Origin of the sequence: Corynebacterium striatum ATCC 6940 (genome assembly GCF_000159135.1) — a bacterium.
GTDB lineage: Bacteria > Actinomycetota > Actinomycetes > Mycobacteriales > Mycobacteriaceae > Corynebacterium > Corynebacterium striatum.
In genome coordinates this window covers 205468-263138 of sequence record NZ_GG667520.1, presented here as the reverse complement: position 1 = coordinate 263138, position 57671 = coordinate 205468, and the positions used below count along the sequence as shown (strand labels likewise).

The following is a 57671-nucleotide window of genomic DNA, read 5'->3' as shown; positions in this document are numbered from 1 at the left end:
GGGGTGCCCGGCTTGAGCTGCTGCACGTTAATCTTGGAATCGGCCATGCGCTGCAGCAAACCCTCGATGTCCGAGGCGCGTCCGAGCTCCAAGCCCACCAGCGCCGCACCCGTCTCGCGGTTGTTGCGCTTTAAGTATTCGAAGAGCGTGATGTCATCATCTGGCCCCAGGATGTCCTGCAGGAAGTGACGCAGCTGGCCCGGTTCCTGCGGGAAGTTGACCAGGAAGTAGTGCTTCAGACCACGGTGGACCAGGGAGCGCTCCATGATTTCCGCGTAGCGCAGGACGTCGTTGTTGCCGCCCGAGATAACGCACACAACCACGCTGCCCGGAGCCAGCTTCAGCTCGCGCAAACCCGCCACGGACAAGGCGCCCGCAGGCTCGGCGATGATTCCTTCGTTCTGGTAGAGCCCCAACTGTTCCGTGCACACCAGGCCCTCGGAAGCGATATCCCAGTGCAGGCGCCCCTGGTTTGCCTCCAGTATTTGGAAAGGCAGCGCTCCGATGCGCTTGACTGCGGCACCATCGACGAAGGGATCGACGGTTGTCAAGGTCACGGGTTCACCTGCATCAAACGCCGCGCTTAGCGACGCCGCGCCCGCCGGCTCAATCCCCACGATCGCCGTCCGCGGTGCCATGTCCGCGAGGTAGGAGGTGATGCCGGAGATGAGCCCGCCGCCACCAACAGGAACGACGATGGTATCGAGGGACTTGCCTTGGGCGGACAGCTGCGAGAGGACCTCTGCGGCCACGGTGCCTTGGCCGGTGATGGTGTCGCGGGCGTCAAAGGGCTCGATGAAGATGGCGCCGCGGGCGGCGGCGTCGGCATGCGCGGCAGCTGCCGCCTCGTCAAAGTTGGCGCCGGTGACCACCAGCTCCACCATGTCCCCACCGTGGACCATGATGCGGTCGCGCTTCTGCTTCGGCGTTGGCTCTGGGACGAAAATCTTGCCCTGGATTCCCATGGAGCGGCAGGCAAAGGCCACGCCCTGCGCGTGGTTGCCGGCAGAGGCGGTCACTATGCCGTGGGAGCGCTGTTCCTCCGACAAGTTGGAGATACCAAAGAGCGCACCGCGGATCTTGTAGGAGCGCACGTCTTGCAGGTCCTCGCGCTTGAGATAGACCTCGTAGCCGGTCTCAAGGGAAAGACGCGGGCAGTACTGCAGCGGGGTGGGCGCAATTTCCGAGCTAATTCGCGCCTGCGCCATTTGAATATCAGAGGCATGGATAGGCTCAAAAGCAACGGAGGTATCAGTCATAGGTGCCAAGTCTAGCGCGCAGCGCTGGCGCGGAGCACATTACCTAGCAATCGACCGATTAACCGGAATTTAACTTAAAACTTCCCTCGCCGTTGCGTTAATTTTCTGCCCCGCTCATCTTGAGTAGCAAAGGTATCCCGAGGCGCTTTGAGCCCACTATAGGCCATTGCGCGGCCTGCTTTTCTCATGCCTTCTCTCCAACTTTCTTCAAAGGAGCGCACAACCGTGATTCACGCTGACCGTTTCCCCCTTCGCCGCCGCGTCCTTGCGCTGTGCGCAGCTGCAGCTACTGGGTTCTCCCTGGTAGTTCCAGCTAACGCTGCAATCGTGGCCAAGCCAGTCGAGCACTCTGCCGAAAATGCCGCCCTCGAACTGACGCCGCGAATCCACAGAAGGGTTCCACTGTCTCCGCAGGCGGAGACGAAGAGATCAACTCCGTCGCCGTACGCCGCGATGGCCTGGCAGTTGCTGCCGTACAGCAAGCCGACAAGACGCAGCCGGGCGAAGCCCTCTTCTTCGATGTCACCACCGGCAAGGAGTTAGGCCGCGTCGGCGTTGGCTCCTTGCCTGGCAACGTGCACATCACTGCAGATGGCTCCTACGCGCTGCTGACGAACGAGGGCGACGCGCGTGAATGGGGCGTTGCCGAGGACGAGGGCGGCACCGGTGTCTACACCGACGAGACCGAACTCAAGGACCTCATCAAAGAAGGCAAGGTGTGCGAGGGCACGCTTGGCGACGTCGCCCTCAATGAAGTTGCCAACAAGAAGGTCGCTGGCAACTTGAAGGTCACTAACGCTTCTGGCTGGAACGAGGAAATCAGCGCCAAGCTGCATGCTGAGGGCGTTCTCAACCACAACGCCGACAACGAGTCCGCGGAGTTCGACGACCGTTCCGATAACAAGGGCCCTGAACCAGAAGCACTAGCCATCGGCAAGGTGGGTGACAAGACCTACGCGTTCGTTGGTGCTGAGCGTCTTGGCGGCATCTTTGTCTACGACGTCACCGACCCCGCAAATGCTAAGCTCACCACCTACGTCAACAACCGTGACTTCAGCACCGATGAATTCTCTCAGGCCGGCGACCTCATTCCGCGAGTCTTGTCTGAAAATCTGCGTTCCGAACTGGAAAAATACTTTTAGACAATTAGATTTCTCCAAGTTATAAAGACCTTGCTATGGTATAGGAGATTTAAATCCCATCGGCTTTGATGCCAACTCTCAAGGAGAACTAACTCTTATGCGACTTTCCACGACTTTGGTCGCCGCTTGCACCGCCGGTCTTGCTCTCATCACCCCTGTCGCCGCTAACGCCGCTCCAGCCGCTCCCGCACCGGAACTGTCCGCTGAATGCCAAGCTCAGGTTGATAAAGCTAAGCAGGCCCACAAGGATGCTGTTGAAAACGGCACCGCTGGTTCTTCTTTTATGGGCCCACAGGAGCTGCTCAAGGGAATCTTCAACGGCTACGGTTCCTCCGGCATGCCGAAGACCCCGGACTGCGTTGCTGCAGAGCAAAACGCTGCCGATAAGGCCAAGGAAGAGGAAAAATGGTCGAAGATGCCGGAGTGGGCACAGTCCGCTCGCCCGTCTGAGGGGACCAAGGAAGTCTTCTCTTGGATCTCCGTCGCCCTGACCGGCGTCGCTGCGGTTGTCCAGGCTCTCGCAATGGTCGCTAAGTCTAACCCGGCCCTCCTCGAGCCGGTCAAGGAGATGCTGCGCAACGCAGGCGTCAATGTCTAATACCCCTTAAAACACAAAAGCAGCACGTGTCCCTCCCGTAAGGAGAAGGGTACGTGCTGCTTCTGCATTCCCGGCAACAGCCAGGGCGCGTACTAGAACAGCTCCTTGGTGGCGATTTCGGCGCCGTCGACAAGCGCTTGTAGCTTTGCCCACGCGATCTGGTAGTGCAGACGCCCACCCAGGCCGCAGTCCGTGGAGGCCACGACGTTCTCCGGGCCTACCAGCTCGGCGAACTTGATGATGCGGTCGGCCACGAGCTGCGGGTGCTCCACTGCGTTGGTGGAGTGCGAGACCACGCCTGGGTAGATGACGGTGCCCTCCGGCAGCTTGTGGTCCTGCCACACACGCCACTCATGAGCGTGACGCGGCGAGGCGCCCTCGAAGGAGAAGCCGCCGACCTTCGCCTGCAGAATCTCCTCGATGATGTCACCGAAAGGAATGTCGGTCACATGCGGGCCATGCCAGGAGCCCCAGCAGATGTGGAGACGGGTCTGCTCGCGCGGGATGTCCTTGATGGACTCGTTGAGGATCTCAATGCGCTCATGCAAGAAGGCCTGAAAGTCCTTCACGGTCGGCTCTGGGACCACGCTGTCCCATGCCTCGGCCAAGTCCGGGGCATCGAACTGCACTGTCAGGCCCGCATCGGTGATGGCCTTGTACTCGGACTTCAGCGCCTCGCCACAAGCGCGAACAAGGTCAGAGTCCTCCTCGTAGTACTTGTTAGGCAGGCGCGCTGCAGATCCCGGGGAAAGGGCCGCAACGAAGCCATCCTTCGCTCCAGCCTTGTCCATTGCGTTCTTGAGCAGCTTCACGTCCGCATCGACCTGATCCTGGCCGATGTAGGTAACCGGGCCGGTGAACTCTGGGTTCGCAACCTTCTTGCGGCCGGTGAAGATGCCGGAATCCGGATCGTTGTAGGCGTCGGCAAAGAGGGCGCGGTCGCGGCGGTCCTTCATGGAGGACAAGCGAATCTTGCCCGGCTCAGAGCGAATCTTGTCGCCGATCTCCCAGCGGTCCTTATCGGTCATGGTCAGGCCACCCAGACGGGTGAAGGAGTAGTTCCACCATGCACCGTAATCCACCGCGCCGGAGGTGATGTGGCCGTACTCACCTTCGTTGAGGATGTCGATGCCCATGTCGACCTGGCGCTTGACCACGTCGTCGACGGAGCGATCCAGAATCTCGTGGAGCTTCTCGTCGGAGATGGTTCCTGCGGAGCGCTCCAGGTTCGCCTCTAGCAGTTCCTTGGTGCGTGGCAGGGAGCCAACGTGGGTAGTGCGAATCTTATTGACCATGAGCGTTTGGACCTCCAGTGTCGATGTTGCTTTGTCGATATCGTCTAGACTATGCGGTCTAGATTGGCCGACACGGCTTGCCCACAAATGACATTCCGGGAATTAAATTCAAAAATTCAAACCCGCAGCTCAAGGCCTGCAAATAAAAGTAAATCGTACCCATTAGGCTATTTTTACCCAATAGGTACGATCTTTCAATAGTCAGAGCGGTCTATCTACAAGGTCCTATCCGAGGATTCCGGCTCCCATCGTCGCCTTCAAGTCACCCATGAGATTGCCAGAGCGTTCCACGCGCAAATGCTCGCCCAAGACCATCATCGTGGACTCCGCGCCGTCGACAAGCGTGAGATAAACATCTGACTCACCCTTGTTGTTGACCAGCACTTGCTTGAGCTTCGCAATGTTTTCCATCGTGCACTGGTCCGTGCGCATGGTAAGGCGCAGCGGCAGGCCCGCTCCCCCGCCCGGGCCCAAATCCGGGACGCGAATGTCGGAACAGAACAGGGACATGCGCTCGTCGCGAATCTTCACCTGCACCTTGGCCAGGATGATGTTGTCCTCGGCAATCTGCGGCGCCACCAGGGAATAAACCTGGTTGAACACCAAGATATCCACCTGGGCGCCGTTGTGGTCTTCCATGTTCACAATGGCCCACGGGGAGCCATCGCGCTTGGAGAAGCGGCGGTCCACGCCCGAGATGATGCCACCGATGACCAGCTCTTGGCCGTTGTAGACCTCGCCCGAGAGAATCTTCGGCAGCGGCGTATCGGTCTGCGCCTCAAGGGCCTCCTCGAAACCATCCAGCGGGTGACCGGAAACGTAAAGGCCAAGCATCTCACGCTCGAGAGCCAGCTCATGCTTGCGGTCCCAATTCTCGTCAGGGATATCGATGGCAAACGCCGAAGCAACCTCCGCCTGCTCCTCACCGCCAAAACCGGCGAAGAGATCGAACTGTCCCTTGTCCGCCGCCTTCTTCGTCGTCTGCACGGCATCGACTGCATCCTCATGGATGAGCATCAAGCCTTTGCGTGGGTGCTCCATGGAATCGAAGGCGCCGGCCTTGATGAGCGACTCCGTGACGCGCTTGGTGCAGGCGGTGAGCTCAATCTTGTCGAGGTAGTCCGAGAACGACGTGTACGCGCCCTTTTCCTTGCGCGTCTTAACGATGGACTCCACCACTTCCGAGCCCACGTTGCGGATAGCGCCCATGCCGAAACGGATGTCCTCGCCAACTGCCTGGAAGTTTTCCACCGACTCGTTGACGTCCGGCGACAAAACGTGGATGCCCAGGTGGCGGCAGTCGGACAGGTAGATAGCCGACTTATCCTTCTTGTCACCCACCGAGGTCAGCAGCGCTGCCATGTACTCCGGCGCGTAGTAGGCCTTGAGGTAGGCCGTCCAGAAGGAGACCAGGCCGTAGCCTGCGGCGTGGGACTTGTTAAACGCGTAGGAAGCGAAGGGCTCAATCGTACCCCACAGCGCATCCATGGCGTCCTTGGAGTAGCCGTTTTCCTGCATGCCGCCCCAGAACTTGTCGTACTGCTGGGCCAGGACTTCCGGCTTCTTCTTACCCATGGCCTTGCGGAAGCCATCTGCCTCACCAGCGGTGTAATTGGCCACCTTCTGGGAGATACGCATGATCTGCTCCTGATACACGATAAGACCGTAGGTCTCATCGAGGATCTCACGCAGTGGCTCCTCCAACTCTGGGTGAATAGGCGTGATCTCCTTGCGCCCGTTCTTGCGGTCTGCGTAATCCCAGTGGGCATTTACGCCCATCGGGCCCGGACGATACAGTGCCAGCGACGCAACAATGTCCTTAAAGCCCGTCGGCTTCATGCGCTTGAGCAGCTCCTGCATACCGCCGGAGTCGAGCTGGAACACGCCCAGGGTCTCGCCGCGGGAAAGCAGCTCGTATACCTTCGACACGTTGGGGTCGTCGGCGTGGATTTCCTCCAGGTGGATTTCCTCGCCGCGGTTCTTCTTAATGTTTTCCAGGCAATCGCCGATGACGGTGAGGTTTCGCAGACCCAGGAAGTCCATCTTCAGCAGGCCGATGGCCTCACATGCCGGGTAATCCCAGCCGGTGATGTACGCGCCGTCGGCTGGGCGCTGCCACATCGGAATGTGGTCCATCAGGCGCACGGACGCCATAATCACCGCACACGCGTGCACGCCCGCCTGCCTGACGACGCCCTCGAGACCACGCGCCGTCTCATAAATCTTCTTGACGTCCGGGTCCGTCTCAATCATCTGGCGAACCTCGGTGGCCTCCGAGTAGCGCTCGTGCTCCGGGTCCATGATGCCCGCCAGCGGGATATCCTTCGCCATGATGGCGGGCGGCAGCGCGCCGTTGATGCGGTCAGCCATTTGGAAACCCGGCTGGCCAAAGTGCACCTTCGCGGAGTCCTTAATGGCCTGCTTGGTCTTCACAGTGCCGAAGGTAATCACCTGCGCCACCTTATCCTCGCCCCAGCGATCAGCGGCGTACTGAATCATCTCGCCACGACGGCGGTCGTCGAAGTCGATATCAATATCCGGTGCGGATGGACGCTCCGGGTTGAGGAATCGCTCGAAGAGGAGGTCGTGTTCGATGGGGTCAATGTTGGTGATGGTAAGCGCGTAAGCCACCAGCGCGCCTGCCGCGGAACCACGCCCCGGCCCCACGCGAATGCCCACGGATCGCGCATGCTTGATGAGCTCGGCCACGATGAGGAAGTAGGAAGGATAGCCCTTCATGTCGATGACGCTGATTTCATACTCAGCGCGCTTCACGTACTCCTCCGGCACTTCCTTGCCTGGGAAGCGATCCTGCAGGCCCTCCATCACCTCGTGGGTCAGCCAAGAAGTTGGCGTGTGGCCTTCCGGCACGTCCGCAATCGGCATGCGGTCGTGGGTATGCTCCTCCCAAATCTCGCCGTAGTCCTGTACGCGTTCGGCAATCCATAGGGTGTTGTCGCAGCCGTCTGGAATCATGTCATCCCAGATTTCGCGCATCTGCGCAGCGGACTTGATGTAGTAGCCGGTGCCGTCGAACTTGAAGCGATCCGGGTCCATGAAGGTCTTGCCGGTCTGCACGCACAACATTGCCTCATGCGAGGGCGCCTGGCTTTCCAGCACGTAGTGGCAGTCATTGGTCACCAGCGGCGGCAGGTCCAGCTTACGACCGATTTCTAGCAGCCCATCGCGCGTGCGCTTTTCGATGTCGAGCCCGTGGTCCATGAGCTCCAAGAAGAAGTTGTCTTTGCCGTAGATGTCCTGCCACATCGCTGCGGCCTCGAGGGCCTCGTCGAACTGACCTAGGCGCAGACGAGTCTGGACGTCGCCCGAGGGGCAACCGGTGGTGGCGATGATGCCTTCTGCATGCTCTGCGATGAGCTCGGCATCCATACGTGGCCACTTGCCCAGCTGGCCCTCGTAGGAGGCCAGCGAGGAGAGCTTGAAGAGGTTCTTGAGACCCGTCGCGTTTTCCGCCAGCATGGTTTGGTGCAGATAAGCACCCGATGCGGAAACGTCGTCTCGCTTTTGATCAGGAGTACCCCACAGCACGCGCTTTTTGTTAAAGCGTGATTCCGGCGCCATGTAGGCCTCGATGCCGATAATCGGCTTCACGCCGGCGCTGGTCATCTTCTTGTAGAACGCGTTGGAACCGTACATGTTGCCGTGGTCCGTCATGCCCACGGCCGGCATCTCCTGGCGCACCACCTCATCTGCCAACATGTCCACCTTGGCCATGCCGTCCAGCATGGAAAACTCGGTGTGATTATGAAGGTGAACAAAGGATGAGTTTTTCGCCATGCGGACAGTCTAGCGGGCGCGTCAAACCCCGCCATCAGCCCTGCGCACCGCACCCGACTGATAGGAATTGTTTCCCACGATATGGCGAAGGAGTACATTGTCTCTCGATGATTTACACCGTTGCCGCCTATCTCATGTGGGGCTTCTTCCCCGCCTTCTTCCCGCTTCTGCTGCCCGCCGGACCTTTTGAGATCCTCGCCCACCGCATCGTATGGACGGCTGTCCTCGTCACCGGCTTCCTCCTCATCTCGGGCGGCTGGCGGGAGCTGCGAGCTTTCAGCGCGCGCACGTGGGCCTGGATGCTGGCCTGCGGCGTGGCCATCACCATCAACTGGGGCACGTACGTTATCGCCATCAACACCGGGCACGTGGCCGACGCGGCACTCGGCTACTTCATCAACCCGCTGGTCTCGGTGGCTTTGGGCATCATCTTCCTGAAGGAATCGCTCAACAAGGCACAGGCGGCGTCGGTTGGCGTGGCATTCATCGCCGTACTGTGGCTGACCTTCATGACCGGCCAAGCCCCGTACATTTCCTTGGCGCTCGCGGGCAGCTTCGGCATCTACGGCCTGATGAAGAAGCAGCTCAGCGTCTCCTCCACCGGTTCCGTGGCCGCAGAAACCATCGTGATGCTGCCAGTGGCCATCGGCTACCTCACGTGGCTGAGCATCCGCGGCGAATCCACGTTTACAACCGAAGGCCCCATGCACATCGTGTTGCTCGTCGCTTCCGGCCTAGTCACCGCGCTACCGCTTTTGTGCTTCGCCAAGGGTGCCAAGCAGCTGCCTCTGGCCACGGTGGGCATGCTGCAATACATGACCCCCATCATGCAGATGCTGTGGGCACTATTCGTCACTCACGAGCACATGTCCACGCAGCGTTGGATTGGCTTCGGCATCATTTGGGTCGCGGTCGTTATCTACCTAGCAGACCTCGCCCGCATGCACCGCGCCTCCCACCGCGCCAAGCGCTTGCACACCATCAGCGAGGATTAACGCAGCTCGCGGCGGGCTTCCTTCGCTTTCCGACGCCGCTCCTGTTCCTCCTCGGCATTCAACGCCCAGCGTGGCATTAGCACCACCATCGCGGCGCTATAGAGCACCACGAACCCGGCAACCCCAATGGACAGCGCCTCCCCGCCCCTGGCGATCTGGAGGAAAAGTGCCACGAGGCCAATGACAAGGCCCGCCCACACCAAGATGTAGCCGAAGCGATAGTTGGGCATCCAAGTGCTGGTATCGGCAAAAATCTTCATGCTTACTCCTTCAGGGACGACAACGGGCGCACGCCAAAGGTGCCCCAGGCGGCGTCGCTAGGCGCGGCTTCTACTGCTTCCACCATGTTGTTTTGCGCAATCGTGCGCAAGCTATCGCCATCCGACCACACGATAACCGCATCAATCTTCGAGGGAACTTCCACCTGACCGACTCCCTGATAGGAATCGCGAAGACGCGTGATTTCCGTGTCGATGACGTCAGCCCGGCTGGCGCCATTGACAGGCTCCGGTACCGCGATGGGCGCGGCCATGCCGATGATGATCGCATTCATTCGCGTGGCGGGCTCCACCACCGCGTTGACTTGCTGCGCGTTCAAGGATTCCCGGAAGCTCACCAGGGCGTAGGTCGGTTCGTCAGCGGTTGCCACACTGCCTGCGACGCGTTCGACGTAGTCCGCACGGGACTCGTTATCGGGCCCTAGTAGGTCGCCTTGCAGGGCCACGGTGGACTTGGTGCCGAACAGGCCAAAACACAGCAGCACGAACACGACAAGTAGCAGCGTCAATACGGCCGCCGCTATACGACGCCGCCGATAGATCTCCGGGGGGTGCTTCATCCGCGCAAAACCTCGAGTGCATGCCGCAGGTCCTCCGGGTAAGGTGCTGTGACTTCAAAGTGTTTGCCGGTGCCGGGGTGAATGAACCCTAATGACACTGCGTGCAGCCACTGCCGGATGAGGCCCACCCGCTTGGCCAGGTTCGGGTCGCAGCCATACATCGGATCGCCCACGCAGGGGTGCCCCGTGGCGGACATGTGGACGCGAATCTGGTGCGTGCGGCCAGTTTCCAGGTGCACCTCGAGCAGGCTCGCCTCGCGGAAGGCCTCAAGCAATTTGTAGTGCGTGACGGCGTGCTTTCCGCCATCGACCACCGCGAACTTCCAGCCCGAGGAAGGATGCCGCCCGATGGGCGCGTCGATGGTTCCCACGATGGGATCCGGCAGGCCTTGCACCACGGCATGGTAGGTCTTGGTGACGGTGCGCTCTTTAAACGCCGCCTTGAGCTGCGAGTAAGCGCGCTCGCTGGCAGCTACGACCATCACGCCGGAGGTTCCCACGTCGAGACGATGAACGATTCCCTTGCGCTCGGTAGGGCCGGCGTCGGCAAGCTGATAACCCGCCGCCCGCAAACCGCCAATGACCGTGGGGCCCTCCCAGCCCAACGTCGGATGCGCGGCGACACCCACGGGCTTATGCACGCAGATGACGTCGTCGTCGGCGTAGAGCACGTCCATGCCCTCAACGAGCTCTTCCTTGGGAACCAGCGGCTCTTCGGGGGCGGGCATCATGACGTCGATCCAGCCGCCTGCCTCCAAGCGGTCCGACTTGCCGACGATGGTGCCGTCGACCTCGACGTCGCCAGCCGCGCACAAATCTGCGGCCTTGCCCCGTGAGATGCCGATGAGCTTGGCCAACGCGGCGTCGGCGCGCATGCCTTCGAGGCCCTCGGGGACCGGCAATCTACGACTCTCGCGCATCCGCTGCCCCCTTTTCGCGTTCTTCGAAGAACATCGCGATGACGAACACCACGACTCCGCAGGTAATAGATGCATCTGCCAGGTTGAACACCGCAAAGCGTCCCACGGAAATGTAATCCACCACGTGCCCAAACCAGAAACCGGGCTCACGGAAGAGGCGATCGATGAGGTTACCGAGCGCGCCGCCTGCGATCATCGCCAGTCCGATGGCCTGCCATTTATCCCGCATCCGTGGCGCGGCGATGGCTACGCCCAAAACAAACGCCAGCTGAATAGTGGTAAACAGCCAGGTGTTGCCCTCGCCACCCATAGAAAAGGCAGCGCCGGGGTTGAATAGAAGGTAGAAGCGGAACCATCCGCCGATGACATTCATCGGCTCCCCCTCAGTGAGGATGGACAGCATGATTTGCTTAAACACTTGGTCGATGACAGCCATCGCGATAACCACCGCGGCCATCATGCCGACGAAACTCCTTCTTTTTTGACTCACCCGAATCATTCTAAACACCCCCTTCCGGTAATTTGGAATACTGTGTTCCGTGTTAAAGCTTTAGCCGCAGTTTCCATCCTCGCCCTTAGCGCCGCTCCGCTCGCCGCGTGCTCCTATGAAAAGCCGGCACCCAGCGTCGAAGAGCCCGTGGGCCTGCCTGTCGACGCCCCGCGCATCACCGTTGAATCCACCGGCATCGGGGAAAAGCGCGTGCTGACTTTCAATGACCTCGATGCAGAGCAAAAAATTAAGTACACCGTCTCGGAAGGTTTTAGCCAAGACCTGCTTAAGTCCTCCGCGGCGCAGGATTTCAATCCTGCCAAGGTCAAATCCGCGACCACCACTCTCCCACTAGAGGTCAGCGTGGACAAGGCTACGGAGAACGTCGAAGGCCAGCTGCCAGCTACCCGCAATGTCTTTGGCTCAACCGGCGTGCCGGAGTACTCCGGTGATGCTGATGCAGCGAGCGGCGAGGGCTTCCAGTTTGGCTGGCGTGCGGTGGACTCAGGCCAGATGTCTTCGCTGCGTTTGGCGGCACCGCAGGGTGGCACCGACGAGGCCCGCGGCATTACCGAGCAGGCGATTATGAAGCTGACTTCTCTGCCGGTGGTGTTCCCTGAGGATGCGATTGGCAGGGGCGCGAAGTGGACCGTGGAGTCCCGCGTTGCGGGTGAGTCGACGTTGCTGCAGACCACTACCTACACGATGAAAGAGCTGGCCGGCGATGTGGTCAAGCTGGATGTTTCAGTGCAGCAGCGCCCTTCGCTGGGCGCCTTGTCTTTCGAAGGCCAGGCGGAGGGAACGGACCTAGCAAACAAGGAGCTTAAGGTCTTAAGCTCCACGACGGATTCCAAGGGCGAGCTCACCGTGGATCTGAAGCAGCCGCTGCCTACCGACGGCGATGTTTCCATCGACACCAAAATCATCTACGGCACCGAGGACTCCGATCTGCGCGTGGTGCAGTCGACCACAACGGATCTGCAGTTCACCCCAGCTGAGTAGCCGCGTGTATTCGGACCATCTTTGTGCTCGCTCCCGCCGCCGCGGGGCCTAAACGATGGTTCGAATGCACACCGGGCCACCGATCCAACAAAAGATCCGGGCCACAGCCCGGATATTTCTTACTGCGCTGGTGCCTCTGCTGGTGGGACCTCGCCCTCAGCAGGAGCGCCTTCAGCAGGAGCGCCTTCAGCCGGTGCGCCCTCGGCAGGAGCGCCCGCACCGCCAGCAGTATCAGCGCACATCGGCGGAACCTGCTCCGGAGGGACGATGTTGGAGACCAAGATACAAGCCCAGTTCTTCGACAGCTTCCAATCGCCGTCCTCAAAGACGAACTCAACCTGGTCCGCAGTCTGTCCCTGGCCGTCAGGGGTGGAGAAGTTCACGGTGGCTAGCGCCGACTCCGGGGTGTAACCAGGCAGAACTGGGTCCACGACCTCAAAGACAGCGCCGGACTCGGCCTGCGATGCAGCCATGACGTCGAAAAGCTCCGGAGCCTGCTCCGAGCCCTGTACGGTCTTGGTCTTCTCCTCCACCGGCACGTTGGGGTCAGTTGCCTTAGCCAGGATGGCATTCAGTGCCGCTGCGTCTGGGATTTCTGCGGAGGCAATCGAGGTTTCTTCGGAGCTCGGCCTCTTCTCAATAGTTGCTGGGCCAGCTTTTTCAACTTCATCGGAAGAAGAGCAGGCTGCCAATGCGGTAGCAGCGCTCACTGCCATAATCGCGGCGCTGAGCTTGGTGAACTTCACTTTTTCTCCTCACGTTGGGTTTCGCGACGCCACACCCGACGTCGCAGTTCTTTACACCACACTACCCACGCCCCATCCATTTCAGGGCGACCCGCGCCCAGCGAGACGGCCTTTTAGGCTCAACGCTAGTGTGTAAGCCATGACTATCGCACTCATCGCCACCGGCGGCACCATCGCGTGCACCACCCAAGAAGACGGCTCTCTGGTCCCTACCGTAAGCGGCCAACAACTCGCGGATTCCCTTGACGCCGACATCGAGGTCATCGAGTTCCGCCAGCTCGACTCCAGTTCCATCACGTTGGAGGACCTCGATGAGCTGCTTGCCACGGTCCACGAGTTGCTCCACCGTGCCGAGGTCGAGGGAATCCTCATCACCCATGGCACCGACTCCATGGAAGAGACAGCCATGGCGCTGTCTATCTTCGATCCCGGCACGAAGCCGGTGGTGTTGACCGGCGCGCAGCGCTCATTCGATCACCCAAACGGCGATGGCCCGCGCAATCTCCAGGACGCTGTCGCGCTCATCAAACAGGCCCAGCCCGGCGTCTTCATCCAGTTCGGCGGCATGACCATCCCGGCGCGCGGTGCCCGCAAGAACCACACCTTCCATCTCAACGGTTTCGAGTCGATGCCTGTGGGCGAAGGCAGCATCTTCCCCCTCCCCCTGGCTGCGCTGGCGCAGCACCCAGTAGCCATCCTTGCCGCGTATCCGGGCGCTGAAGCCGTGCTTGTCGACGCCGCTTCCTCCCACTTTGCCGGCCTCGTCATCGAAGGCTTGGGTTCAGGCAACATGGGGGCAGGGATGGGCGAAGGCGTGGCCCGCGCGCTCGATGCGGGCATCTCGGTCGTCGTCAGCACGCGTGTGCCTTATGGCAAGACCTCGCTGGCCTATGGCGGGGCCGGCGGCGGCGCCACCTTGGCGGACAAAGGCGCGGTCAATGCTGGCGAGTTTCGCCCAGGACAGGCACGCATCCTGTTGGCCGCAGCCTTGGCCACGGGCACGCCCGTGGTGAAGGTTTTTGAGACCGCCGTCGCACCTAAGCAGTACGCGCGCTAGTCCTCTAACTCCGCAAACAACTCCGGCCAGGCCAGCGACTCTAGGGGGTCGGCCGGCACCAGATCGGGATCATCGGCCGCGAAGGACTTGGTGCGACCTGGCCCTGTGGCGCGCGTTTCGAATCGCACGCTCACCACACCGTGGCCTGCACCTTGAATCCAGCCGTGGCCATAGTCTGGGTGATAGACGTCCTGGGTAGCCCGCCAAGACGTATCGGGCTCGTCCTCGATACTGATTTCCACACGGGAGGTATCCAGCGAGTTGTCGGACACGCCAGCCTCGTAATCGTCATCGGCTTTGCTCGGCGGGCGCACCACCACTCGGTCCAGCTCGGGAAACAGTACGTCCTGGCGGGCAGTCTCCAGCCCCGAGTAGCTTACTCCGACCAAGCGGATGGGCCCGAGTTCGTCGGGATACCGAGCCAGCTTAAAAGCCGTGGCCTTGAGGGTTTCCAGATCATCGGTGGCATAAGGCAAGGTCGCCGAACGCGATTCGATGTGAAAGTCCGCCATGCGCAACTTGACCGAGACGGTGCGGGCACCACGGCCGTCGCGAAGCAGGCGTCGATGTGCGCCTTCGGCAGCCCTGGTGATGGCCGCATCCACCGCACCCACCGTGAGCAGATCCTTGGAATAAGTGTGCTCCGTGGAGATCTGCTTGGCCACCGCACGCGGGGCCACGACCCTGTCATCAATGCCTTGCGCCAGTTTCCACAAGCCCATGCCAACCGTGGCGCCGAGGGAAATCTCCACTTCCTTCTGCGACATCGCCGCCAACTGCCCGATGGTCTCCACCCCAATTGCCGAAAGCTTTGTCCGCGTCACCGGCCCTACTCCCCACAGCTTGCCCACGGGAAGTGGATGGAGGATCTCCAATTGCTTCTCCACCGGGATAACAAAGGTGCCGTCAGGCTTCGCCTCGCCAGAGCCAATTTTGGCAAACTGCTTGCCCGCGCCCGCCCCGATGGAGCTAGGCAGGCCGGTCTCCTCACGAATCAACTCGCGCAGATTATCCGCCCACTCCTTGACCTCTTCGGCCGTGGCACCAACGAGTGCCTCGGGCTCCATGAAAGCCTCGTCGATGGAGAGCTGCTCGATGAGACCCACGTGCTCGGCGAGAATCTTGAATACTTTTTTCGACGCCGCTGAATACACCACGTGCCGCGGCTGCACCACCACGCCGCGCAGGCCAACCAACTGCTGCGCGCGGAATGTCGGCATGGCCGAGTGCACCCCGAAAGCGCGGGCCTCATAGGACGCGCCGGCGACGACGCCGCGTCCGCCAACGCCGGCCACGAGGACGGGGCGCCCACGCAGGGTCGGCCGGGTCAGCTGTTCGACGGATGCGAAAAAGGCATCCATGTCGATGTGTAAGACCCAGCGTTGCATGCACACCAGTTTAGAACATGCGTCCTAATCTTAGGGCCTTCGCAATGCCACGACACCACCAGGAGCGAGGAGGCGTTCTTTCGCAAGCGGTCATTCTATACCGGGAGTCGTGTGGGTCTCACTTGAGGTTTTGGCGATCGATATCTCACGAATTTAGCTATTTTCTAGACAGCAAGGCGCTCTTGTATGCAAGATGAATGCATGCAGAATGTAAGCACGCCAGCCGCGGAGCGCGCCTATGAATACGTCAAGCGCGCCATCATTGACGGCGACATTGATGATTCAGAAATGCTCTCCGAGGCAGCCATCGCCGCCGAACTGGGCATGAGCCGTACCCCCATGCGTGAGGCATTTCTTCGCCTCGAGGTAGAAGGATTCCTCAAGCTCTACCCCAAGCGCGGCGCCCTGGTGGTGCCGATTAGCCCGCGCGAGATTCGCGAGGTCTACGAGGCACGCATGCTTGTCGACGAGCACTCTGCCCGCCACATCTGCAGCCTCGACGACACCGAGCGAACTGTGATTGCGGACTGCTTGGACGCCACCATCGAGGAACAGTCCGCGGCTCTCGACGCCGAGGACCTGCGCACCTACACCCGCCTCGACGCACGTTTCCACCAAACCATCATGGACAACGGTGGAAATAGCCTGCTAGCTAGCCTTGGCCACTCCCTGCGCGAGCGTCAGCAGCGTTTCACTGCGACCGCCATTGGGCGCAATGTGGCGCGTGCCCGCGCGTTCGTCGCGCAGCATCGCTTGCTTGCCGACGCCCTCCGGGCCGGCGACATCGACACGTATCTCACCGAACTCGACGACCATCTGACAACTTCAAGGAAACAACTGTGACAGTTTTTGCACACTCCACCCCGCTAGTCGAGACGCCCGCTCAAAAGGAAACATCTCAGCCCCTTGTGAACAAGCATTCCTGGTTTCCCGTGGCCGGGACGATGGTGGCTGTGGCCTGGGGCGGCAACGAGTTCACGCCGCTGCTGGTGATGTACCGCGAGACGTCGAACTTCTCGCAGGTCACCGTCAACGGTCTACTTGCCGCATACGTGCTGGGAATTATCCCAGCGCTGCTCGTGGGCGGCCCGCTGTCTGACCTCATCGGACGCAAACCCACCCTTTTGCCGGCCGCTCCCCTGTCTTTGATGGGGTCTTTCTTGCTTTCCATCGCGCCGCATGAGCCGCTCATCATCGCATTGGGTCGCGTGCTCTGTGGCATGGCGCTGGGCTTGGTCATGGCGGTAGGTTCCACTTGGGTGACAGAGCTGGTATCCCGCGCGGGTGGCGATCCTGCTGCCGGTGCGCGCAAGGCGTCGCTGTGCTTGACTGCTGGCTTCCTGGTGGGTGCGGGCATTGCCTCGGTGCTGGCGCAGTGGGGCCCGTGGCCGACGCACCTGGCCTACGTCCTGCATATCCTGATTACCCTCGTGACCGCGGTTTGGCTCAGCCATACGCCGGAGACCCGCCAGCCGAGCCACGGCACAGTCAAGACCACCATCCTTGACCTCACCGTCCGCGAGATGCTGGAGATGCTCCACATCCCGACGGCCGCGCACAAGCGCTTCCTGCGCGTCGTGGTCCCGGTGGCACCGTGGGTCTTTGGCTGCGCGGGTGCTGCTTATGCGTTGCTTCCGCAGCTGCTTGCAAAGTCCGCGGGCCAGACCCCCATTGCTTTCTCAGGTCTCATGACGGTTATCACCCTGGGCTGCGGCGTGGGCGTGCAGATGCTCGGCCGCCTTATCGACACGCACAAGTCGGCGCGCGCTTCTGCAATTGCGATGGCTGTTATTACGGTCGGCGCTTTCCTCGCGGCGATTGCGGCGCACACGCTCTCGCTTCCGCTAGGCATTGCCGCTGCGGCAACGATGGGCGCGGGCTACGGCCTGGCTTTGGTGGCTGGCCTTTCGGAGGTCCAGCGCATCGCCGGCGAGCGCGAGCTTGCGGGCCTGACTGCGGTGTACTACTCGATTTCCTATACCGGCTTCTTTATCCCCATGGCGTTTAGCGCGCTTGCACCTTACGTGGCCTTTAGCAATTTGTTCATCATCGGCAGCTGCCTTGCGCTCGTCTGCCTCGTAAACGTCATCTTTGCCTGGCGCTCGCACCTGCCAGGCACTAGACGATAGCTTCATATGCCCTCGGCATGCAGAAAAATGCCCGGAAAGGAAGTCTTCCTTTCCGGGCATTTTTCTAAGCGTTAACGTTTCTAAGCATTAACGCGTTTTACGGTTGCGGTAGCGCCCTTGACCACCTGGTGGCCCTCGAGAGGCTCGGTGACCACGGTGAATTCGGTTGCCAGGACCTCAGCCGCGATGTGGTCTGCGTGGCGGTTAGCCCACTCTTCCTTGTCAGCTGGAACTGACAAGACCACCGAAATGCGGTCATAGACCTCGAAGTCCTCGGCCTTACGGGCATCCTGGAGACCGCGGATGACGTCGGCGGCCCAGCCTTCTGCCTCGAGCTCCTCGGTGACCTCGGTGTCCAAGACAACCAGGCCGTCGACGCCGTCGATACGCGCCGTCGATGCCGGGTTCGCCGCCTGCAGACGCTCGGTGTACTCATCAGCGCCCAGAACGATATCGCCGTCAACAACAACCTCGTCGCCGCGGCGCTCGTAGTTGCCCGCCTTCAGGTTCTTGATGGCGCGCTGGACGTCCTTGCCCAAGCGCGGGCCAGCGACCTTAGCGTTGCAGACAACCTCGAAGGTGCCCACGGAATCGACATCATCAGTGAGAACAACATCCTTCACATTGACCTCATCGCGGATGATGTCCGCAAAGTCAGCGAGCTGCGCGGAATCAGCCATGGCCACGGTCAGCTTCGGCAGCGGGAGGCGGTTGCGCAGCTTGTTGGACTTGCGCACAGACGACGCCGCCGAAGCCACAGCGCGCGTGGCATCCATCGATGCCACGAGGCTCGGTTCTGCCGGGTAGTCCTCTGCCTTCGGGTAGGAAGCCAGGTGCACAGAGCGCTCCCCGGTCAGGCCGCGGTAGATGACCTCAGCCACGTGCGGCAGCAGCGGAGCCACCACGCGGGTGACGGTCTCCAGCACGGTGTACAGCGTGTTGAAGGCCTCCTCGTGCTGCTCCTCGCCCGCCCAAAAACGGTCGCGGGAACGGCGCACGTACCAGTTGGTGAGCACGTCCGCGAAGTGACGTACCTCCTCGGTGGCCGCAGCGATGTCGGTGTTCGCGAGGGCGTCGTTCGTGCGCTCCACGAGGTCGTGAGTCTTGGCCAAGATGTAACGGTCAAGCACGTTCTTCGAGGAGACGTCGAAGCGGGCCTCGCGGCTCGCGTAGAGCTGCAGGAAGGTGTACGCGTTCCAGATGGGCAGGATAGCCTGGCGCACGCCCTCGCGGATACCCTGCTCGGTGACGATGAGGTTGCCACCACGCAGGATCGGGCTGGACATCAGGAACCAACGCATAGCGTCAGAACCATCGCGGTCGAAGACCTCGTTGACGTTCGGGTAGTTGCCCTTGGACTTCGACATCTTCAGGCCATCGTTGCCCAGCACGATGCCGTGCGCCACGACCTTCTTGTAGGCCGGACGGTCAAACAGCGCGGTAGACAGAACGTGCATGACGTAGAACCAACCGCGAGTCTGGCCGGAGTACTCCACGATGAAGTCGGACGGCGAGTGAGTCTCGAACCATTCCTTGTTCTCAAACGGGTAGTGCTTCTGTGCAAACGGCATGGAACCGGACTCGAACCAGCAGTCCAGAACGTCAGGAACGCGAACCATCATCGACTTGCCAGTTGGATCGTCCGGGTTCGGGCGAGTCAGCTCGTCGATGTACGGACGGTGCAGCGACGTCGGGCGCACGCCGAAGTCAGCCTCGAGCTCGTCGAGCGAGCCGTAGACGTCCACGCGCGGGTACTCCGGGTTATCCGAAACCCACGCCGGGATCGGCGCGCCCCAGTAACGGGTGCGGGAGATGTTCCAGTCGCGCGCGCCCTCGAGCCACTTCCCGAACTGGCCGTCGCGGATGTGCTCTGGCAGCCACTCGATCTCGTTGTGGTTGAGCTCGACCATGCGGTCGCGGAACTCGGTGACCTTCACAAACCATGCCGGCAGTGCCTTGTAGATAAGCGGCTCACCAGAGCGCCAGGAGTGCGGGTAGGAGTGCTCGATGGTCACGTGGCGTACCACGCGGCCCGCAGCCTTCAGGTCCTTGATGATGTCCTTGTTCGCATCAAAGACAAGCTGGCCCTCATAAGGCGGGACCTGAGAGGTGAACTCGCCGTCCTCATCAACCGGGATGACCAGCTCAATGCCGTACTTCTGGCAGGTGTTCATATCGTCTTCACCAAACGCCGGAGCCTGGTGGACAACACCAGTACCGTCTTCCGTTGTAACGTAATCCGCCAGGATTACCTGGAAAGCATTCTCCAGGTCTGGGAAGAAGTCAAAAATTGGCTGGTAGGTAAAGCCCTCCAGGTCCTTACCAAGGAAGCTCTTCAGGACTTCCACCTCGCCGAGTTCCTTAGCCAATGTGCCGGTCAGCGCCTCAGCCATGACGAAGGTCTTGCCCTCAAAATCGCCGTCGGTGGCCTTGAACAGCACGTAGTTGACCTCTGGGTGGACGGCCAGCGCCGAGTTGGATGGCAGGGTCCAAGGAGTCGTGGTCCAAGCGAGGAAGGCGGCGTCGCCAAGCTCAGCGTTTTCGGACAAGGTCTTTTCGGCCGCGGAGCCAGGCTTCGCGCCGGTGACCGGGAAGGTAACGGTCAGGGTCGGGTCCTGCCGCATCTTGTAGGAGTCATCCAGGCGCGTCTCCTGGTTGGACAGCGAGGTGTGCTCGGCCCAGGAGTAAGGCAGGACGCGGAAGCCCTGGTAGATAAGCCCCTTGTCATAGAGCTCCTTGAATGCCCACATGACCGATTCCATGTAGCCGATGTCCAAGGTCTTGTAGCCGTTTTCAAAGTCCACCCAGCGCGCTTGGCGGTTGACGTAGTCTTCCCACTCGCCGGCGTACTGCATGACGGATTTCTCGCAGTATTCGTTGAACTTCTCGAGGCCCATCTCCTCGATCTGGCCCTTGTCTGTGATGCCGAGCTGCTTTTCAGCCTCCAGCTCTGCAGGTAGGCCGTGCGTGTCCCAGCCGAAGACGCGCGGGACGTAATTGCCAGCCATGGTGCGGTAACGCGGAACGATGTCCTTGACGTAGCCCGTCAACAGGTGGCCGTAGTGCGGCAAACCATTAGCAAAGGGAGGACCGTCGTAGAAGATGTACTCAGGGCAATCCTTGGTCTGGTCCAAGCTGGCCTGGAAAGTTCCGTCTTCCTTCCAGAATTTCTGGACGACTTCTTCCATGTCTGGGAAACGGCTCGAGCCGCCGGTCATATCAACCTTGGGGTAAACGCCGCCAACGCTTTTGCTCATTAATCTTCCTTCACTCGTGGGCTGGTGCAGGGACGCGCCTTGCGGCTCGCGGTACCACCCTGCTTGGCGCCTGACGACGCCCACTTCGTTTCAGTGAAGGAGATTTCGGTCCCACCCGCTCGGTTCTACTGGCACTTTGTGCGTTCTTGGCACTTTGTGCGTTCTTCCGAGATGCTCCCCGGTGATTGCCGGCTCAGTGCATACGTCTTCGAAGTATACCCATGCCGTCAAATTTTCACAGGCTGCGGCTCCCCCATAGGGGCAAACGGCAAGATTCGCTGGCAGGCCAGTTAGGCAGGGTACTCCCCTGCCGCCTCGTCCTGCGCAAGATCCGGTTTGCGCTTCCGGAAGCCGTCGATGATGAAGAGCACCATCCCAAGCCCCGCGGCAGCGAAGAGCAGATACAAAGACCAATCGGCAGAAGTTAGTACGAAGTTCACCAGCGCCAAGAACGCTACGAATGCCAAAACGAGTGCTGCAACAAGCATGTTTTACCTCCAAAAAAGGCGCCCTCCCAATGCCATGGAAGGACGCCTTAAAGCCTAAGCCGTTAAAAGCTTACTTGCCAGCTTCACCGTTCGGTGCAGCGGTGCCGCGGGTCTCAAGCTCCTCCAGCTGGGACTCCAGCAGGGTCTTGAGGCGGGTGCGGTACTCGCGCTCGAAGGTACGCAGCTCGGCGATACGAGCCTCGAGGGCCGTCTGCTGCTGCTTGACGGTGTTCATAACCTCGGTGTGCTTCTTCTCAGCGTCAGCCTGCAGGGCTGCAGCCTTCTCCTCAGCCTGGCGGATCTGAGCCTCAGCGCGGGAGTTAGCCTCGGACTCAGTCTGCTTTGCCTTAGCCTCAGCGTCAGAAACCAGCTTCTTGGAGCGGGTGTCTGCGTCGAGCAGCTGAGCGTCAAACTTCTTCTGGGCGTCGGCCAGCTGTGCCCTGGAGCGGGAGTCGGCGTCGTTAAGCTGCTTCTCGGCCGCGGTGCGCGCCTCGGACAGCATGGACTCGGACTCTGCCTTTGCCTCGGAGGTGAGGCGGTCTGCCATCTCCTGAGCCAGACCCAAGACGCGAGCAGCCTGCATGTGGGTATCCGGGGTAGCCAGACCATCCGCAGCCGTGGTGGCGGCAGCGCCCGCACCAGCACCCGCAATGCCGGAAACGGCAGCGGTCTTGGCGGATCCAGCGTTCTTCCGGAGGTCCTCGTTCTCCTTCTTGGAAGCCTCGAGATCCTTCTTAGCCTGGGTTGCTTCTGCACGAGCTGCCTCGAGTTCACGCTGAGCCTTCGCAGCATCCTCACGAGCAGCCTTGAGTTCTGAATCGTTGTTAGAACCAGTTGGCGCCTTGGACGCCTCAGCCTGAGCGGCCTTTGCCTGCTCCTGAGCGCGCTTAGCCTCTTCCTTGGCCTTTGCGACCTCATTCTTGGAGTCCACAAGCTTGGTCTCGTACTCTGCGCGGAGCTTGGACTCAATCTCCTTGCGGAGGGTGGCCTCGTCGGCACCCTTGTTAGCGGAAGCTGCGGCTACGCCTGCAGTGGCGCCGCCCTTGGTTTGCAGCTCTTCAACCTGAGCCTGCAGGTCATCGTTTTCATCCTGCAGCTGGGCAAGGGTGTCTTCTACGAGGTCGAGGAACTGGTCGACTTCATCCTCGTTGTAGCCACGCTTGCCAATTGGCGGCTTGCTGAAAGCGACGTTGTGTACATCAGCTGGTGACAGTGGCATTGACTTCTCTTCCCCTTCAAGTCGGTGCAACCCCGGAGCCTCCGAGGTCTTGGGAGATGCAAACACATCTAAAAGCTAACCAAAAGTTGCGGTTGTGCCACTAGATACGTCTACAAAGAACATGTGCGTTTAATAATACGGAATATCAGTATTGATTGTATCCAAACGCTCACATTAGCTAACGAATCGCGGAGTCTCAACGTTAACAGGAGGTTTCAATACACCCGCCTTATAGGAAAATGCTCGAGACCACCATCATCAAGACGGACAAAAGCAAGAACAAAACGATGATTGAAACATCGAGCGCAACCCCACCCATTCGCAACGGTGGGATAAGACGGCGAAGCGCCCTAACTGGTGGGTCGGTGACCATAAACAGCGGCTCAGCTAGCACCATAAACCAGCGAGGCGGGTTAAATTGGCGCGAGAAGGACTGGATCATCTCAATGATGATTCGGGCGATCAGAATCCACGAATAGATTCGCAGGATGAGGATCAGGATTATTCCAATAGTGCTCACTTGGACGAGCCTATCTGAACTACCCCCACTGATGCGGCATCCACACAATTAATTTCGCTAAAGGCGAACGCCGCCCCGCTCCCCACCAACACTTGGGGAATCGGGACGGCGCTTCGCATCTTTGGCGCTGCAACTTAGCGCAGGCGTGCAGCACGCTCCAGCTCGAGAGTGGAGATGTCTGCACCCTTAGGAACAATGGCAAACACACGACGGTCGGTGTCCATACCCTTGGTCAGGTTGAGCATGCGGCCTTCAAGGCCGAAGCACAGGCCAGCAGCGAAGTCAATGAAACGCTTCGCGGAAGCCTTGTCGGCATCAGTCAGCTCGAAGACAACCGCATCGCCATCACGGAACGGCGCGCCAACCTTGGCTGCATCGTCGAAGGAAACGAGGGAAAGCGCCACGATGGTCGGAACGAATTCCTCTTCCAGAGCCGGCTCAAAGGAGCGCGGTGCGTAAGCGGCGGAGCCGTTGGACTCGTAGCGGCGCTCGTCGGCGTAATAAGCGTCGTCGGCTTCGATGTCCATCGGGCCCAACCCGAAGAACTCTTTCGTCCTATCAATCAAAGACATATCTAGTCTCCCTCTGACCTAATCTGTTTTGCCCTTAACTTGGTACGAATGTTGCTAATGTGAAAGCAGTGAATTGTACCTGTGAAATGCGCGTTTGCGTTGCCACCTAACCTACTGGCCGGGGTCCCATGATGCCGGTTCCGACACGCACGATATCTGTTCCCGCAGCGATCGCCTCACCCAAATCCGCGCTCATTCCTGCCGACATTTTCAGCGGGCGCCCGAGGAGCCGGGCGACGTCGTCAGTCAACGTCCGCACGCGCCCGAAGACCTCAGCAGCATCGGAGTCCAGCGGCGGAACCACCATAAAGCCCTGCAGTTCAAGGTTTACCAATTCCTCCACGAGCTCGACGAGACTCGGAACATCCGGCAGAGCCACTCCCCCGCGGGCGGTATCGCCATCGGCGGAAACCTGAATAAAAACCGGCAGCGCGTCGTCACGATCTCCGGATTCTTGTGCATTGGCGACGCCGCGATCGAGCGCCGTCGCCAGCTTCGCAGAGTCCAGAGAATGCACGCTGTGCGCCCAACGCGCCACGTGATTAGCCTTCTTGGTCTGAATCTGCCCAATCATGTGAAAGCGCACCGCCGGCAACTCCGCGGCTTTAGCGCGCGCTTCCTGCTCGCGGTTTTCCGCCACGTCGGTGACCCCAAGCTCGGCGAGCAGCGCGACGTCGCCCGCCGGGTGGAACTTGGTCACCGGCAACAGCTGCGGCACCTCTCGCCCGGCCGCGCGAGCGAAGTCCTCAATCTGGGCGCGAGTGCGCTCGAGCCCTGCTTGCAGTTCTTCCTTGCGGTTCATTTATACCTCCAACCAGATAACGCCTGCTTGGCGCCCAGTGGTGCCTTCGCGGCGGTAGGAAAAGAAATCAGTGTCTTCGATGGTGCAGCGCGGATCCGACTCGATGTTGATAATCCCCATCCCCATCAGCTGCCGGATGAGCCCTTTACGTACGTCCACACCCCAGGTACCCGTTTTTGTGCGGGTTTTGGCCCCGGGCAGATGCTTTTCGACGTCGTCCGCCATCGCCTCCGGTACCTCATAGTTCAGGCCCGAGGCGGCCGGCCCCATCAGGACCTGGATAGTCGAAGGAGTGGCGCCAAGTTCCAGCATGGCTTCGACCGTGTTGCGGATGATTCCGTTACGAGCCCCGAGGCGACCTGCATGGGCGGCGGCGACGACGCCGGCGGAGACGTCGGAAAGCAGCACCGGCGTGCAGTCCGCGACGAGCACACCGAGCCCGAGGCGTTTTTCCGTGGTGATGATGGCGTCGGTGGCCTCGACCGGCGTGTCGGCGTTGCCACGGTCCACGCGCGTGACGGTGTTGGTGTGGAGCTGTTCCATCCACACAATGTCGTCGAGCCCCAGCACGCGCTGCAGGCGGGCTCGGTTACTGACGACGTCCGCCGGGTCATCGCCGACGTGATCGCCCAGGTTAAATGACTCGTATGGGGACGACGAAACCCCGCCCGCACGGCTTGTAAAAACCATGCGCACGGGGCGTTGTGGTGCTTCCTCGTTTACTGGCATGCACTCCAGATTAGCGCAGTACCTTCAGCGTTTAGCGCATGAAGGACGGCACGTCGAGATCGTCGTCACCGTCATCCTGGCGGCGGTCGTCGCGGCGCTCAGCCGGACGCGACAGGCGGTAGTCGTCGCGGCGCTCCTCGCGAGAAAAACGCTCAGAGGTGGTAAACAAACCACCGTTGGAGGAATGACGCGGCCGGTAGGTCTCTGCCGGTTGTTCCTCGAAACGAGGACGCTCTTCTTGACGCGGCTCTTCGTAGCGCGGCTCTTCGTAGCGCTGTTCCTCGTAGCGCTGCTGCGGTGCAGGCTGCTGGACTGGGGCAGCCTCTTCGCGGTTGTCGAAGAGGGAGCCCGGACGCTGTTGTTGTTGCTGCTGCTGCTGCTGAGGCGCAACGTTAGTTGTCATGTTTGCCTGCGCATCGAAGCCAGTGGCGATGATGGTGACGCGGACTTCGTCGCCCAGGTTGTCGTCGATGATGGTACCGAAGATGATGTTGGCATCCTCGTCAGCGCGCTCCTCCACCATGGAAGCAGCGGCGTTGACCTCGTGCAGGCCAAGGTCGGAGCCACCAGCGATGGAGAGCAGGACGCCCTTGGCACCTTCCATCGTGGACTCGAGCAGCGGCGAGTTGATGGCCTGTTCAGCAGCATTGAGCGCGCGGTTGTCGCCCCGTGCGGAGCCGATGCCCATGAGTGCGGAGCCGGCATCAGCCATGACGGAGCGGACGTCAGCAAAGTCGACGTTGATCATGCCCGGGATGGTGATGAGGTTGGTAATACCCTGCACACCGTTGTGGAGGACTTCATCGGCAGCACGGAATGCCTCGACGATGGAGAGCTCTTCGCCACCGAGCTGCATGAGGCGATCATTCGGAATGACGATGAGAGTGTCGCAGACCTCGCGCAGCTCCTCGATACCGGACATAGCCTGACGGGTACGGCGAGCGCCCTCGAACTTGAATGGACGGGTCACAACGCCGACGGTCAGTGCGCCCATCTTCTTGGCGATGGAAGCAACGACCGGGGCGGCGCCGGTACCGGTGCCGCCGCCCTCGCCTGCGGTCACGAAGACCATGTCGGAGCCTTCCAGGGCATCCTCAATCTCGGTCTTATGGTCTTCTGCAGAGGTCTTGCCGACCTCTGGGTTAGCACCCGCGCCCAAACCGCGAGTGGCCTCGCGTCCGATGTCGAGCTTGGTGTCGGCATCAGAGAAGATCAGTGCCTGCGAGTCCGTGTTGATTGCGACGAACTGAACGCCCTTCAGCCCTTCTTCAATCATGCGGTTAACGGCGTTGACACCGCCGCCGCCGACACCGACGACCTTGATGTCCGCGAGGTTATTGCTAGTAGAGATCATGTGAGGGGCTCTCACCTTTCACTGTTGGTGCGTAAACGAGGATTTTGTGCGCGCAGCATTTGTTGCGAGCGGTTAGTTCCATCTTTAACGACGCGCTTGTAATTTTCGCGTTCATTTTGCCGCGTGTCGGTACCCTCAAGTAGTGGTTTAGGGTTGCTGACATGCAGGTTTTCAGATCACAAAAGCCCCACGCACCCCACCCGTTGACACTATTTGGGGCTGCGCAGGGCTTAAGTTTTGAACGCTAATTTTATTTACTTGTGACCAATTCCGGGTTAGAAATATTCCAGTTTTGGCCTTCCAACTTTAGAACGGTTTCAAACGCCAAGGCTTTGTTCGCATTATCCTCCGAGGCGCCCCAGAAAACGGTCCGCTCGTCCTTGAGGTGGAAAGTCATCGAGTACGCGTTCTTCACCTCCAGCGACTTGACCTGCGCACGCAGGTTCTGCGGCAGCGCAGCAAGCACATCAACGGCATCGCGCATCTCCTGCGAGCCCGGCTCCGCGCTGCCGGTAATTTCCACTGCGCCCTCCGGCGGGGTATCCGTGGTGAACTCCTTACCCTCGGCGTCGATAAGCAAATTGCCCTCGCGGAAAGCCACCGCCTCATGTTCGATGACCTCGATATCGAGGGTCGATGGGAAGGCACGCGATACCGTCGCAGACTTTACCCACGGCAGGTGTGCCACTCCCGACGCCGCCGCACGAGCATCAACGCGAACCAGATTCTCCCCCACCGCTACCCCGCTGGACTCTTCCACCTGTGCAGCATCCACGTGGGAATTGCCTTGGATCTCAAAGGAGGAAACCTTAAACACTGGAAAAAGCCACACGGCAGCAGCCGCCAAGACCAGCACGGCAAGAATTCCGGCGACTATTGCGGTAATTGATTTCTTAGACATTCAGCGCCTTTAGCTCGTCCAAGATTTCTGCGGCAAGCATCGTCACTGAACCGGCGCCGATGGTGAGCACGACGTCGCCAGGCTGCACCAGCGAGACAACGTCCTGCGCCGCCTCAGAGAAGTTCGGTTCGAAGATCACCTTCATGTCTTCCGGCATCTTGTCAGTGATGATGCGAGAGGTAATCCCCTCCACCGGCTGCTCGCGGGCGCCGTAGATGTCGAGGACCACGGCGGCGTCGGCAAGCGCCAGCGCCTGCGCGAACTCCTTATCGAACTCCATCGTGCGCGAGTACAGGTGCGGCTGGAAGCAAGCGATAACGCGGGCCCCCTTGCCCTCAGCCTCGACCTTCTGACGCGCTGCCGTGAGCACAGCAGTGACCTCGGTGGGATGATGCGCATAATCGTCGAAGACGCGCACTTGAGACTCGGTGCCTCGGAACTCAAAACGGCGGCGCACGCCGGTAAAGTCCGTCAGGCCCTCAGCCAGCTCGGAGAGCTCGCCGCCCGCAAGCCCGCCGGAGACAAGCGCGGCCAGGGAATTGAGTACCATGTGATGGCCCGGAATCTGCAGCTCGTAGGACAGCTCTTGGGACTGTGCACCCGGCAGTGCCACGCGCACGCGGACCTGCATTCCGATGACGGAAACCTTCTCCTCCAGAACCTCAGCCGCCAGCGGGATGGACGGGTACTTCTCCCCCGCTTCCGCGCTGCCATAACCTAGGACCTGAATGCCGCGCTCGAGCGCGCGCAGGCCAGTCTGGGCAGCGTGATCATCTTCCAGGCACACAACGAGGTACCCGCTTTCTTCGATGCGATCAGCAAAATCATCGAAGACCTTGTAATAAGCCTCGGCGTTGTGGAAGAAATCTAGGTGGTCAGGCTCGACGTTGGTAATTACTGCGACGGTTGGGCTGTAACGCAGCAAGGAGGCATCGGACTCATCGGCTTCGGCCACGAATGCCGCGCCGGTTCCCGCATGGGCGTTGGTGCCTGCACGGTTGAGCTGGCCGCCGATAGCGAAGGAAGGATCCAATCCGGCCTGCTGCATCGCGGTCACGGTCATGGACGTGGTGGAGGTTTTTCCGTGGGTGCCCGCCAACAGAATCTGCTGGTGCCCCTCCATGAGCTCCGCCAGAAGGTCAGAGCGGCGGATGACCGGGATACCGGCCGCGCGAGCACCTGCAAGTTCTGGATTGTCCTGTGGAATAGCGGCGAAGGAAGTCACCACAACAGTAGGCTTGTCACCTGCCAACTCAAGGTTTTCAGCTGCGTGGCCGATAGCGATCTTCACGCCCATCGTGCGCAGTACTTCCACTGGAGTGGAGGCCTTCACATCAGAGCCAGTCACGACGCCCCCGCGGTTAGCCAAGATGCGGGCCAAACCGGACATGCCGGAGCCACCAATACCCACCATGTGGACGCGGGAAAGATCGTAGGAGTTTGTCATTTACTTTTCCTTCACATTCGCTAATAAGGCCGACTTTTAGTCGGTGTGCGCTGCGCGCGAGGCTTCGTCGATCATATCCCTGATGTGATCGGCAATCGTATTGGCAACGTCGCCCGCAGAGTTAGTGGCAGCCGCCTTACGCATGGCCGCATACCGCTGCTCATCCCCAAGGGTTGCCTGTACTTCATCCACCAGGCGCTGCGGGGTTAGCTCCGCATCAAGGATCTGCACTGCAGCACCGGCCGCAACCAGTTCGCGAGAGTTCAGCGCCTGTTCACCGTTTCCGATAGGCAGCGGAATGTAAATTGCAGGCACGCCGGCCGCAGTAACCTCGGCAACCGTCATGGCGCCGGAACGACACACCATAAGATCTGCCACGGCTAGTGCACCGGCCATGTCATCGATATAAGGCAGCGCAGTGTAGTGCTCAGCTTCCGCTGGGGCCACATTCTTCTTGCCATAGGCGTGAAGAACCTGGTACTTCTCCGTCAACTGCGACAGCGCGCCCGCAACCGCGGTGTTGATGCTGACAGCGCCCTGCGAGCCGCCGGTAACCACGATGGTTGGACGTTCTGGGTCCAAATTCCAGCGTTCGCGTGCTGCGGCTGCGGCGCTGCCGTCGGGGTCCTCGCCCAGCCCAGGACGTACCGGAATGCCCACGACCTCGCCGGGCATGCCGGAGTTACGGTGTGCATTAAGTCCAATTCCGCCAATACGCACGCCGAGCTTATTGGCGATGCCGGAAAGCGCGTTCGTCTCCAACACGTAGAACGGCATACCCATGGACTTGGCAGCTAGATATGCCGGCGCTGCCACATAACCACCGGTTCCAAACACCACGTCCGCTTCGACCTCTTTAAGCACCTTGCGCGTCTGCAGCACGGACTTAATCAGATTGAAGGGAAGCTTGAACAGCTCAGCGTTAACCTTGCGCGGCACGGGCACTGGCGTAATGAGGCGCAGATCGACCCCACGCCCCGGAACGATGTCGCGTTCCAACCCTTTCTGGGTACCGAGCGCCGTTAATCGGGCGCCGTGGCGCTGTCTGAGCGCTTCACCCACTGCGAGTGCTGGTTCAATATGGCCTGCGGTGCCGCCACCTGCAATGACGACGGAAATGGGGGTGGATTTCATGCCCTACACGCTACCAGTGCGCCTGCTGCTTAATGGCGCTCGCCGCGCCCGTCTCGCCGATCGGCGCCACGCTGGCGGTACTCACCCCGCGGCGCCGTAGAACCGGTGTTATTCTCCCCAGCCCGCGGCTGTCGGCTCGTCACTGGGCGGCCAAAGCGTTCTTCTCGTTCCGCGTTGCGACGAGCCAATTGTCCGACTACGCCGGATTGCCCTTTCCCGCGTTTTGCTGGAGTTGGTGAAGCGTGTCGTCCCGTCTTACGCTTTGGCGCGTCACCAGCAAGCTGGGGCTCGGGGATGAAGAATAGGCGGTCGAATAGCGGGCGCCCAAAGTTCTGCATCGCCGAAATCTGTAATGGCTCGTGCCGCGCCACATTGCACAACACTCCCATCGAGCCAATAGTGATAAGAGCAGCGGTACCACCTGCAGAAATCATCGGCAGCTGAATACCAGTCACAGGCAACAAACCAATGACGTAGCCGATGTTGATAAACGCCTGGATAACCACACCCACCGTCAAAGTGGCAGCCAACAAGGATTGGAACTGGTCCTGAGCGTTTTTCGCAGTGCGCAATCCGATGTATCCCAATGCCGCAAACAGGAAAATAACGAGGACGCCGCCCCACAGGCCGAGTTCCTCCCCGATGATAGCGAAGACAAAGTCATTCTTAGCTTCGGGAAGGTAGAACCACTTGGCGCGCGACTGCCCGAGACCTACGCCCCAAAAGCCTCCGTCGGCAAGTGATAGAAAGCCCTGGTATGCCTGGAAACCTGTGCCCTGCGTATCCTCAATGTTTCCGCGAATTGCATCAAAGTAGGTATGGAATCGGTGCGAACGGAAGCCACCCGATAGGAACACAGCGAGCAAGCCCAACGTACCGAGGACCAAGACCACCGCGGGGACCCGCCAGTCAACGCCAGCGAAAATCAAAGTAAAGACCACGACCATGGCGAAAGATACCGCCATGCCAAGGTCACTCTGGGCCACGATGAGGAAGAACATCAGCCCCGAGATGATGGAATACATCATGAAGGGATCGGTCGGATGTAGCGAGCGGTGGGACTTACCGGCCAACGCAGTTGCGCCGTACATAGCCACCGTCACTCGGGCAAACTCCGAAGGCTGGAAGCCAACACTACCGATGGAAATCCACGACTGGGAACCCACGGTGTCGCGTCCGGTACCGATTCCCGGAATAAGCACCGCAATGAGCAGGAGTATTGACAGCAGCAGCAGCCACGGGACTAGTTTACGCAGCGTATAAGGCGAGATACGCAACGCCAGCCAGAACAACACCAAACCACCGAAGACAAGCAGGCACTGGCGGATGGCCTCTGCCCAAACATTGGAAGTCTCCGTGAAGGATGTCGCCATGGATGCAGAAAAAGCCATCAGCACGCCGATGCCGATCAACGAGAAGATGATGATGCGCAGCAGCTGATAGTCCAAGCCCGGCTGAGCACGGTAGTGCTGGCGGATTTCTTGCACGCGCTGGCCGAGCGTCTTCGACGCCGGTGTTTGCGGCCGAGTGGCAGTCATGGATTCTCCTGGGGTGCGTGCGTGATTAACGTGCGATGCGTCGGGCAGCCGCGGCAAAGCAGTCACCGCGTTGGCTCATTCCCGTGTACATATCCAACGATGCCCCAGCAGGTGCCAAAAGCACAGTATCGCCGCTCTCGGCGTGTTGCACTGCCGCAGCCACAGCTTCATCCATGGCGGCAACGGGGTCGGTGGATTCGATAAGGATGGTAAGCACGCCTGGGGCATGCGCGACGATGGCGTCGGCGAGCAGCTGCTTGTCGACGCCCATTATAACCGCCACCTTGATATGCGTGGCGTGTGTTTCGAGCAGCTCTGAGGTGTCAGCACCTTTGAGCTGACCGCCAGCGATCCACACCACGGAATCAAGCCCACGCATCGCGGCCTCGGCAGCGTGCGGATTGGTGGCCTTGGAATTATCGATATAGTCGACGCCTGCGTGAGAGTGCACGACCTCGCCTCGGTGGCCGGCCACGGTGTAGCTGACGAGCCCCTCGGTAATCGAGCGGGGTACTGCGCCTGCCAGTGCGGCGGCAGCTGCGGCGGCACCGGCGTCCAGTACTCCAGCCATTCCGGCAGGCTCAATGGTGGTGACGTCCTCGATGAGGGTAACCGAGTGGCCGGCAACGTTGTTAAGAACGAGTTTTCCTTCGACAACGCCCGCTTCCCCATCGGCAGGTTCGGTGTGGGTGAAGGCGTGCACATCGGCGGAAATCATTCCGGCATTGCGCGCCTTGTCCGCGTATTCGCGCACGTGCGCGTCGTCGCGGCCGATGACCGCGTGCGCGCCCTTGAGGACCTTGGCCTTCGCCTCGGCATAGGCGGCGAAGGAGCCGTGCCAGTCGAGGTGATCATCTGCCAGGTTGAGCAGTACGCCGACCTCTGGGGTCAGCTGGGAGGACCAGTGCAGTTGGAAGGAAGAAAGTTCGGCGACCAGTACGTCAACGCGTGGGCTTGCCGCCAGCGCATCGAAGGGCGAGGTGCCGATATTGCCCACGGCCTGGGAGCGCTTGCCAGAGCGCTTTTCATCGGCCGCCATGATGGCAGCCAGCATGCCCGTGGTAGTGGTCTTGCCGTTGGTGCCGGTCACAGCAAGCCAGGTGCGCGTGGGGCCAAAGAGCTCTGCCTTATCCAAGCGATAAGCCAGCTCGACATCGCCGATCACCTCAACGCCCGCCGCAGCGGCGGCCACCAACAGTGGTGAGCTCGGCGCCCAGCCTGGTGAGGTAACCACGAGGGAGAACTCCGCGGGATCAACAGCGGCGGTATCAACGGTCGCGACGCATAGGTCGGCAGCGAGTGCGGCACGTGAGTCGGCGTTGCCATCGGCCACAACCAAGTCTGCTCCCAGCCCCAGCAAGACAGTGGCGCAGCCGCGGCCGGACACTCCGGCGCCAGCCACCAAGATACGGCCTCGCAAGGACTCGGGAAGTCCTCCAGCTAGGTTCGCTGGCACTTTAGTCATGACTAACCCACCAGCCCGATGCCGGAATCAGCGAGCCACTCGCCGTAGAAGATTGCCACACCAGTCATGGCGGCCATCGCCGCAATGAGCCAGAAGCGAATGACAACCGCGGTCTCGGCCCAGCCGCCGTTTTCGAAGTGGTGGTGGATTGGAGCCATGCGGAAGAAACGCTTGCCGGTGGAACGGAAGACCACGATCTGGATGACCACAGAAACGGTCTCGATGACGAAGAGCGCGCCAATGATGATCATGAGCAGCTCGGTGCGGCTGGTCACGGAGATGCCCGCAACCAGACCACCCAGGGCCAGGGAACCAGTATCGCCCATGAAGATCTTGGCCGGTGCAGCGTTCCACCAGAGGAAGCCCAGGCAACCACCCAGGCCGGCGGCAGTCAGAACCGCCAGGTCCAGCGGATCACGGACCTGGTAGCAGCCAGCGGTGAAGTCAGCCGCGCAAGAGTTGCGGAACTGCCAGAAGGTCATGATGGTGTACGCACCCATCACGATTGCGGTGGTACCCGCTGCCAAACCATCCAGGCCGTCGGTCAGGTTGACCGCGTTAGACCATGCCGCGATGAGGATGTACATGAAGATAAGGAACACGATGGTTCCGACAATGGTCGGGCCAACGGCAATGTCGAAGGTCTCGATGTCACGAATGAAGGAAAGCTTCGTGGAGCCAGGCGTCAGGCCCTTCTCATCGGGGTTCTGTAGAACCAGCAGGCCGAAGGCCAGAGCGAGCGCCAGCTGGCCCACCAGCTTGGCCGTCTTGTTCAGGCCCAGGTTGCGCTCTTTGAAGAGCTTGATGAAGTCATCAGCAAAACCCAAGCCACCAAGCCCCAGAGTCAAACCTAGGACCAGGATGCCCGAGTAGGTGAAGCCACCATGGCCGGTGATTTGCCCGTAGATGCCGACCGTCAGGTAAGCCACGGTGACACCGGCGAGGATCGCAAGACCGCCCATGGTTGGCGTGCCGCGCTTACGAAGGTGCGACTTGGGGCCGTCCTCGCGGATTTCTTGGCCCTTTCCTGTGTCCGAGAAATACCGGATCAGGAGTGGGGTGATAAAAATCGCTACGAGGAAGCTGACCACACCAGCGATGATGATCTGAGTCACGTGCTTGGGTTCCTTCTATTTCCGTGAACTAGCTCTGGTTGAGCTTTTCTGCGACGAGCCACAGGCGTTGGGCATTCGAAGCTTTGACAAGGACGACATCTTTAACGTCCCTTTGCGGCCAATCGTCCACGCCCACAGGCGGGGTACGGAGGAGACTATCAACAATCTTTGCGGCCTCATCAACATCGACACTGACACTAGTATTTATACCCTTTGCCTGTGCAGCTTCAGCCATCGCCCGCGTATTGGGGCTGCTGCCTACAGCAACCAGATGGTCTACGTGGTACTTCGCGAGCTCTGCACCCAGCTGACGGTGCGCGTCGAGGGCGTCGTCGCCCAGCTCACCCATCTCGCCGAGCACGGCAATAGAACGTGCGTCGGGACGCGCAGTGGCCGTGTATGCCAGCGCTGCGATGGCCGCACGCATGGAATCCGGGTTTGCGTTATAGGAATCATCAATCAGGGTGACTCCGTCGCGGCGGTTGCGCACGTCCATGCGGTGCTCCGACGCAATGCGGTGTCCAGACAACGCGTTTGCCACGAGTTCAGCGCTTAGCCCCAGCTCGATGGCGGCGGCCGCTGCGGCCAGCGCATTCGACACCTGATGTGCACCGAAGACCTGTAGTTTCACCGGAAGTGGCGCATGACCTGGGGTATGCATGAGGAAGGAAGCACGGGCGACGTCGTCAAGCTGCACGTCCGTGGCATAGTACTGCGCTGGCGGAGTGGAGCCTTGCTTGGCGACGGCCGAGTAATAGACCACCTTTGCATTCGTGCGGAGCGCCATGCCAGCGACGAAAGAATCGTTTGCATTGAGCACGGCGACGCCGCCCTCAGCTGCAGATGGGAGCGCCTCGACGAGCTCGCCTTTCGCGAGCGCGATATTCTCCCGCGAACCGAACTCGCCTAGGTGTGCGGTACCAACGTTGAGGACTACGCCTACCTTGGGTGCGGTGATGCCGGTCAAATGCCGGATGTGGCCGATGCCACGAGCAGACATCTCGGCCACGAGGTACTCGGTGTGTTCGTCACAGCGCAGTGCGGTATAAGGCAGACCGACCTCATTGTTGAAGGAGCCTGGTGGTGCCACCGTCTCCCCAGCGGCGCGGAAGATCGTGGCGATGAGGTCCTTGGTGGAGGTTTTACCAGCGGAACCGGTCACGCCCACGATGTTGAGGCCGTCTTCAGCGGCTAGGCGCTGGGTGACGGCGCGGGCCAGTGCGGACAGCGCCTGGATGACTGCGGCGGCGGAGCCATCCTCGTCATTGGCATAGATGTCGGCGTTTGCGCCGTCGCCTTCCACCTTGCCGGTGGGTTCAACAACGATGGCCGGAACGCCCACTGGACGCGCTGCGAGAACGGCCACCGCACCGGATTCAACGGCCTTCTCGGCAAAGTCGTGGCCGTCGACGCGGGCGCCTGGCAGCGCGAGGAAGAGGCCACCTGGGGTGACCTTGCGGGAGTCAAACTCTACGAATCCAGTAACTGTAGCTGCAGGATCTGGGACGCAATCTAGGCGGCCGCCGGTAATGTCGGCGATTTCTTGGAGGGTCAATGCAATCATGCTTGTTCCTTACTCACAGTGTCACCGTACTCCGCATGCCTAACCGGCGCGCCACCGCCGAGTTTGGTGTCAAGAGCGCGGGCAACTTCTTCCCTGTCATCAAAGTGCAGGGTTTCATCACCCACGATTTGCCCGACCTCATGGCCCTTGCCAACGACGATGATAGCGTCGCCGGGCTGTGCCCACTCCACTACTGCGTCGATGGCCGCGGCACGGGAGCCGATCTCGCGAATGTCTGCGGTCTGGGAAGCCTTCTGCGCGCCCGCCATGACAGCGGCACGGATGGCTGCAGGGTCCTCGCTACGCGGATTGTCGTCCGTAACCACGACGAGGTCTGCGCGTTCTGCTGCAGCTGCGCCCATGAGCGGACGCTTTGAGGAGTCGCGGTCGCCGCCTGCGCCGACGACGACGCCGAGGCGTCCGCCGGTCTCAGACAGCTGGCCGCGCAGGGTATCAAGAACCGCTGCAATGGCTGCTGGCTTGTGGGCGTAGTCGACAACTGCCACGAAATCTTGGCCACGGCTGATGCTCTCCATCCGCCCCGGTACGGCCACGCGCTCGACACCGTTTAGGAAGGTTTCGGTGTCCACGCCTACCGCAGCTGCCATGCCTGCTGCCAGCGCAGCGTTGGCGATGTTGAACTTGCCTGGCATCGGCAGCTCAAAGGAATAGGTCTCCCCACTGAAGCTCAATTCAACGTGCTGTGCGCCAGTGGGCTCGGTGCCTAACTGACGGGCGCTAATCACCTGCTTGGTGTTCTCAGCTGTTTCCTCGTCTGTGGTTGAAACGAGCGTCAGTGGCTTGCCAGCGACTTGCTGCGCCATGCGCTTGCCCCAGTCATCATCAACACAGATTACGGCAGCGGACGCTGCTTGCGCGCCGTCGAAAAGCGCTGCCTTGGCTGCGAAGTAATCCTCCATCGTTGGGTGGAAGTCGAGGTGGTCCTGGCTCAAGTTGGTGAAACCACCAACATCGAACTGGGTACCTCGCACGCGCCCAAGCTCAAGTGCGTGGGAGGAGACCTCCATGACCACGTGCGTGACTCCTTCGTGACGCATGCGCGCAAAGAGCTCCTGCAGGGTCGGAGCCTCGGGAGTGGTGAGCTTAGTCGGCACGGGTTCACGGTTGATGCGGGTTCCGGTTGTGCCGATAAGACCCACCTTGTGGCCTGCGTGGAGAAGACCCGCCTCGAGGAGGTAGCTCGTGGTGGTCTTGCCAGATGTTCCTGTCACGCCCAGTACGGTCAAGTGCTCAGTGGGGTGCTCGTAAATTTCAGCGGCGATGAGACCCAACACTGCACGAATGTCTTCCACGACAATGATGGGGCGACGCTCACCAGCTTCTTGCAGGTGTTGTAGGCCCGCCTCATCGGTGAGGATGGCCGCTGCCTCAGTGTCACCGGCAAATTGGGCACCGTGTACTCGCGTACCTGGAAGGGCCGCGAAGAGCCCGCCGGCGGCAATCGCCTTCGAGTCGAGACTGCACGCCGAAACGGTGACGGAATCATCGCCGATGACGCGGCCGCCGCCAATGGTGGCGAGGGTCTGGAGGTCTACGCTCATTGCATTTCTCCCTAAAGCTTTCTAGTGAACTGTTCTTGAGGTTTTGATAGTTGTGGGGCTTACTGAGCTCGCAACGTTAGCTCTGGGCTAGGCGGGGAGGTAGGAATGTTATCGCGATTGAGCAGCCAGCTTGCGATGTCTTTGAAGACAGGCGCTGCGGACTGACCACCGGAACCATTGTCGTTAACTCCGGACTGCGGCTCGTCGAGCATGATTGCCACAACAAAGCGTGGGTCGTCGGCAGGCGCGATACCCGCGAAGGTGATCCAGTAGGCGGAGTTCGAGTAGGCTCCCGTCTTCTCGTCAACCTTCTGTGCGGTACCGGTCTTGCCGGAAAGTTGGTATCCCTCGATCTTGTTGCCGCCGGCGGTGCCGTTCTGGACGCCATTCGGGTCGGATTGGAAGACAGCGCGGAACATATCCACAGTGGTCTTCGCGGTTTCCTTGCTTACTACCTGCGTCTTCTTGGGAGCGTCGAGCTCCTCTTTCTCGCCGTTGGAATTGGTGATGGAGGAAATGATGCGTGGCTCGATGCGCTCACCACCGTTCGCCAAAGTCTGGTAGACGCTGGCCATCTGCAGCGTGGTCCACGACTGGCCCTGGCCGATCGGCAGGTTGGCGAAGGTACCGCCGGACCACTGCTCCTGATCGGGGACCAAACCTGCAGACTCGTTTGGCAGTTCAATACCAGTGGTCTGACCAAGGCCGAAGGCCTTGAGATACTTGGCGTAGCGCTCCTGCCCCAACTGCTGGGCGATCATTAGAGTGCCCACGTTTGAGGACTTACCGAAAATACCGGTGGTGGTGTAAGGCTCGACGCCGTGATCCCAGGCATCATTAACAGTTACGCCAGCCATATCGATGGATCCTGGAACCTGGTGAACCTGGTCTGGGGTGGTAACGCCCTCCTGCAGCGCTGCGGCCGCGGTGATGATTTTGGCCACTGAGCCAGGCTCATACGGGTGCGAAACGCTGTGGTTGTCGAAGGTTTTGTCTTCCTTGAGCTGCTTTTCGATGTCCTTGTTCGGATCGATGGTTCCCGTGTTGGCCATGGCCAAGACTTCGCCCGTAGCAACGTCGAGGACCACCGCTTGTGCATTCTTGGCCTTGGAGTTGGCGCGTGCCTTCTCCAGCTTCTGCTGTACGTAGGTCTGCAAATCAAGGTCCAGGGTCAAGGTGACGTTCTTGCCGTCGGTTGCTGAGACCTCATCGCGCAACGTGCCGGGAATTGCCTGACCATTGGTGGAAACATCCTCGGTGGAGCTGCCATCGATACCAGTCAGAGTGGAGTCACCGGAAGCTTCGAAGCCGAACTGACCTTGTCCGTCCATGGAGACCTTGCCGATGACGTTCTCCGCGATGGAGCCATTCGGGTACTGGCGAATCTGCTGCTCATCAGCTGCGAGTCCGTGGTACTCAGAAGCGATTTTCACTGCTACATCCGGGTCCACGTTACGAACTAGAACCTCGTACTGGGTATCCGCGTGCAGCTTATCCAGAATCTGTTTCTCGTCCACGTCGCCGGTGTCCAATCCAGCATCGTTGATTTTGGAAGGGATGCCCTTCGCCATGTCCTTGAGTCGCTCTTCGAGCTTATCGTCAAGAAACTTCTTACGCGCGGCGTCGTCAAGCCCGTCAAAGGAAGCTTCTCCGGTAGCTTCCAACTCCTCCTGCTCACGAAGTTCGTCGCGCAGGCGCGTTGGCGAAACGGTGAGTGAACGCGACTTCATTGTGTAGGCAAGTCGCTGCCCATTGCGATCGACAATCTCACCGCGGCGAGCCGAGTCGATATACACGCGGGATCGCTGAGCCACAGCTTTAGCGGCAAAGTCGGGACCCCAGACGATCTGTACCCAAGCCAAGCGCCCGACCAAGGCCACGAACACCACCATAAGGACAGCAACAACGGTTTTGACTCGCTGCCGCAAGATAGCCTTCTGCGGCAAAGCCATGGCAGCCTTGGCACGCGCGGTACGGCCACCGCCCTGGGCCTGCGGATCACGTGTTGCAGGCTTTACTCGCTCACTCGGGCGCGACGCCGAACCTGCACGCGGCATAGCGGATCCAGTGGCGGCCCCCCGATGGCTACGACCACCGGAACGCCCACTTTGGCGGCCATAACGACCGCGGTCGGCAGCATTATCCCTGCCATCGCGCCCATGCTCCCCTCGGGAACCGCGTCGACGGTCACCTGAATTTGGTGGAGTCACAAAGTCACCTTTTCCTTATGCCGCGTCGAATACAAAAGCCACTTAAATGCGGTTGCGGGCTCGGCATGACCGATGGTCTTGAAGCTCGCCCGCAAAGCAGGCAGTCTTGCTTGAAGATTTTGCCTTATAAAAGCCAAGTGCTCGCACAGGCACGCGCGAGCACTTCTGAAGAAGCAGGATTTTTAGCTAGTTAGCGTATGGCGCTTGGGCTGGGATGTTCGGCAGATCCTGCGGTGCTGCCGGAGCAGATTCCTGCCCGGCCGGAGCCTGGCCATTGTTATTGCGCGCCTCACGTTGACGACCCTGCGGCACCTCGTTGAGACTATCTGAGATGTCCTTCGTTGCGTTCGGATCACTCGATGCCTGGCCCGGACGGACTGGCTCGCCGTTGACGTCAACAATGGACTCAGTGTTCAACTCAGCCGGACGCTTCTCATTGACAGCCCCGTCTGGGCCGACCTCTACGATTCCTGGCTGGGTAGGTACACCCATCTTGGCATCATTGGCACGCCGCGCAACGTCAGAAGCCGAGCGCACATTTTCGAGGTCACGATTCAGCGTCTCGAGCTGGTTATTCAGCTCAGACTCGCGAACTGTCAAGTCCTTGACCACAAAGGTCTGGGCAGTCGAGATACCAGAAAGCCACATCGACACCACGACGCCGAAAATCAGCAATCCGATGGCCATGAAGGACATACGAGTAAAAAGCGAGCTCTTTTTATTTAGCGACTGCTGTGGAAGACGGCGGCCACGGAAAGAAACAACCTGCTTCGAACCCAAGCGGTTTCCGCGGCGCGCCGGCACCTGGGTACGGTGCGGCGTTCGACGCGGAGTGCGCTGGGGAACGGCGCGGCGACCTGGCTCTAGAAGAGTCGTGGCAGCTCCGGTATCGGTACCGGTTGTAAAGTCGCGGCTCGCCCCCATGGTGCGGGTCCTCTCTTGTGTGGTGATGCGGGAAGTGTGTGGTGCGGTTGTGCGTTCGTAGAGGCTCATGCACTACCTCCCGGTGGGTGCAGGTGAGGCTCGCCCTCGAGCCTCTCTATGGCCCGCACCCTCACGGATGCGGCGCGGGAGTTTTCTTCAATTTCCTCGGCGCTCGCCTTTTCAGCGCCACGGGTGACCGTTTTAAACTTTGGAGCCGTGCCCGGGAGATCCATCGGAAGCCCGGCTGGCGTCTTAGACGCAGCCAGCTCGGCGAAAGCCTGCTTAACGGTGCGGTCCTCGAGAGACTGGTAGCTCATGAACACCGCGCGTCCGCCGACGTGTAGTGCATCTGTAATAACGGGGATCACCTGCTCGATTGCCTCAAGCTCGCGGTTAACCTCGACGCGCAATGCCTGGAAGGTGCGCTTTGCCGGATGCCCGCCGGTGCGGCGAGTTGCCGCGGGGATGGTGGCGTAGAGCAGTTCAACAAGACGTTCGGAGTTGCTGAACGGCTCTTTCTCACGCTCCTTGAGCACCGCCGAGGCAATTTTGCCGGCGAAACGCTCATCCCCGTAGGTCTTGAGAATTCGTGCAAGGTCGCCATGGCTGTACGTGTTCAACACGTCTGCAGCGGTAATGCCATGCGAGGGGTCCATGCGCATGTCCAATGGTGCATCCGTCTTATACGCAAAGCCGCGCTCAACTTGGTCGAGCTGCATGGAAGAAACACCCAAGTCGAACAGGGCGCCAGCAATGCCGTGCTCGCGAGCAATGTCAAAGATTGCGCCCTCTCCCCTGGCAATTTCGCCGCCGACCTCGTCGAAGCGTGCGTTGACGCCCACAAAGCGATCCTCGAATGGCTCCAAGCGCTCGGTGGCTGCGGCCAGCGATGCGCCATCACGATCAACGCCTACCACGTGCAGGTTAGGGAAAGTCCGCAGGAAAAAATCGGCGTGGCCACCGGCGCCTAAAGTGCCGTCAACGACAACCGCGTTGCTCCCGGCCGCCTCAATTGCGGGCGCGAGCAGTTGAGCCATACGCTCGCGCATGACTGGAACATGGCCGTGGTTTTCGGCTATGTCGTAGTTAATGTTGTTGGCTACGTTGTCAGTGTTCTTGTCTTGAGCCGTCATTACTGCTCGTCACCCCCTTTTTTCTCAATTGGTCCCACAGAGCAAAAAAGTGCGTATAGGGCCCTGTCCGAGGCAGGTTTCTGATATCGGGGAAGTACACCAGAGCATCCACCTCGGGCAGAGTCCGTACACGCACTCATCGCTGCCCTTGCTCTTTAGAGCAACCCAGCGAGTACGTCATCGGCGTCTGCTGCCGAATAAGCATCTTCAGTTTGCGCCTGGTACTCAGCCCACGCGGCTGCGTCCCAGATTTCGAGGAAGTCCACTGAACCGACCACCACGCATTCCTTTGAGAGGTTTGCGTATTCGCGGTGTGCGGCTGAAAGAGTGATTCGTCCGTGTCCATCCGGCCTTTGCTCATCCGCACTTGCTGCCAAGTTACGAATAAACGCACGCGCGTCTGGGTTGGTGCGAGACACTGCTGCCGCTTTCCGTGCACGCGCCGCGAATTCCTCACGCGGATAAACCGCTAGAGAGTGATCCTGACCTTTGGTGACCATAAGGCCGCCAGCCAAATCTTCGCGGAACTTAGCGGGAAGCGTAAGCCGCCCTTTGTCATCGAGTTTGGGAGTGTAGGTACCCAGAAACATCCCGGGCCCACCTTCCTGTCACTCGAAACTCCGGATTCCTCTGGCATGAAACCTTGCGCCAAACCCTCGGGAGTTACTCGAAATTCTGACGCTCACTTTCACACTGCGCCCCACTCTACCCCACTTTCCCCCACTTCTGTCACCCCAAGCCGCGTGTTCAAAGAATTCCAACTCGATCGATCGAGGTAGACGACCGTTTTAACGGTGGGAAGAAATCCCCGCTACCCCCTTGACACCACCCCACAATGACCCCTTTGGCCCCACCAGAAACACCTACATATTGCGCACCATAGGCCGCAATAGCCCCTTATATTGTGAATTCTCCACCCGCACACCGCGCACCATCCGATGCCATTTACCCATTTCCCAAAACAGCAGACCCGGAAAACCAGACGTCAAGGTCAGTTTTGCTCACACTCCAAACTCCGACAACAGCGACCACAAGGTCTGGGATTCCAGGGTTGCATTTCTAAAAAGCGCCGCCACAGCTTCAGCCCAAACGTCTCCCCGGTGGTGCAAAGTGGGGAATGTGGGAGAAAGTGGGGAATGTGGGGCAAAGTGGGGATTAGAAAGTGGGAACCTTGAAGTGTGAATCTCACAAAGGGCTGAACGCAAAAAGCCCGCATCCCCTCTTCCGCTTGGGAAGTTAGGAATGCGGGCTCAAACCACAAATTCGGCTTGTTTCAGCGCTGGCGCTTATCGCTCTTCGAAACGACGGCGGAAGTTCTCCTCCAGACGGCCGCCTACTCCGCCCTGACCACCGGCCGACTTCTGCTTAGCGCGAGCACCCGAGTAAGACGGCGCCTTCTCCTCGCGCCCACGCAGCATCCACACGCCAGAGGCAAACATAACAAGGAATCCAACGATAGAAATGCTGACGAACCAGAGGTTCTGCTGCGCGAGGGCTACGCCACCCACCAAGAGCAAGAGCCCCACGACAATGAGCGCGATGCCACGAAGGGTAATCGCACCACCGTTGCCACCGAAGCCGGAATCCTCAGCAACAGAGGAACCAAACTTAGGATCATCCTGCAATAAGGACCGTTCAATTTCACGGAGAGCTTGCTGCTCGTGCTCGGAAAGCGACACTGTTCCTCCAACTGATTTCAATGGGTCTAGGGCTAAGTTCCACAACGCAGTGCACAAATGCTGGCCGCACACGCTTTGGGATACACCATATTTTGTGAACTACTAATTATCTAACGCCCAGAGTAATCAGTTAGTTCCCGCAAATACAGTCTACCCCCACATAACTGGGGTACAACACGCCGAACATGTCCCAGTTCCCGCTTTACGCAGCAAGGGAGCCGAAGCCCATTTCCTCTTCCACATAGGAAAGGAATTCCGCCGCCAAGGCCATCACTTCAAGGACAACCTCGTCCGAAGGAGCGCCCTCCAAGCCAGAGGCCACCCGGGAGCGAAAGCGAGAGTAAGCACCAAAGCGCTCAGCCCATTCCTTTTCCTCTCCCCCAACGAGTGCGAGCTGCGCCCAAGCACTCGACGGAAGGCGACGCCGCTTTGCCACCGCAGAGTCCGCAATACGAGCACCGGCCGTACGGAGGCCCGCCTGATAAGCAAACTCCAGCGCCTGATCCCAACGGCCCACAGCAGCCATGGCACGAGCTTGCGCTAGCAAGTCGCTTGCCTGCTCCATAAAACGGTCACGCTTGAATGCGCCCACTGCCGCGCGCGACCCCCTGAACTGGGCCGTAGCTGAAATTACCTGTGCCATGATGCTCCTCCTTCGCTGGTATTGACTAACAATCTAAAGAGCCTTCCAGACATCTACCTTCATTTTAGATCACTTGTTCGAATAGTGCAATAGTTTTTCCACTTCAGAGCGTTTTTAACTTTCGAAAATCTACACACGATGTTCATTTTTAAAAACAGAAAAGCTGCGCAATTACGTTGTCGAACAACCCCTAAGTCTGCTGTTATTAGAAGTGTGAGTTTTCAAATTCGGCGCCTGAGCCCCCAAGAATTCGCCATGCTGGCCCCACAGTTGGTGGACATCTACATCGAAGCCATGGGATATAACCCCACCATTCGGGCTAACCGGATTAACGCGTGGAAGGCTGATGTCATGCGTCCCGGATTCACTGCGGTTATCGCCGAAAATGAATTCGGCATCGCGGGCTTGGCCTACGGTTTTGTCGGTACGCCGGACACCTGGTGGGACCGCCAGCTGCGCCGCGGTTTCACCGAGGCCGGCGGCCCCACGCCCGAGCAACTGGATATCTTGCACAACTATTTCGAGCTCGCCGAGATTCATGTCACCCCTAACTTGCAGGGCCATGGCTTAGGCCTCTGCCTCATCGAGGAACTCGCGTGGAACGCGCCAGCCTCCTATCTCTTGTTATCCACGCCCGAGGTCCCCAACGAGGCAAACGCCGCTTTTGGCCTTTACCGCAAAGTGGGATTCTTCGATGTCCTACGCAACCTCGAATACCCCGCAGACGAACGCGCCTTTGCGATTCTCGCGGCACGGTTGCCCCTGTCTGCCACCTAATTAGAAACGTCTGCCCTAACAGGTAACGTGTGAGGGGTGAAAGACAGCAGCATTCCCACCATCGAGCAGTTCCCCGACCTCGCCCGCGAAAAGCTCAGCGAGTTCCTCGCACAGCGTCGCCCCGAGGTTGCAGAAATTGGTGAACCCGTTGTCAACGCAACGAACTTCCTAGAGTCCTTCGTTCTCGATGGCGGCAAGCGCATTCGCCCCACCTACGCGTGGGCTGGCTTCCTCGGCGCGCACGGCCTAGAGAGCGGCGAGGATGCCCAGGCTATGGCCACCGCCGCCTCATCGCTGGAGTTCATCCAGGCGTGCGCGCTTATCCACGATGACATCATCGATTCCTCTGATACCCGGCGCGGAAATCCCACTGTGCATCGCGCCGTCGCAGCACAACACAGGGCCAAGGGCTACCACGGCGATGCCGACTTCTTCGGTCAATCAGTAGCCATCCTGGTTGGCGATCTTGCACTCGCATGGGCCGAAGACATGCTGCAGGGCTCCGGCCTCAGCGGCGCCGCGCTGCATCGCGCTCGCGGCCCATGGTCAGGTATGCGCACCGAGGTCATCGGCGGCCAGATTCTAGACATTTCGCTGGAGGCCGCGGGTTCCGAGGACCTAGCGCTAGCCAACTCGGTCAACCGTTACAAGACGGCCGCGTACACCATCGAGCGACCGCTTCACCTTGGTGCCGCAGTCGCAGGCGCCGAGCCTGCGCTTATCGACGCTTTCCGTGGCTACGGCCGCGACATCGGAATCGCCTTCCAGCTGCGCGATGACCAGCTCGGCGTCTTCGGCGACCCCGCGATCACTGGAAAGCCTGCTGGCGACGATCTGCGCGAAGGCAAGCGCACCGTCCTCCTTTCCTTGGCGCTCCAGCACGCCGACGCGAAGGACCCAGCCGCTGCCAAGACGCTGCGTAGTCTCATCGGCAACAGCGAGGATCCCGCTGACATTGCCCGCATGGCGCAAATCATCGAGGACTCCGGCGCCCCAGCGCTGCTTGAAGAGCAAATCACCGCTCTCACCGAGTCAGGGCTGCGCCACCTCCGCGAGGCGCAGGTTGATACCGACGTCACTCAGACCCTCGAGGCACTGGCCATCAAGGCCACGGCTCGTCGAATGTAGGCAGCATGTCAGTTACATCTCCTGCCTCCCCTGCTCCTCAGACCGCAGGCCCAAAGCACAAGGTGTATAGCCTGCAGCTGCCCAATGCACTACCGGTGGGCATCGTTGCCTCCATCATCTTGATGATTGTCTCCTTCTCCGGCGGCGCTACGCGCAACCGAGGCGGTTTTCTGGAGGCCCTCAACATCGGGTTCTTGGCCTACGGGCACGGCCGCAACGTGGGCATGGTTCTCTACTGGTTCGGCCTCTTTAGCCTCGTCGCTGCATGGATCCTGGCCGGCCGCCAGGTGGTCGCGCCGCAGCTGAAGAATCCTACTCCTGACGGAGGCCTGCGCGAGATCCGTCGCATGCTCGCCGCATGGATCGCTCCACTGCTCTTTGCTGCACCTCTTGCCTCCCGCGACGTCTACTCCTATCTCATGCAAGGCGCCATGGTGCGCGATGGTTTCGATCCCTATACCGAGGGCGCAGCCGTCAACCCGGGACCATTTCTGCTTGAGGTTTCCCATGACTGGCGCAACACCACCACCCCTTATGGCCCGTTGCACTTGTGGACCGCCGAAGGCGTCACGCGCCTAGTGGGCGATAACGTCGCCGCAGGAATCATCGTCTACAAGGCAATCTCCGTCCTCGGCTTTGCCGTCATCGTCTTCGCAATTACCCGCCTGGCCCGCGCCTTAGGCGGCGACCCCGCTTTGGCACTGTGGTTGGGTGTGGCCAATCCGGTAGTTGTCCTTCACCTCATCGGTGGCATGCACAACGAGTCCGTCATGGTGGCCCTCGTGTCCCTGGGCCTGCTTGCCGCGGTACACAAGCGCTTCCACATCGGCCTCATCCTCATCGGCGTGGCCGTGGCGCTCAAGGCAACGGCCATTTTTGCAGCACCCTTCGTGGTGTGGATGATGGTGCTTCACCACGCACCGCGGGAACGCGGCGTCGCCAAACAGGTGCTCGCATTCGTCATCTCTGGAATCGTGGCGTTGGTTGAGGTAGCTCTATCCGTCGCTGTCATTACATGGGCCTCGGGCAGTTCTTGGGGATGGCTCTCCCAAATCAGCGGCAACTCCAAGGTGGTCAATCCCCTCGCCGGCCCTACCTTCGCAGCCGACGTCCTCATCCCGCTTATCCAGGTCTTTAGCCCAGAGACCACATACAACGGTGTACTGGGTATGCTGCGCAGCATCTCGATGGTCTTCATGCTCATCGGTTTGGTCTTGATGTGGTGGCTGGGCCGCGGTTCCATCAACCGCGCCATCGCAGGTACCGCTGGCGCCTACCAGGTCGCGTTCGTGTTCAACTCTGTAACCCTGCCGTGGTACTACGCCTCGGTGTTGACCCTCATGGGCACATTCCGCCCGCCGCTGCTGCTCATCAAGATCACCACGGGCGTCTCGCTATTTATTGGCGTAGCTTTCTCCGGCGACGGAAACCACCAGCTCTACAACTGGTGGTGGGATATCGGCATGGTCGTCGCCGCATGGGCGCTTACGCAGTGGATCTTTGCTGGACTGCCGGAAAACCTCGGCAGCGGTTTACGGGAGCGGGATCGCGCCGCCAAGCCACGCCCTGTGCTTGACGACGCCCCCGCATCTTCCCCCGAAGCTTCCTAAAAGGCCGAAGCCTGCGCGCGGCGGATGACCTCGCGCGCAAGGTGACCGTGCAGTGCGTCGATGGGTCGGCCCGGAAGGGAATCGTCCTCGGTGAACAGGTGCACGAAGATTTCGTCGTCGTTGAAGCCGCCGTCGGTCAAGACCGTGATGACGCCAGAAACGTACTTGGAAATAACGCCCTTCTCGTTGAAGAAGGAAGCAGGAACGTAGCGGGTGCCTTCGCCGTCGCGCCACGCGATGAACTTGCGTGCGTTGAGCAGGTCGAAGACGCGGGTGATCTGAAGATCAAGCTTGTCCGCCACTTCCTGCAATGTCAGCAACTTCTCATCAGCCAGCAGGGCTGCGATTTGTTGCGTCTTGTCAGCAGGAGAATTGTTCTGCGCGTTGTTTGTCTGTACGTTGTTTGTCCGTGCACTGTTTGTATCTGCGTTACTCACAGACACAACCTTAGCTGGATACCACATCTGCTTCCCTATCAGCCATACTGGAATGCATGACAAGGCTGGAAATAGGCGACGTACTCGAAGACCGCTATCGAGTTGATCGGCCAATCGCGCAGGGCGGTATGTCCACTGTGTATCGCTGCGTTGACTTGCGCCTAGGCAGAGCTGTGGCCGCCAAGGTCATGGACGAGCGCTACCAGGACGACCCTGCCTTTGTGAAGCGCTTCGAGCGGGAGGCCCGCGCCATGGCGCAGCTACAGCACCCCAATCTCGTTGCCGTGCATGACTTCTCTTCCGAGGGCGTGCCCATCTACCTCATCATGGAACTCATCACGGGCGGCACGTTGCGCGAGCTGCTCGCCGAGCGCGGGCCCATGCCTGCGCATGCGGCTGCCGCCGTGATGCACCCGATGCTCATGGGCCTCAACGAGGTGCACCGCACTGGCCTGGTGCACCGCGACATTAAACCGGACAACGTGCTCATTACCTCACATAACCGGGTGAAGCTCGGTGACTTTGGCCTGGTGCGCTCCGCGGCGGCCGAGCAGGCGTCGAACCAGATCATCGGTACGGTGTCCTACCTCTCCCCTGAGCAAGTCACGGGCGAGCCGATCACGCCTGAATCCGACGTCTATTCTGCGGGCGTGGTTCTCTTCGAGCTGCTCACCGGCACCGTGCCGTTTAGTGGCGCGACCCCGATGGACCACGCGACAGCGCGCCTGCACGCGGATGTTCCGGCGCCGTCGTCACGCATTGCCGGGGTGCCGAAGCTTTTCGACGCCCTCGTGGCCACCGCAACCGCTCGCCAAGCCAGCGAGCGCTTCGCCGACGCCGGGGAGTTCCTCGACGCTCTTGACGACGTCACACGGGACCTAGATCTGCCGGAGTTCACCGTTCCAGTTCCGCGCAACGCAGCGGCCGCCCGCACAGCTGAACAGCCCACCGACTTCTCGGGAACCGGTGCCACGCACGTCTTTGACGCGACGACCACTATCGATACTCCCTCTGCAACCCCCGCAGAGCAGCACACCGCCCCTGCCCCAGAGGCAGCGACCGAATACATTCCGCAGACCCCTCCTGCGGATATCCCCCACCGCGCACCGCTGAGTTTTGAAACTCGCGCGGATTTGCCGGCTCCGCCCTTCGCCGCGCCACCAGGTCCACCTGTGGCCCCGCGCGGCGCGGAGTATCCAACATCTAACTATCACGCACAAGCACCGCTGGAGCCCCAGCCTCAGGGCGCGCTGTCGCACATCGCTGAAGACGAGCCAGCCGAGCGCCCATTAAGCAACCGCAACGTGTTCACGCTGCTGCTGTTCTTGGCGTTCGTTGGGCTAGCAACCGTTGCCGTCGCCTTGGGCGGGTGGTGGTTCGGCTCCGGCCAATACGGTTCTATGCCGACGTTCTTCGCCTAGTTACGCAGCATCTCTGCGATGAGGAAGGACAGCTCCAGCGACTGCTGGGTGTTCAAGCGCGGGTCCACTGCGGACTCGTAGCGGCCCGGCAGGTCCACGTCAGTGATGTCCTCTGCGCCGCCCAGGCACTCGGTGACGTCCTCACCCGTGAATTCGAGGTGCACGCCACCTGGGTGGGTGCCCAGCTCGCGGTGTACCTCGAAGAAGCCCTGCACCTCGTCCACGATCTTGTCGAAGTGGCGGGTCTTGTAGCCATTCGATGCGGTGAAGGTATTGCCGTGCATTGGGTCGCACTGCCAAACAACCTTGTGGCCGGAGTCCTCCACTGCCTTGACTACTGCCGGAAGCACGGTGCGCACCTTGTCGTGGCCCATGCGGGTGATCATGGTCAAGCGGCCCGGCTCACGGTTCGGGTCGAGCTTCTCTGCGTACTCAACGGCCTGCTCCGGGGTAACGCCCGGGCCGAGCTTGATGCCCACTGGGTTGCCGATGATCGAGGCGAAGTTGACGTGGAAGTCTTCCAAGCCACGGGTGCGCTCACCGATCCACAGCTGGTGTGCGGACAGGTCATAAAGCTTGGTTTCGCCGTTGGAATCGACGCCGAGACGCAGCATGGAACGCTCGTAGTCCTTGAGCAATGCCTCGTGGGAGCAGTAAATCTCCGCCGAGCGCAGCGTCTCATCGGAAACCCCACAAGCATTCATGAAAGCAAGGCCATTCTCGATCTCATTGGCAAGCGCCTGGTAGCGCGCACCCGCCGAGGAGTTGGCCACGAACTCGCGGTTCCACTCGTGGAGGCGGTACAGGTCAGCGGTGCCGGAAGAGGTCAGCGCACGCACGAGGTTCATCGCTGCGGACGCATTCGCGTATGCACGCACCATGCGGGCTGGGTCGTGACGACGAGCTTCCTCGGTGGGTTCCACACCGTTGACGATGTCGCCACGGTAGTTGAGCAGACCGTTGCCATCGACGTCGGAAGAACGCGGCTTAGCGTACTGGCCGGCAATACGGCCGAGCTTGACCACAGGGGTGGAGGCACCGTAGGTGAGCACCACGGCCATCTGCAGGAGGGTCTTCACGTTGCCGCGGATGTGCGGCTCAGTGTTGGACTCGAAGGTCTCAGCGCAGTCGCCGCCCTGCAAGAGGAATGCTTTACCCAGGGCGACGTCAGCAAGCTTGCGCTTGAGTTCTTCAATCTCTGGGGCCACAACGATCGGTGGAACAGATTCCAGGATCTTGCGAACGTTGTCTGCCTGGGACTGATCCCAGCTGGGCTGCTGCTTCGCATCACGCGCGATGACGTCCTGGAATCGCTCCTCGATGCCTGCTGGCAATGGTGGGAGGTCCGGAAGTGCTTCTTTAGGGATATCTACTGTCCAACTCACATGGCTATTTAACCACTATTAACCTGTCGCGCGTTAGTTAGATGCTAGATAGTGACTTGGTTGGCCCTTCCTAGGGGTAGTACATCCATGCAGGCGCGGAATTTTGCGAGATTGTGGCGGGCGTCGACAAGCGCATCGTGATTGCCCTGCGGAACCGGCGGCAGCTTGGGGCAGCCGGCAAATTCCCAGTACTGCTTGAGTTCGCGCGTAAAACGCGGCATCCGCTTAGGAAGACCGGTCATATCACCCCAGAGCTGGGCCAAGACTACGTGATCATAGGCGCCAACCCAGGCCCACAGTTCCACCGGCGTGGCGTGGGCGGCGAAGAACTCGAGCAGCTCCTCGCGGATGCGCTCGCACGACTTCCATACGGGGTTACTCGGGGAAGGCAACTTGTCTAGGACGTTTTCGCGCACCCAAGCGTTGGCATGGGCGGGGTTGAAGTCCGTGGACACCGCATAATATTCGCTACCATCCTCCCCAACGATGCCGATGGAGACCAGCTCAATGGTCTCTCCATCTTCGATAAATTCGGTGTCATAGAAGTAGCGCACGGGGTCTTATCTTAGTTGCCTTGCCTAGATCTGAATGCGATGGGGTCTCGTGGGCCCTGCGCCCATGCTTAACGACGCCTCATTTTCTGGGTGGTCGCGCCGCGGGGCTGTTTCCACCAGATGCGTAATCGACGGAGGCTTAAGAAGCCATCCAACAATTGGTACTTTGCCCAGCGCCCACAGTGCCAAGGCAGCCAAAACTGCGAAGACAAAGCAGGCGATGAGCCAGAACCGCGTGTTGTCCAGGAGGGTTTGGCCGTCAAGAGAGACAGTGTGCGGGAACCAAGCCATGAAGAAACCGTAGCCGATTGTCAAGCCGATAGGGTGCCCCAGATAGATGGGCAGCGTATGCGAGCCCACGAAGCGCAAGGCGGTAGAGACTTTGGGCAAATGAGAAACCCAAATGGCCATGACAATGCCAAAAGGAACCTCGAGTGTCTGCTCAACAAAGCGGACCATGATGTGGACCTCGTTCGAAGTCAGATATTCCGCACCAGGAAGCGGCCACGGGATAAAGACCTCCTGTGGGTACTCGTCCCAGGCGCGGCGGAACAGGAAACCACCAGCATAAGATGCAATGACTCCCGCGTAGACGAAGAATGTTGTGCGAGTAAAACGGCCTTGGAAAGGGGCCTCTGCCTCTGCTGCGAAACGGGTAATCCAGTCGCGGAAGAAGGCAGCGCCCACGAACACTGGGAGGAACATCATCGCTTTAGCAATGACCGTGTAGTGCGCCTGCCACGCCATAAAGAGCAGGGGTGCAAAACTCAGCAGCAGCGCCAGCCACCCGGGCAGCTTGCGCACGCACCACAAGAAAATATTGAAGAATATCAACGCGTGGATAAACCACGCCATGGTGTGGCCCACCACCATGTTGAAGAGCATCTCGTTGCGGTCAAACAACGGGCTTTCGAAAACCCAATGCAATTCCACACGCTTTACTTGCAGCTCCACCGCCATCCACACGACGTAGGGCACGAGGAAATACCACAGGCGTCGGGCAAAGAGCTGTGGGAAAGTAAAGCTAAAGACCTTGCTAGAAAAATAGCCGCTGACGAGGAAGAACAACGGCAGGCGTAGGGGATCAAGCCACACATTGAAAGCGGCCAGCCGAGTCTCACTGGATTCGGGAACGGTGAGGGTGACATGCAAAAGGACAACGCCTAGGATTGAAATGCCCTTGGCGATGTCCGGCCACGCTAATCGAGGCTGCGAGGGGCTCAATGGCTAGCGTGCCTCCCCAGTTGGTTCGGCCCCAGCGGGGTATCCGTGGCCTGCCTGCAGCGATGCCTTTACGTCCGATGCATATAGGTCCACGTAGGAGCTCTCAGCCAACTCAGCGAGCTCATGCATCACGAAGTCGGTGAAAGCACGAATGGTCTCGTGCTCTTCTGGGTTAAGGCCGCGTTCGGCCGCCCACGCATGCGGATCGATGGGCTTGGCTACTCGCATCCCTACCTTGATGGGTCGCGGGACCCAACTACCAATGGGGTTCGCTTTGCGGGTATCGATCATGGCGATTGGGATGACGGGCTTGCCGGTGGCCATGGCGATTCGCGCCATGCCAGTGCGGCCTTTATAGATGCGCTCATCTGGAGAGCGGGTACCTTCTGGATAGATACCAAAGAGGTCTCCCCTGTCGAGGATCTTCTTGGCAGCTTTAAGCATGGCATCGCCTGCAGCGTCACTGTCGCGTTCTACCGGAACTTGTCCAACGGAACTAAAGAACCAAGCCTGTGCACGGCCAACCACGCCTGGTGTGGTGAAGTATTCGCTCTTGGCCAAGAACGTGATTTGGCGCGGGCACATGAGAGGGAAGAAGAAAGAATCCATCACTGCTTGATGGTTCGAAACAAGGATGGCTGGGCCTTCGGCTGGAATATTATCCATTCCTTCGGTCCATGGGCGGTTCCATACTCGCAGAGCAGGGCCGAAAAAAATGTTCTTAAAGGCCCAGTACCACTTGTTTCGCATCGTGAAGTCCCTGTCGTCTAATTAACCTACGGTGAGCCCATGACGGGCAAGGTCAGCAACGCCAATCATACCCGCGGCTGAACCCAATTCCGCAGTGGCCACGCGGGCCAGTGGGCGATGTCCAGCGCCCACGATCTGTCGTGCCATGTTCTCGCGTGCGCGCTCTAGGTAGAGATCCGCGTCATTGGCGACGCCGCCGCCCACAACGATGAGTTCAGGGTCCAAGACATCTGCCACGATGGACAAGCCTTGTCCCAGCCACGTGCCAAAGTTCTCCATAACGGCCAACCCCAGCGGGTCACCCTCGCGGGCCGCTTGCGTAATCTGCACGCCGGTGGCATTGGCCGGAAGCTTTGTTTCGTACTGTGGGCGCAGTTCCTCGCAGGTGTCTGGCAGTGCGGTGCCCGACGCATAACGCTCCAAGCAGCCGCGCTTGCCGCACGAACATTCACGTCCGCCAGGAACCACGGTGAGGTGGCCGAACTCTGGGGCGGTGCCGAAGGCTCCGCGGTAGATCTTGTCCTCTGTCATGAGCGTGGCACCGATTCCGGTGCCGATTGCGAAGAACACCCAGTCCTTTGCGCCGCGGCCCGCGCCAAAGCGCCACTCGCCCCAGGCTGCCGAGTTTGCGTCGTGTTCAAGACGCACCGGCAGGCCAATCCTTTTGCTCAAGATCTCACGAACGGGCGCATCGCGCCATGGCAAGTGCGGGGCAAAACGCACGGTTTCGCACTCTGGGTCAAGGAATCCCGCGAGAGCCAGCCCCACGGCGGAGATCTCGTGGGTCGCACTGAGTTCCTCGACTGCACGGGCAATGTCATCTTCAAGCTGCGTGGCGACTTTGGCCGTCGGCACGCTCACGGAGTCCACGATCTCGCCATCGGCGTCGATAGCCGCCGCACGAAGGTTGGTGCCGCCAATGTCGAAACCGATGGTGAGACCGGAGTCGACGGCAGGATGGGCGTGTTCAAGCATGCACAAAAGGATATACCCCATGTGGGTTAATGTTCACATTCTGCGCGCCAGTGAAGAATCGATCAAGCGAATACCCCGCAGCCGTTGTATCGCTTTTGCTACTCCTCATCGAGAATTCGGCGAAGACGCTCCCCCATGATCTCCCACGTCCATTCCTGTTCAACATGCATGCGTCCGGCGCGGCCCATGCGATGAGCAAGGGAGGCGTCGCCAAGCAAAGTGCACAATGCCTCGACTAGTTCAGGAACGCTTGAACCATGTACCACGATTCCGCTCTCTGGCGTCACAGTCTCCGGGGCGCCGCCGGAATCACCTGCTACCACCGGGATTCCGGAGGCTTGGGCCTCCAGATAGACAATTCCCAAGCCTTCAACATCAAGCCCTCCGCCGCGGGTGCGTGCAGGCATCGCGAAAACGTCCGCCGCATGCAATGCCTGCTGGAGTTCTTCGGAGTCCTTCGCTTCCCGGATAACTACGTCGGGGGCATAGATGTCAGCCAGTTCACTGAGAGCAGTGCGGTAACGCCCACGGCCAATAATGAGCAATTGGGCATCGGGGAAACGCTGCCGTACCTGCGGAAGCGCACGCAGCAACTGGTCCTGCCCTTTGCGGGGAACAAGGCGGGAAATGCAGGTAATAACTGGTCCTTCAGAAAGGCCAAAATGAGCTCGCGCAGCTTGTTTTGCCGCCGCATCCGCCGGAGAGAAATCCTCGAGGCTCACAGCGGAAGGAAGATGAACCCACCGCGGACCAGGCCCGAAGGGCGCGGTCAAGCGACGCAATGTGTAGTCAGAGATATACGTGATGACATCAGCGTGCCGACCGATTTCGCGCAAGGCTTGGCGCGCGAGAGGCAGCATTGACCACCCCACCTCATGACCGTGCGTCGTCGCGATAACCTTGTGCGCGCCGGCCTCTTTGGCCTCTTTACCCATCAGCGCCAAGGGGGCTGCTGCGCCAAACCACACATTGACGACGCCGTGCTCCCTGACGAGGCGCTGCATCTCCCGCGCAGTTGCGGGAGTCGGAAGCATGACTTTGTGTGGCCACCGCACCACAGTATAGGGCTGGGCAGAGTCGAAAAGCGCGGCGGCTTCTGCGTCCTGGGTGGAGGCAAACACCACGATTTCAGAAGGATCGATCGTGTCAACGAAGTCCCGTAGATAAGACTGAATCCCGCCGATTGTGGGCGGGAAATCATTAGTAACCAGTAGAGTGCGCGCCATGCGCCCTACTCTAGTAGCGCACTGCGCCTTGAACAGGCATAGAGTCCAACGGAACCACCTGGACTGGAACGCCGTAGGTCGAAGCGTGGACGACCTGGCCATCACCGACGTACATACCGACGTGGGTTACACCTGGGTAGTAACCGATAATGTCACCTGGTTGGAGCTGATCAAGCGGCACCTTCGTGCCGCCGGCGAGCTGCGCCTGGGAGGTACGCGGAATGGACTTGCCCATCTGCTGATAACTCCACACCATCAATCCGGAACAGTCGAATGTATCCGGACCTGTTGCTCCCCAACCATAGGGCGCACCGATACGGGTGAGAGCCGCGGCCACTGCCTCTGAGCCGGAGCCATCTGCTAACGCTGCGAGGTCAACGTTCTGAGCACCGAAGCGTCCAACGAAGGCAGCACGTTGCTCCTCGTTCAGGCTATCGACCTGTGCCTCGATGTCCTTCTTCTGTTTCTCGAGCTCTTGCTGTTCTTTCACTAGGCCGTCACGCTTGACCTTGAGATCGGCAGCTTTATCTTGAGCGGCCTTGACTGCGGCAGCGGCCTCCTCCTGCAGAGCGCGCGCTTCCCGCGCGGCTGCAGACTTTTCCAGAAGATGACGTTGTGCGGTGCGGGATAGTGCGCCCAAGTATCCCATGCGCTCTACAGCCGAGGCTGTGTCTGCCGCATTGAGAGCTGCGGACACAGCACTACGGGAATCTCCGCGATAACGAGACTGTGCGATGCCGTTGATGCGGCCCTGCTGATCCGCAACGGCATTTGACGCATCTTCCGCTGCAGCCTTGGCTTCATCGGCATGCTGCTGGAGGGCTACGACTTCCTTTTCAGCTTTGCTGAGTTGATCTTCGAGCGTTTTCACCTCTTCGCTTTTTGCGGAAACGCGCTGCGCTACTTCCACAACGCGGTCAATGAGCTGCTGCAACTGTTCTGGTTGAGTGTCCTCCACTTCCTGAGCAAAAGCTACAGGCGCAGTGACAGCGCCACAGGCGGCAGAAAAAGCAAGAGCTGCAGCGCAAGCCGCGGTTGCTGTGCGGCGAGCCCGCAAAGTCGAAGAAAGCACGTCGAAATTCCCAAGGCTTAGAAAATATTAAAAGACTGCTTGATGATAGCGCATGGAGCTGCCGATTTCTATACCGGCACGAGTCTTAATAAAACCATAAAAAGACCCTTCTGTTCCATCGAGAGATGGACGAGAAGAGCCTTTAGACCGAAACAGGCGGACGCTTAGAAGCGAACTGCGGAGTGAATCGGCATGTAGTGCAGGGAACGCTCCTGAACCGGGGTACCGGAGTTCAAAGCGTCGATGATGGTGCCGTTGCCGGTGTAGATACCGACGTGAGATGCGCCAGAGTAGTAGACGATGATATCGCCTGGCTGCAGGGCATCAAGGGAGACCTGCTGGCCGCCAGCTGCCTGAGCCTGGGAGGTGCGAGGGATCTCAAGGCCTGCCTGACGGTAAGCCCAAGAGGTCAGACCAGAGCAGTCGAATGCGCTAGGGCCTGCCGCACCGTAAACGTATGGGGAGCCGATTGCAGAGCGCGCTGCTGCAAGTGCCTTCTGACCTGCAGACTGAGCCGGTGCTGCGGCTGGAGCCGGAACAGGAGCCTGTACGGACGCGGCGTAGTTTACGTTTGCCTGCTGCAGGGAAGGAACATACTGCTGAATGTTCGGCACCTGGTTGATGTTCGGGACGTTTTCCAGTCCTGCAACCTCAAAGCGGAAGTCGGTGTTAGGGATAACAACCTCTGCACCCTGTGCGACTGCCGGGACAGCAACGGCTGCGGATGCTGCTGCAACTGCGGTGGTTGCGATACGGCGGGTGTTGATTGCGCCCTGACGACGGTGCTTAGCCACGAAATAAACTCCAAATCTTCCTGCGCGCCTACTTCGATTGCACACACTCAGTTCAGCAAAGGATGTTTTGCTGGAACTAAAGTGTGCCGCCTCCGAGCGAATCGGATAATCAAAGCTCTGACCCTGGACGGGCCTAGCGTTCGTTGATGTTCCGTTCCTGTAGGAACATCTCCACTCGGCCCCCGGTTCAGGAGGGGCCAGATGCGGCGCTTAAATCTTCAGTTCGTATTGAGCACCTCGTGTCGGTAACTCAATGTCTCAAGTAGGTTACGAAATCATCACGTCCCGTGTCGAATTTTCCGTCAAAAAAAGACGCTGTTACCGTCCTGTTATCTTCTGTTGATAATTCCGAAATGTTTGCAATAAACGCTCGGGGAACGCTCCCCGTTATCACTTTGAGACAAT

The 57671-nt window shown here is 60.0% G+C and carries 51 protein-coding genes (1 of these 51 running past the window's edge); 11 read left to right on the top strand and 40 right to left on the bottom strand.

The window, feature by feature from the left end:
- On the bottom strand, positions 1-1259 hold the 5' portion of the coding sequence (gene ilvA / locus HMPREF0308_RS03485; protein WP_005528764.1) for a threonine ammonia-lyase IlvA. It extends 25 nt beyond the left edge of the window; 1259 of the gene's 1284 nt are visible here — the first part of the coding sequence; the start codon lies at positions 1257-1259; its stop codon lies off the left edge, out of view.
- A gap of 575 nt (positions 1260-1834) precedes the next feature.
- Here ilvA and HMPREF0308_RS03480 point away from each other — a divergent pair.
- Together HMPREF0308_RS03480 and HMPREF0308_RS03475 are read left to right on the top strand one after the other, a co-directional pair.
- A complete protein-coding gene (locus HMPREF0308_RS03480) occupies positions 1835-2401 on the top strand; it encodes a choice-of-anchor I domain-containing protein (protein WP_174775573.1) in 567 nt (188 codons plus the stop codon).
- Between the two features lie 97 nt (positions 2402-2498).
- Complete coding sequence (locus HMPREF0308_RS03475; protein WP_005528760.1) at positions 2499-2999, top strand: hypothetical protein; 501 nt, start codon at positions 2499-2501, stop codon at positions 2997-2999.
- A 92-nt stretch (positions 3000-3091) separates the two neighbouring features.
- Here the strand turns inward: HMPREF0308_RS03475 and HMPREF0308_RS03470 are convergent, their stop codons facing one another.
- Positions 3092-4294, bottom strand: a complete 1203-nt coding sequence (locus HMPREF0308_RS03470) for a cobalamin-independent methionine synthase II family protein (protein ID WP_005528758.1) — start codon at positions 4292-4294, stop codon at positions 3092-3094.
- Between the two features lie 225 nt (positions 4295-4519).
- The gene (gene dnaE, locus HMPREF0308_RS03465; RefSeq protein ID WP_005528756.1) at positions 4520-8092 is read right to left on the bottom strand and encodes a DNA polymerase III subunit alpha; all 3573 of its coding nucleotides are present in this window, start codon (positions 8090-8092) and stop codon (positions 4520-4522) included.
- 107 nt (positions 8093-8199) lie between these two features.
- Here dnaE and rarD point away from each other — a divergent pair, with 107 nt between their 5' ends.
- A complete protein-coding gene (gene rarD / locus HMPREF0308_RS03460; RefSeq protein WP_005528754.1) occupies positions 8200-9087 on the top strand; it encodes an EamA family transporter RarD in 888 nt (295 codons plus the stop codon).
- Here rarD and HMPREF0308_RS03455 read toward each other — a convergent pair.
- The 4 genes from HMPREF0308_RS03455 to lspA are packed head-to-tail and all read right to left on the bottom strand — an operon-like array spanning position 9084 to position 11344.
- Positions 9084-9347: a hypothetical protein gene (locus HMPREF0308_RS03455; protein WP_005528752.1), complete on the bottom strand. Its 264-nt coding sequence runs from the start codon at positions 9345-9347 to the stop codon at positions 9084-9086. The genes rarD and HMPREF0308_RS03455 overlap by 4 nt on opposite strands.
- A 2-nt stretch (positions 9348-9349) precedes the next feature.
- Entirely contained in the window at positions 9350-9925 is a 576-nt protein-coding gene (locus HMPREF0308_RS03450; RefSeq protein WP_005528750.1) for a hypothetical protein, read from the bottom strand.
- Entirely contained in the window at positions 9922-10845 is a 924-nt protein-coding gene (locus HMPREF0308_RS03445) for an RluA family pseudouridine synthase (RefSeq protein ID WP_005528748.1), read from the bottom strand. The genes HMPREF0308_RS03450 and HMPREF0308_RS03445 overlap by 4 nt, the downstream gene beginning before the upstream one ends.
- Positions 10829-11344: a signal peptidase II gene (gene lspA, locus HMPREF0308_RS03440; protein WP_005528746.1), complete on the bottom strand. Its 516-nt coding sequence runs from the start codon at positions 11342-11344 to the stop codon at positions 10829-10831. The genes HMPREF0308_RS03445 and lspA overlap by 17 nt, the downstream gene beginning before the upstream one ends.
- A gap of 33 nt (positions 11345-11377) precedes the next feature.
- Here lspA and HMPREF0308_RS03435 point away from each other — a divergent pair, with 33 nt between their 5' ends.
- On the top strand, positions 11378-12337 hold the full coding sequence (locus tag HMPREF0308_RS03435; protein ID WP_005528744.1) for a hypothetical protein: 960 nt from the start codon (positions 11378-11380) through the stop codon (positions 12335-12337).
- 119 nt (positions 12338-12456) lie between these two features.
- Here the strand turns inward: HMPREF0308_RS03435 and HMPREF0308_RS03430 are convergent, their stop codons facing one another.
- The gene (locus HMPREF0308_RS03430; RefSeq protein WP_005528742.1) at positions 12457-13083 is read right to left on the bottom strand and encodes a WKL family lipoprotein; all 627 of its coding nucleotides are present in this window, start codon (positions 13081-13083) and stop codon (positions 12457-12459) included.
- A gap of 139 nt (positions 13084-13222) precedes the next feature.
- Between HMPREF0308_RS03430 and HMPREF0308_RS03425 the strand changes: the two genes are divergently transcribed.
- Positions 13223-14140, top strand: coding sequence for an asparaginase (locus tag HMPREF0308_RS03425; RefSeq protein WP_005528740.1), 918 nt, complete (start codon positions 13223-13225; stop codon positions 14138-14140).
- On the opposite strand, the gene HMPREF0308_RS03420 is transcribed toward HMPREF0308_RS03425, so the two are convergent.
- Complete coding sequence (locus HMPREF0308_RS03420) at positions 14137-15528, bottom strand: DNA polymerase IV (RefSeq protein ID WP_005528739.1); 1392 nt, start codon at positions 15526-15528, stop codon at positions 14137-14139. The two genes, HMPREF0308_RS03425 and HMPREF0308_RS03420, sit on opposite strands and share 4 nt — an antisense overlap.
- A gap of 186 nt (positions 15529-15714) precedes the next feature.
- Here HMPREF0308_RS03420 and HMPREF0308_RS03415 point away from each other — a divergent pair, with 186 nt between their 5' ends.
- Both HMPREF0308_RS03415 and HMPREF0308_RS03410 read left to right on the top strand, forming a co-directional pair.
- Positions 15715-16371, top strand: coding sequence for a GntR family transcriptional regulator (locus HMPREF0308_RS03415; RefSeq protein WP_005528737.1), 657 nt, complete (start codon positions 15715-15717; stop codon positions 16369-16371).
- A 101-nt stretch (positions 16372-16472) separates the two neighbouring features.
- Complete coding sequence (locus HMPREF0308_RS03410; protein WP_050765409.1) at positions 16473-17657, top strand: MFS transporter; 1185 nt, start codon at positions 16473-16475, stop codon at positions 17655-17657.
- Positions 17658-17737: 80 nt separating this feature from the next.
- On the opposite strand, the gene ileS is transcribed toward HMPREF0308_RS03410, so the two are convergent.
- The 22 genes from ileS to HMPREF0308_RS03300 all read right to left on the bottom strand — a co-directional run bounded on the left by ileS (position 17738) and on the right by HMPREF0308_RS03300 (position 43913).
- A complete protein-coding gene (gene ileS / locus HMPREF0308_RS03405) occupies positions 17738-20914 on the bottom strand; it encodes an isoleucine--tRNA ligase (protein ID WP_005528734.1) in 3177 nt (1058 codons plus the stop codon).
- 290 nt (positions 20915-21204) lie between these two features.
- On the bottom strand, positions 21205-21402 hold the full coding sequence (locus HMPREF0308_RS03400; protein ID WP_005528732.1) for a hypothetical protein: 198 nt from the start codon (positions 21400-21402) through the stop codon (positions 21205-21207).
- A gap of 70 nt (positions 21403-21472) precedes the next feature.
- Positions 21473-22621, bottom strand: a complete 1149-nt coding sequence (locus tag HMPREF0308_RS03395; RefSeq protein WP_005528730.1) for a DivIVA domain-containing protein — start codon at positions 22619-22621, stop codon at positions 21473-21475.
- Between the two features lie 229 nt (positions 22622-22850).
- Complete coding sequence (locus tag HMPREF0308_RS03390) at positions 22851-23141, bottom strand: YggT family protein (RefSeq protein WP_005528727.1); 291 nt, start codon at positions 23139-23141, stop codon at positions 22851-22853.
- Positions 23142-23275: 134 nt separating this feature from the next.
- Positions 23276-23713: a cell division protein SepF gene (locus tag HMPREF0308_RS03385; protein WP_005528724.1), complete on the bottom strand. Its 438-nt coding sequence runs from the start codon at positions 23711-23713 to the stop codon at positions 23276-23278.
- A 106-nt stretch (positions 23714-23819) separates the two neighbouring features.
- Positions 23820-24515: a YggS family pyridoxal phosphate-dependent enzyme gene (locus HMPREF0308_RS03380; protein ID WP_005528722.1), complete on the bottom strand. Its 696-nt coding sequence runs from the start codon at positions 24513-24515 to the stop codon at positions 23820-23822.
- A complete protein-coding gene (pgeF, locus tag HMPREF0308_RS03375; protein ID WP_034656809.1) occupies positions 24516-25244 on the bottom strand; it encodes a peptidoglycan editing factor PgeF in 729 nt (242 codons plus the stop codon).
- Between the two features lie 31 nt (positions 25245-25275).
- Entirely contained in the window at positions 25276-26598 is a 1323-nt protein-coding gene (gene ftsZ, locus HMPREF0308_RS03370; RefSeq protein ID WP_005528718.1) for a cell division protein FtsZ, read from the bottom strand.
- 250 nt (positions 26599-26848) lie between these two features.
- A complete protein-coding gene (locus tag HMPREF0308_RS03365; RefSeq protein WP_005528716.1) occupies positions 26849-27499 on the bottom strand; it encodes a cell division protein FtsQ/DivIB in 651 nt (216 codons plus the stop codon).
- Entirely contained in the window at positions 27492-28946 is a 1455-nt protein-coding gene (gene murC, locus HMPREF0308_RS03360; RefSeq protein WP_005528714.1) for a UDP-N-acetylmuramate--L-alanine ligase, read from the bottom strand. Before murC ends, HMPREF0308_RS03365 begins: the two co-directional genes overlap by 8 nt.
- Positions 28947-28982: 36 nt before the next feature.
- The gene (murG, locus tag HMPREF0308_RS03355; protein WP_005528712.1) at positions 28983-30080 is read right to left on the bottom strand and encodes an undecaprenyldiphospho-muramoylpentapeptide beta-N-acetylglucosaminyltransferase; all 1098 of its coding nucleotides are present in this window, start codon (positions 30078-30080) and stop codon (positions 28983-28985) included.
- A 29-nt stretch (positions 30081-30109) separates the two neighbouring features.
- Entirely contained in the window at positions 30110-31618 is a 1509-nt protein-coding gene (locus HMPREF0308_RS03350) for an FtsW/RodA/SpoVE family cell cycle protein (protein ID WP_005528710.1), read from the bottom strand.
- A 25-nt stretch (positions 31619-31643) separates the two neighbouring features.
- Positions 31644-33083 (bottom strand): UDP-N-acetylmuramoyl-L-alanine--D-glutamate ligase, encoded by a 1440-nt coding sequence (murD, locus tag HMPREF0308_RS03345; RefSeq protein WP_005528708.1) that lies wholly within the window; start codon positions 33081-33083, stop codon positions 31644-31646.
- A 2-nt stretch (positions 33084-33085) separates the two neighbouring features.
- Positions 33086-34198: a phospho-N-acetylmuramoyl-pentapeptide-transferase gene (gene mraY / locus HMPREF0308_RS03340; RefSeq protein ID WP_005528706.1), complete on the bottom strand. Its 1113-nt coding sequence runs from the start codon at positions 34196-34198 to the stop codon at positions 33086-33088.
- Between the two features lie 28 nt (positions 34199-34226).
- Positions 34227-35762 carry a UDP-N-acetylmuramoyl-tripeptide--D-alanyl-D-alanine ligase gene (locus HMPREF0308_RS03335; protein ID WP_005528705.1) on the bottom strand — a complete coding sequence of 512 codons (1536 nt, stop codon included), beginning with the start codon at positions 35760-35762 and terminating at the stop codon, positions 34227-34229.
- Positions 35759-37324: a UDP-N-acetylmuramoyl-L-alanyl-D-glutamate--2,6-diaminopimelate ligase gene (locus tag HMPREF0308_RS03330; protein WP_005528703.1), complete on the bottom strand. Its 1566-nt coding sequence runs from the start codon at positions 37322-37324 to the stop codon at positions 35759-35761. The genes HMPREF0308_RS03335 and HMPREF0308_RS03330 overlap by 4 nt, the downstream gene beginning before the upstream one ends.
- A gap of 59 nt (positions 37325-37383) precedes the next feature.
- Positions 37384-39276, bottom strand: a complete 1893-nt coding sequence (locus tag HMPREF0308_RS03325; protein ID WP_005528701.1) for a peptidoglycan D,D-transpeptidase FtsI family protein — start codon at positions 39274-39276, stop codon at positions 37384-37386.
- Between the two features lie 444 nt (positions 39277-39720).
- Entirely contained in the window at positions 39721-40527 is an 807-nt protein-coding gene (ftsL, locus tag HMPREF0308_RS03320; RefSeq protein ID WP_034656808.1) for a cell division protein FtsL, read from the bottom strand.
- Positions 40524-41591: a 16S rRNA (cytosine(1402)-N(4))-methyltransferase RsmH gene (gene rsmH, locus HMPREF0308_RS03315; protein ID WP_005528695.1), complete on the bottom strand. Its 1068-nt coding sequence runs from the start codon at positions 41589-41591 to the stop codon at positions 40524-40526. Before rsmH ends, ftsL begins: the two co-directional genes overlap by 4 nt.
- Positions 41592-41746: 155 nt before the next feature.
- On the bottom strand, positions 41747-42181 hold the full coding sequence (gene mraZ, locus HMPREF0308_RS03310; RefSeq protein ID WP_005528693.1) for a division/cell wall cluster transcriptional repressor MraZ: 435 nt from the start codon (positions 42179-42181) through the stop codon (positions 41747-41749).
- A 696-nt stretch (positions 42182-42877) separates the two neighbouring features.
- Positions 42878-43270, bottom strand: coding sequence for a DUF3040 domain-containing protein (locus HMPREF0308_RS03305; RefSeq protein WP_005528692.1), 393 nt, complete (start codon positions 43268-43270; stop codon positions 42878-42880).
- Positions 43271-43472: 202 nt separating this feature from the next.
- Positions 43473-43913 carry an SAV_6107 family HEPN domain-containing protein gene (locus HMPREF0308_RS03300; RefSeq protein ID WP_005528690.1) on the bottom strand — a complete coding sequence of 147 codons (441 nt, stop codon included), beginning with the start codon at positions 43911-43913 and terminating at the stop codon, positions 43473-43475.
- A 213-nt stretch (positions 43914-44126) separates the two neighbouring features.
- Here HMPREF0308_RS03300 and HMPREF0308_RS03295 point away from each other — a divergent pair, with 213 nt between their 5' ends.
- The 3 genes from HMPREF0308_RS03295 to HMPREF0308_RS03285 are packed head-to-tail and all read left to right on the top strand — an operon-like array spanning position 44127 to position 47428.
- Positions 44127-44690 (top strand): N-acetyltransferase, encoded by a 564-nt coding sequence (locus HMPREF0308_RS03295; protein ID WP_034656807.1) that lies wholly within the window; start codon positions 44127-44129, stop codon positions 44688-44690.
- Between the two features lie 36 nt (positions 44691-44726).
- Complete coding sequence (locus HMPREF0308_RS03290) at positions 44727-45818, top strand: polyprenyl synthetase family protein (RefSeq protein WP_005528686.1); 1092 nt, start codon at positions 44727-44729, stop codon at positions 45816-45818.
- Between the two features lie 5 nt (positions 45819-45823).
- On the top strand, positions 45824-47428 hold the full coding sequence (locus HMPREF0308_RS03285; RefSeq protein ID WP_080548597.1) for an alpha-(1->6)-mannopyranosyltransferase A: 1605 nt from the start codon (positions 45824-45826) through the stop codon (positions 47426-47428).
- Here the strand turns inward: HMPREF0308_RS03285 and HMPREF0308_RS03280 are convergent.
- On the bottom strand, positions 47425-47892 hold the full coding sequence (locus HMPREF0308_RS03280) for an Rv2175c family DNA-binding protein (protein ID WP_005528683.1): 468 nt from the start codon (positions 47890-47892) through the stop codon (positions 47425-47427). The genes HMPREF0308_RS03285 and HMPREF0308_RS03280 overlap by 4 nt on opposite strands.
- A gap of 29 nt (positions 47893-47921) precedes the next feature.
- Between HMPREF0308_RS03280 and HMPREF0308_RS03275 the strand changes: the two genes are divergently transcribed.
- Positions 47922-49286: a protein kinase domain-containing protein gene (locus HMPREF0308_RS03275; RefSeq protein WP_005528680.1), complete on the top strand. Its 1365-nt coding sequence runs from the start codon at positions 47922-47924 to the stop codon at positions 49284-49286.
- Here the strand turns inward: HMPREF0308_RS03275 and HMPREF0308_RS03270 are convergent.
- The 8 genes from HMPREF0308_RS03270 to HMPREF0308_RS03235 all read right to left on the bottom strand — a co-directional run bounded on the left by HMPREF0308_RS03270 (position 49283) and on the right by HMPREF0308_RS03235 (position 57266).
- Positions 49283-50671 carry a class II 3-deoxy-7-phosphoheptulonate synthase gene (locus HMPREF0308_RS03270; RefSeq protein WP_034656806.1) on the bottom strand — a complete coding sequence of 463 codons (1389 nt, stop codon included), beginning with the start codon at positions 50669-50671 and terminating at the stop codon, positions 49283-49285. The genes HMPREF0308_RS03275 and HMPREF0308_RS03270 overlap by 4 nt on opposite strands.
- 44 nt (positions 50672-50715) lie before the next feature.
- The gene (locus tag HMPREF0308_RS03265; RefSeq protein ID WP_005528677.1) at positions 50716-51225 is read right to left on the bottom strand and encodes a polyadenylate-specific 3'-exoribonuclease AS; all 510 of its coding nucleotides are present in this window, start codon (positions 51223-51225) and stop codon (positions 50716-50718) included.
- 24 nt (positions 51226-51249) lie between these two features.
- Positions 51250-52449 carry an acyltransferase family protein gene (locus tag HMPREF0308_RS03260; RefSeq protein WP_005528675.1) on the bottom strand — a complete coding sequence of 400 codons (1200 nt, stop codon included), beginning with the start codon at positions 52447-52449 and terminating at the stop codon, positions 51250-51252.
- A gap of 3 nt (positions 52450-52452) precedes the next feature.
- Positions 52453-53199 (bottom strand): lysophospholipid acyltransferase family protein, encoded by a 747-nt coding sequence (locus HMPREF0308_RS03255; protein ID WP_005528673.1) that lies wholly within the window; start codon positions 53197-53199, stop codon positions 52453-52455.
- A gap of 21 nt (positions 53200-53220) precedes the next feature.
- Positions 53221-54174 (bottom strand): ROK family protein, encoded by a 954-nt coding sequence (locus HMPREF0308_RS03250; RefSeq protein WP_034656803.1) that lies wholly within the window; start codon positions 54172-54174, stop codon positions 53221-53223.
- 98 nt (positions 54175-54272) lie between these two features.
- A complete protein-coding gene (locus tag HMPREF0308_RS03245; RefSeq protein WP_005528670.1) occupies positions 54273-55400 on the bottom strand; it encodes a glycosyltransferase family 4 protein in 1128 nt (375 codons plus the stop codon).
- 10 nt (positions 55401-55410) lie between these two features.
- Positions 55411-56472: a C40 family peptidase gene (locus tag HMPREF0308_RS03240; RefSeq protein WP_115340892.1), complete on the bottom strand. Its 1062-nt coding sequence runs from the start codon at positions 56470-56472 to the stop codon at positions 55411-55413.
- A 164-nt stretch (positions 56473-56636) separates the two neighbouring features.
- Positions 56637-57266: a C40 family peptidase gene (locus HMPREF0308_RS03235; RefSeq protein WP_005528666.1), complete on the bottom strand. Its 630-nt coding sequence runs from the start codon at positions 57264-57266 to the stop codon at positions 56637-56639.
- Positions 57267-57671: the final 405 nt, after the last annotated feature.

What these genes read in the sequence shown, in the direction of transcription:
- HMPREF0308_RS03475 (WP_005528760.1), top strand. Translation starts at nt 2,499, where the DNA reads ATGCGACTTTCCACGACTTTGGTCGCCGCTTGCACCGCCGGTCTTGCT.
- HMPREF0308_RS03470 (WP_005528758.1), bottom strand. Translation starts at nt 4,294, where the DNA reads ATGGTCAATAAGATTCGCACTACCCACGTTGGCTCCCTGCCACGCACC.
- dnaE (WP_005528756.1), bottom strand. Translation starts at nt 8,092, where the DNA reads ATGGCGAAAAACTCATCCTTTGTTCACCTTCATAATCACACCGAGTTT.
- rarD (WP_005528754.1), top strand. Translation starts at nt 8,200, where the DNA reads ATGATTTACACCGTTGCCGCCTATCTCATGTGGGGCTTCTTCCCCGCC.
- HMPREF0308_RS03455 (WP_005528752.1), bottom strand. Translation starts at nt 9,347, where the DNA reads ATGAAGATTTTTGCCGATACCAGCACTTGGATGCCCAACTATCGCTTC.
- HMPREF0308_RS03450 (WP_005528750.1), bottom strand. Translation starts at nt 9,925, where the DNA reads ATGAAGCACCCCCCGGAGATCTATCGGCGGCGTCGTATAGCGGCGGCC.
- HMPREF0308_RS03445 (WP_005528748.1), bottom strand. Translation starts at nt 10,845, where the DNA reads ATGCGCGAGAGTCGTAGATTGCCGGTCCCCGAGGGCCTCGAAGGCATG.
- lspA (WP_005528746.1), bottom strand. Translation starts at nt 11,344, where the DNA reads ATGATTCGGGTGAGTCAAAAAAGAAGGAGTTTCGTCGGCATGATGGCC.
- HMPREF0308_RS03425 (WP_005528740.1), top strand. Translation starts at nt 13,223, where the DNA reads ATGACTATCGCACTCATCGCCACCGGCGGCACCATCGCGTGCACCACC.
- HMPREF0308_RS03420 (WP_005528739.1), bottom strand. Translation starts at nt 15,528, where the DNA reads ATGCAACGCTGGGTCTTACACATCGACATGGATGCCTTTTTCGCATCC.
- HMPREF0308_RS03415 (WP_005528737.1), top strand. Translation starts at nt 15,715, where the DNA reads ATGCAAGATGAATGCATGCAGAATGTAAGCACGCCAGCCGCGGAGCGC.
- HMPREF0308_RS03410 (WP_050765409.1), top strand. Translation starts at nt 16,473, where the DNA reads ATGGTGGCTGTGGCCTGGGGCGGCAACGAGTTCACGCCGCTGCTGGTG.
- ileS (WP_005528734.1), bottom strand. Translation starts at nt 20,914, where the DNA reads ATGAGCAAAAGCGTTGGCGGCGTTTACCCCAAGGTTGATATGACCGGC.
- HMPREF0308_RS03400 (WP_005528732.1), bottom strand. Translation starts at nt 21,402, where the DNA reads ATGCTTGTTGCAGCACTCGTTTTGGCATTCGTAGCGTTCTTGGCGCTG.
- HMPREF0308_RS03395 (WP_005528730.1), bottom strand. Translation starts at nt 22,621, where the DNA reads ATGCCACTGTCACCAGCTGATGTACACAACGTCGCTTTCAGCAAGCCG.
- HMPREF0308_RS03385 (WP_005528724.1), bottom strand. Translation starts at nt 23,713, where the DNA reads ATGTCTTTGATTGATAGGACGAAAGAGTTCTTCGGGTTGGGCCCGATG.
- HMPREF0308_RS03380 (WP_005528722.1), bottom strand. Translation starts at nt 24,515, where the DNA reads ATGAACCGCAAGGAAGAACTGCAAGCAGGGCTCGAGCGCACTCGCGCC.
- pgeF (WP_034656809.1), bottom strand. Translation starts at nt 25,244, where the DNA reads ATGCCAGTAAACGAGGAAGCACCACAACGCCCCGTGCGCATGGTTTTT.
- ftsZ (WP_005528718.1), bottom strand. Translation starts at nt 26,598, where the DNA reads ATGATCTCTACTAGCAATAACCTCGCGGACATCAAGGTCGTCGGTGTC.
- HMPREF0308_RS03365 (WP_005528716.1), bottom strand. Translation starts at nt 27,499, where the DNA reads ATGTCTAAGAAATCAATTACCGCAATAGTCGCCGGAATTCTTGCCGTG.
- murC (WP_005528714.1), bottom strand. Translation starts at nt 28,946, where the DNA reads ATGACAAACTCCTACGATCTTTCCCGCGTCCACATGGTGGGTATTGGT.
- murG (WP_005528712.1), bottom strand. Translation starts at nt 30,080, where the DNA reads ATGAAATCCACCCCCATTTCCGTCGTCATTGCAGGTGGCGGCACCGCA.
- HMPREF0308_RS03350 (WP_005528710.1), bottom strand. Translation starts at nt 31,618, where the DNA reads ATGACTGCCACTCGGCCGCAAACACCGGCGTCGAAGACGCTCGGCCAG.
- murD (WP_005528708.1), bottom strand. Translation starts at nt 33,083, where the DNA reads ATGACTAAAGTGCCAGCGAACCTAGCTGGAGGACTTCCCGAGTCCTTG.
- HMPREF0308_RS03335 (WP_005528705.1), bottom strand. Translation starts at nt 35,762, where the DNA reads ATGATTGCATTGACCCTCCAAGAAATCGCCGACATTACCGGCGGCCGC.
- HMPREF0308_RS03330 (WP_005528703.1), bottom strand. Translation starts at nt 37,324, where the DNA reads ATGAGCGTAGACCTCCAGACCCTCGCCACCATTGGCGGCGGCCGCGTC.
- HMPREF0308_RS03325 (WP_005528701.1), bottom strand. Translation starts at nt 39,276, where the DNA reads ATGGCTTTGCCGCAGAAGGCTATCTTGCGGCAGCGAGTCAAAACCGTT.
- ftsL (WP_034656808.1), bottom strand. Translation starts at nt 40,527, where the DNA reads ATGAGCCTCTACGAACGCACAACCGCACCACACACTTCCCGCATCACC.
- rsmH (WP_005528695.1), bottom strand. Translation starts at nt 41,591, where the DNA reads ATGACGGCTCAAGACAAGAACACTGACAACGTAGCCAACAACATTAAC.
- mraZ (WP_005528693.1), bottom strand. Translation starts at nt 42,181, where the DNA reads ATGTTTCTGGGTACCTACACTCCCAAACTCGATGACAAAGGGCGGCTT.
- HMPREF0308_RS03300 (WP_005528690.1), bottom strand. Translation starts at nt 43,913, where the DNA reads ATGGCACAGGTAATTTCAGCTACGGCCCAGTTCAGGGGGTCGCGCGCG.
- HMPREF0308_RS03285 (WP_080548597.1), top strand. Translation starts at nt 45,824, where the DNA reads ATGTCAGTTACATCTCCTGCCTCCCCTGCTCCTCAGACCGCAGGCCCA.
- HMPREF0308_RS03280 (WP_005528683.1), bottom strand. Translation starts at nt 47,892, where the DNA reads ATGTGGTATCCAGCTAAGGTTGTGTCTGTGAGTAACGCAGATACAAAC.
- HMPREF0308_RS03275 (WP_005528680.1), top strand. Translation starts at nt 47,922, where the DNA reads ATGACAAGGCTGGAAATAGGCGACGTACTCGAAGACCGCTATCGAGTT.
- HMPREF0308_RS03255 (WP_005528673.1), bottom strand. Translation starts at nt 53,199, where the DNA reads ATGCGAAACAAGTGGTACTGGGCCTTTAAGAACATTTTTTTCGGCCCT.
- HMPREF0308_RS03250 (WP_034656803.1), bottom strand. Translation starts at nt 54,174, where the DNA reads ATGCTTGAACACGCCCATCCTGCCGTCGACTCCGGTCTCACCATCGGT.
- HMPREF0308_RS03245 (WP_005528670.1), bottom strand. Translation starts at nt 55,400, where the DNA reads ATGGCGCGCACTCTACTGGTTACTAATGATTTCCCGCCCACAATCGGC.